Annotated in this window: 39 protein-coding genes and 3 pseudogenes; 21 read left to right on the top strand and 21 right to left on the bottom strand. The window is 45.9% G+C overall.

Going from position 1 to position 45,471, the window contains the following annotated elements; translation table 11 throughout:
* The 17 genes and pseudogenes from asnB to yajC all read right to left on the bottom strand — a co-directional run.
* Positions 1–1,836 (bottom strand): asparagine synthase (glutamine-hydrolyzing) (gene asnB, locus Q0174_RS04660; protein ID WP_298041924.1); only part of this gene is annotated, 1,836 nt, incomplete at its 3' end.
* Positions 1,837–1,851: 15 nt separating this feature from the next.
* Positions 1,852–3,981 carry a bi-domain-containing oxidoreductase gene (locus Q0174_RS04655; protein ID WP_298041923.1) on the bottom strand — a complete coding sequence of 710 codons (2,130 nt, stop codon included), beginning with the start codon at positions 3,979–3,981 and terminating at the stop codon, positions 1,852–1,854.
* Positions 3,982–4,001: 20 nt separating this feature from the next.
* Entirely contained in the window at positions 4,002–5,201 is a 1,200-nt protein-coding gene (gene wecC / locus Q0174_RS04650) for a UDP-N-acetyl-D-mannosamine dehydrogenase (RefSeq protein ID WP_298041922.1), read from the bottom strand.
* On the bottom strand, positions 5,198–6,334 hold the full coding sequence (gene wecB, locus Q0174_RS04645; RefSeq protein ID WP_298041920.1) for a UDP-N-acetylglucosamine 2-epimerase (non-hydrolyzing): 1,137 nt from the start codon (positions 6,332–6,334) through the stop codon (positions 5,198–5,200). Before wecB ends, wecC begins: the two co-directional genes overlap by 4 nt.
* 150 nt (positions 6,335–6,484) lie before the next feature.
* Positions 6,485–7,183, bottom strand: coding sequence for a 3-methyladenine DNA glycosylase (locus Q0174_RS04640; protein WP_298041918.1), 699 nt, complete (start codon positions 7,181–7,183; stop codon positions 6,485–6,487).
* Positions 7,180–7,302 carry a hypothetical protein gene (locus tag Q0174_RS04635; protein ID WP_298041917.1) on the bottom strand — a complete coding sequence of 41 codons (123 nt, stop codon included), beginning with the start codon at positions 7,300–7,302 and terminating at the stop codon, positions 7,180–7,182. Before Q0174_RS04635 ends, Q0174_RS04640 begins: the two co-directional genes overlap by 4 nt.
* Positions 7,299–8,282: an ATP-binding protein gene (locus Q0174_RS04630; RefSeq protein ID WP_298041915.1), complete on the bottom strand. Its 984-nt coding sequence runs from the start codon at positions 8,280–8,282 to the stop codon at positions 7,299–7,301. Before Q0174_RS04630 ends, Q0174_RS04635 begins: the two co-directional genes overlap by 4 nt.
* Positions 8,266–11,226 (bottom strand): DEAD/DEAH box helicase, encoded by a 2,961-nt coding sequence (locus tag Q0174_RS04625; protein WP_298041914.1) that lies wholly within the window; start codon positions 11,224–11,226, stop codon positions 8,266–8,268. The genes Q0174_RS04630 and Q0174_RS04625 overlap by 17 nt, the downstream gene beginning before the upstream one ends.
* On the bottom strand, positions 11,226–12,119 hold the full coding sequence (locus Q0174_RS04620; RefSeq protein WP_005872272.1) for a M23 family metallopeptidase: 894 nt from the start codon (positions 12,117–12,119) through the stop codon (positions 11,226–11,228). Before Q0174_RS04620 ends, Q0174_RS04625 begins: the two co-directional genes overlap by 1 nt.
* Complete coding sequence (locus Q0174_RS04615; protein WP_366112542.1) at positions 12,112–13,296, bottom strand: bifunctional folylpolyglutamate synthase/dihydrofolate synthase; 1,185 nt, start codon at positions 13,294–13,296, stop codon at positions 12,112–12,114. Before Q0174_RS04615 ends, Q0174_RS04620 begins: the two co-directional genes overlap by 8 nt.
* Positions 13,297–13,506: 210 nt before the next feature.
* Positions 13,507–13,680 (bottom strand): annotated as a pseudogene (locus tag Q0174_RS10985) (bifunctional folylpolyglutamate synthase/dihydrofolate synthase); the annotation flags it as partial.
* Positions 13,681–13,717: 37 nt separating this feature from the next.
* Complete coding sequence (gene lptE, locus Q0174_RS04610; protein ID WP_298041910.1) at positions 13,718–14,257, bottom strand: LPS assembly lipoprotein LptE; 540 nt, start codon at positions 14,255–14,257, stop codon at positions 13,718–13,720.
* Between the two features lie 6 nt (positions 14,258–14,263).
* Positions 14,264–16,711 (bottom strand): leucine--tRNA ligase, encoded by a 2,448-nt coding sequence (gene leuS, locus Q0174_RS04605; protein ID WP_298041908.1) that lies wholly within the window; start codon positions 16,709–16,711, stop codon positions 14,264–14,266.
* A gap of 9 nt (positions 16,712–16,720) precedes the next feature.
* On the bottom strand, positions 16,721–17,062 hold the full coding sequence (locus Q0174_RS04600) for a DUF6394 family protein (protein ID WP_005872279.1): 342 nt from the start codon (positions 17,060–17,062) through the stop codon (positions 16,721–16,723).
* A 9-nt stretch (positions 17,063–17,071) separates the two neighbouring features.
* A complete protein-coding gene (gene secF / locus Q0174_RS04595; RefSeq protein WP_298041907.1) occupies positions 17,072–18,040 on the bottom strand; it encodes a protein translocase subunit SecF in 969 nt (322 codons plus the stop codon).
* Positions 18,024–19,628: a protein translocase subunit SecD gene (gene secD / locus Q0174_RS04590; RefSeq protein WP_298041906.1), complete on the bottom strand. Its 1,605-nt coding sequence runs from the start codon at positions 19,626–19,628 to the stop codon at positions 18,024–18,026. Before secD ends, secF begins: the two co-directional genes overlap by 17 nt.
* Positions 19,618–19,890, bottom strand: coding sequence for a preprotein translocase subunit YajC (yajC, locus tag Q0174_RS04585; protein WP_005872282.1), 273 nt, complete (start codon positions 19,888–19,890; stop codon positions 19,618–19,620). Before yajC ends, secD begins: the two co-directional genes overlap by 11 nt.
* Between yajC and Q0174_RS04580 the strand changes: the two genes are divergently transcribed.
* The 12 genes from Q0174_RS04580 to Q0174_RS04525 all read left to right on the top strand — a co-directional run bounded on the left by Q0174_RS04580 (position 19,866) and on the right by Q0174_RS04525 (position 31,838).
* The gene (locus tag Q0174_RS04580; RefSeq protein ID WP_298041905.1) at positions 19,866–21,209 is read left to right on the top strand and encodes an apolipoprotein N-acyltransferase; all 1,344 of its coding nucleotides are present in this window, start codon (positions 19,866–19,868) and stop codon (positions 21,207–21,209) included. The two genes, yajC and Q0174_RS04580, sit on opposite strands and share 25 nt — an antisense overlap.
* A 64-nt stretch (positions 21,210–21,273) precedes the next feature.
* Positions 21,274–21,993 carry a UMP kinase gene (gene pyrH / locus Q0174_RS04575; RefSeq protein ID WP_005872284.1) on the top strand — a complete coding sequence of 240 codons (720 nt, stop codon included), beginning with the start codon at positions 21,274–21,276 and terminating at the stop codon, positions 21,991–21,993.
* Between the two features lie 23 nt (positions 21,994–22,016).
* Positions 22,017–22,235, top strand: coding sequence for a DNA-directed RNA polymerase subunit omega (locus tag Q0174_RS04570; RefSeq protein ID WP_005872285.1), 219 nt, complete (start codon positions 22,017–22,019; stop codon positions 22,233–22,235).
* Positions 22,213–24,405 carry a RelA/SpoT family protein gene (locus tag Q0174_RS04565; protein ID WP_298041904.1) on the top strand — a complete coding sequence of 731 codons (2,193 nt, stop codon included), beginning with the start codon at positions 22,213–22,215 and terminating at the stop codon, positions 24,403–24,405. Before Q0174_RS04570 ends, Q0174_RS04565 begins: the two co-directional genes overlap by 23 nt.
* 13 nt (positions 24,406–24,418) lie before the next feature.
* Positions 24,419–25,624, top strand: a complete 1,206-nt coding sequence (gene tyrS / locus Q0174_RS04560) for a tyrosine--tRNA ligase (RefSeq protein WP_177389336.1) — start codon at positions 24,419–24,421, stop codon at positions 25,622–25,624.
* Positions 25,624–26,712, top strand: a complete 1,089-nt coding sequence (locus Q0174_RS04555; RefSeq protein ID WP_298041903.1) for a nitronate monooxygenase — start codon at positions 25,624–25,626, stop codon at positions 26,710–26,712. The genes tyrS and Q0174_RS04555 overlap by 1 nt, the downstream gene beginning before the upstream one ends.
* On the top strand, positions 26,696–28,534 hold the full coding sequence (locus tag Q0174_RS04550; RefSeq protein WP_298041902.1) for an N-acetylmuramoyl-L-alanine amidase: 1,839 nt from the start codon (positions 26,696–26,698) through the stop codon (positions 28,532–28,534). The genes Q0174_RS04555 and Q0174_RS04550 overlap by 17 nt, the downstream gene beginning before the upstream one ends.
* A gap of 77 nt (positions 28,535–28,611) precedes the next feature.
* Complete coding sequence (locus tag Q0174_RS04545) at positions 28,612–28,824, top strand: hypothetical protein (RefSeq protein ID WP_298041901.1); 213 nt, start codon at positions 28,612–28,614, stop codon at positions 28,822–28,824.
* A gap of 414 nt (positions 28,825–29,238) precedes the next feature.
* The gene (locus tag Q0174_RS04540) at positions 29,239–30,036 is read left to right on the top strand and encodes a hypothetical protein (protein WP_298041900.1); all 798 of its coding nucleotides are present in this window, start codon (positions 29,239–29,241) and stop codon (positions 30,034–30,036) included.
* A 133-nt stretch (positions 30,037–30,169) separates the two neighbouring features.
* Positions 30,170–30,769: a hypothetical protein gene (locus tag Q0174_RS04535; protein WP_298041899.1), complete on the top strand. Its 600-nt coding sequence runs from the start codon at positions 30,170–30,172 to the stop codon at positions 30,767–30,769.
* Positions 30,766–31,515 (top strand): hypothetical protein, encoded by a 750-nt coding sequence (locus Q0174_RS04530; protein WP_298041897.1) that lies wholly within the window; start codon positions 30,766–30,768, stop codon positions 31,513–31,515. Before Q0174_RS04535 ends, Q0174_RS04530 begins: the two co-directional genes overlap by 4 nt.
* Entirely contained in the window at positions 31,512–31,838 is a 327-nt protein-coding gene (locus Q0174_RS04525) for a hypothetical protein (protein WP_298041894.1), read from the top strand. The genes Q0174_RS04530 and Q0174_RS04525 overlap by 4 nt, the downstream gene beginning before the upstream one ends.
* A 102-nt stretch (positions 31,839–31,940) precedes the next feature.
* On the opposite strand, the gene Q0174_RS04520 is transcribed toward Q0174_RS04525, so the two are convergent.
* Positions 31,941–33,047 (bottom strand): FtsW/RodA/SpoVE family cell cycle protein, encoded by a 1,107-nt coding sequence (locus Q0174_RS04520; RefSeq protein WP_298041892.1) that lies wholly within the window; start codon positions 33,045–33,047, stop codon positions 31,941–31,943.
* Between the two features lie 31 nt (positions 33,048–33,078).
* On the opposite strand from Q0174_RS04520, the pseudogene Q0174_RS10980 reads away from it, so the two are divergent.
* From Q0174_RS10980 to Q0174_RS04475, 9 genes and pseudogenes are all read left to right on the top strand, one after another.
* Positions 33,079–33,732 (top strand): annotated as a pseudogene (locus tag Q0174_RS10980) (RluA family pseudouridine synthase); the annotation flags it as partial.
* Between the two features lie 594 nt (positions 33,733–34,326).
* Positions 34,327–34,653: pseudogene (locus Q0174_RS10975) on the top strand (RluA family pseudouridine synthase); the annotation flags it as partial.
* On the top strand, positions 34,583–35,248 hold the full coding sequence (locus Q0174_RS04505) for a fibronectin type III domain-containing protein (RefSeq protein WP_297903939.1): 666 nt from the start codon (positions 34,583–34,585) through the stop codon (positions 35,246–35,248). The pseudogene Q0174_RS10975 and the gene Q0174_RS04505, both read left to right, overlap by 71 nt.
* Before the next feature lie 3 nt (positions 35,249–35,251).
* Entirely contained in the window at positions 35,252–36,931 is a 1,680-nt protein-coding gene (gene trmB / locus Q0174_RS04500) for a tRNA (guanosine(46)-N7)-methyltransferase TrmB (RefSeq protein ID WP_298041891.1), read from the top strand.
* Positions 36,919–37,608 (top strand): ATP-binding cassette domain-containing protein, encoded by a 690-nt coding sequence (locus Q0174_RS04495; protein WP_295152369.1) that lies wholly within the window; start codon positions 36,919–36,921, stop codon positions 37,606–37,608. The genes trmB and Q0174_RS04495 overlap by 13 nt, the downstream gene beginning before the upstream one ends.
* Positions 37,595–38,410, top strand: a complete 816-nt coding sequence (locus Q0174_RS04490) for a hypothetical protein (protein WP_297903943.1) — start codon at positions 37,595–37,597, stop codon at positions 38,408–38,410. Before Q0174_RS04495 ends, Q0174_RS04490 begins: the two co-directional genes overlap by 14 nt.
* The gene (locus Q0174_RS04485; protein ID WP_298041889.1) at positions 38,407–39,789 is read left to right on the top strand and encodes a peptidoglycan DD-metalloendopeptidase family protein; all 1,383 of its coding nucleotides are present in this window, start codon (positions 38,407–38,409) and stop codon (positions 39,787–39,789) included. The genes Q0174_RS04490 and Q0174_RS04485 overlap by 4 nt, the downstream gene beginning before the upstream one ends.
* 430 nt (positions 39,790–40,219) lie before the next feature.
* Entirely contained in the window at positions 40,220–41,017 is a 798-nt protein-coding gene (locus Q0174_RS04480) for a threonine/serine exporter family protein (RefSeq protein ID WP_298041927.1), read from the top strand.
* Position 41,018: 1 nt separating this feature from the next.
* A complete protein-coding gene (locus Q0174_RS04475) occupies positions 41,019–41,510 on the top strand; it encodes a threonine/serine exporter family protein (protein ID WP_298041925.1) in 492 nt (163 codons plus the stop codon).
* Positions 41,511–41,565: 55 nt separating this feature from the next.
* Here the strand turns inward: Q0174_RS04475 and Q0174_RS04470 are convergent, their stop codons facing one another.
* The 3 genes from Q0174_RS04470 to Q0174_RS04460 all read right to left on the bottom strand — a co-directional run bounded on the left by Q0174_RS04470 (position 41,566) and on the right by Q0174_RS04460 (position 45,071).
* A complete protein-coding gene (locus Q0174_RS04470) occupies positions 41,566–42,516 on the bottom strand; it encodes a hypothetical protein (RefSeq protein ID WP_298041883.1) in 951 nt (316 codons plus the stop codon).
* Between the two features lie 203 nt (positions 42,517–42,719).
* Positions 42,720–43,727 carry a hypothetical protein gene (locus Q0174_RS04465; protein WP_298041881.1) on the bottom strand — a complete coding sequence of 336 codons (1,008 nt, stop codon included), beginning with the start codon at positions 43,725–43,727 and terminating at the stop codon, positions 42,720–42,722.
* 183 nt (positions 43,728–43,910) lie between these two features.
* Positions 43,911–45,071, bottom strand: a complete 1,161-nt coding sequence (locus Q0174_RS04460) for a PepSY-associated TM helix domain-containing protein (RefSeq protein WP_298041879.1) — start codon at positions 45,069–45,071, stop codon at positions 43,911–43,913.
* Positions 45,072–45,471 lie beyond the last annotated feature (400 nt).

Here is a 45,471-nt window from a genome sequence, read left to right as displayed (position 1 = left end):
AAAATTTATCTCCAGCCATTTTTCTAAAGCAAATAATATCCACATTTTATATCCTTGATTTTTATATTTAGTGTGGCTATCCAATAGCTTCTGCAAGAAAATTTTAGATATAAATTCATCTATCATAGCTTTTTTAAGCAATAATTCCTTTTGATACCATATAGGCATAATATTTTGTAAAAAAGGTGTTAAGAGCATGCCGAAACCGACTTTTAGCTGATTTAAAATATAGCTAGGAAGCTTATTTTTTGCTATTTCTTTTAAAATACTCTTGGCGCCATATTTCATCTTTGTATCGAACGATAGGCTAGAACTGTATTCAATAAGAAGATGATCCATAAAGGGGCTTCTTGCTTCTACGCTTTGAGACATCGTGGAATAGTCTATCTTCTGCAAGATAAGCTCGGGGAGTCGCATTTTATATTCAACATTAAGAATTTTTCTTAAAAAACTATCAGGCAAATCATCTCTTATTTCAGACATATAATTATGTAGAATTCTGTATGAATTAAAAGACTTATCGCTCAACCAAAAACTTCTCTTTTCAAATTCGGTAAAGCCGTGTATGTGGCGCCTAGAAATAATGTCATTATTATAGAAAATATCAAACTTTCTAGCAAATTTCTCTGGCAGGCTTTTAAACATAAAATTTAAATTCTTAAAATACTTCAAAATATTATATTCTTTATTTAATTTTTCATATATAGGATAACTGCCTATCTCATCGCCACCTTCGCCGACGATCATAACTTTAAGACTATTGCTTTTACTAAGCTTTGATAGGAAATACAGCAATGTGGAATTTACATCCCCGGTAGGGCTATCTATTTGCTTAGTCATATATTCTTTCGCCAACTCTTCAAAATCGTTGGCAGAAATAATGCTTTTAATAAATTTTACGCCAAGTTCTTTCGAAAATTTTTGCGCTATTTCTGATTCGTCATATATATCATCCGCATCATAACTTATGTTAATCGCATCTACCTTTCCGCCTTCTTTACTTGAATAAAACAAATTTAAAGAGCTATCTATACCGCCGCTAAGCGCTACAGCTATATCGACGTCTGCTATATTTCTATATTTCATTGATTTTACAAGCAGATCTTCAGTTTTTTCGGTAGCCTGCAAAAAATTATCCGCGTTATATACATTAATAAAATCCGCAATATTCCAATACTTTACTTTTTCTATTTTATTCTTTGTAATTCTTAAATAATGACCACATTCTAATTTATAAATATTAGCGAAAAAAGTATCAGGAGCATTGGTTGTTAAAAATGTCAGATAATTATATATCGCCTCCTCATTAATACGCTTCTCAACTACGCCCGCCTTAAAAAACGCATGAATTTCTGAAGAAAAATATAGAGCATTATTGCTCATAGTAAAAAACAACGGCTTTTTGCCCATCCTGTCTCTAATAAGAATAGTTTCCATTTTTACTTTATCGTATAAGGCAATAGCAAAAAAACCGTTAAAATATTTTATGCATTCTAGCCCCCACTCTTTATAAGCATATAAAATAGTCTCGGTGTCAGAGTGATTCGTTTTAAAATTATATTTTGATTTTAATTTCTCTCTAATCTCTAAATGGTTATAAATTTCACCGTTAAAAATCAAAACTAAAGTATTTTCGTCATCGCTCATCGGCTGATTAGCTGCAGCGGATAGATCTAGTATAGATAATCTTCTGTGTCCAAATGCAACATTTTCATCAAAGTAAAAGCCTTCGCTGTCAGGCCCTCGATGTATTATTGCGCTTGACATATTTTTTATATCATCAATATCTTTCTGTGTTATTCCTTTGTAAGAGACCTTACCGACTATTCCGCACATTATTTTGATCCGAATTTACAATATAAAGCTTATCTCCGTCGTCTGCACCATATCCCAAAGCTCTATCGGCCAGCCTTTTTTGCTTCCTTTTAGAGCCTCAAATAGTGCCTCAAGCTCTTCTGGCTGTCCCTTTTGACTCACGTTTGTTGAAATTTCTTTCAGTCCCACTCCGTATCCTTTTAGGCTTTTATAATCGTCCAAAACGATGCTCTTGCCGTCAAAGTGAATCTCCATAAACTCCTTACTTAGCTCCTTGCTGCCGTTTGCGAAATACTCGATATTTGCCACCGAACCGTCTTTGTATTTTAAGACGATGGATTTGTTATCCTCGGAGCTATATTTTTCATTGCTCGGCGTGATAGCCTGCGAAAATACGCTCTGTATCTCGCTGCCCGTTAGCGCCGTCATCAAATCTATTATGTGGCATGCTTCGCCTACCATTCTGCCGCCGTTTTCATGCACCCAATGATCCATCGGTATGTAGCCCGCGTTCATTCTATATCTGATTATCATCGGATTTATTCTAGCGCTCGTGTGCTTTTTTATCTCCTGCGCATAGGCGCTAAATCGCCTGTTAAATCCCACGAATAAAAGGGGCTTGTCGCCTCCCCCTTCGTAAAATTTCTTTATCTTTTCAAGCTCCTCTTTGTTTGTCGCAAGCGGCTTTTCTACAAATACGTTTTTGCCCGCTTCAAGCGCCTTTAAAGTAAGCTCCGCATGGCTATCGTGCCTTGTGGAGATGATCACAAGATCGACATGTTTATCATTTAAAATATCGTCTAAATTTGAAGTAGCGTAATTCGCTCCATATTGCTGCGCCACCGCCTTTGCTTTATGTCCGCTTCGGTTCATGATCGCGTAAATTTTATATTTATCCGTAAGCTTTGAGATATTAGGCAGGTGCATACCGGTGGCAAATCCGCCGACTCCGACGAATGCGACGTTTATCACATCCCTGTTTACTGGCGCAGAGCTTATGATGATTTTTTTATCGTGATTTAAATAGCTATCAAGCTCGGTTAAATTTGCCTCGCCGTAGTAAAGTAAAACCATAAGCGGCTTATTCTGCGAAGTCTGTAGCGACTCAAACGCCTCCGTTACCTGCTCGATAGGGTATTTTGCGTCTATGAGCTTATCCAGCTTTATCAAATTTTCATTTACCAGCCTTAGATACTCGCTCATATTTCGATTTTCAGTCCATCTTACATAGCTAAACGGATAATCGAGCCCCTGCTCTTCGTAGCTCTTGTCGTAGCGACCGGGGCCATAGGATGTGGAGATGAGGAAATCAAGCTCCTTTTTATACATATCCTCTCTATTGATCTGCATGCCGGCAACGCCTACAAGCACCACTCTGCCCTTTTTCTTGCACATCTGAAAGCTTTGCGACAGCGGCTCGCTACTGCTCGTAGCAGCGGTAAATAGCACTCCATCAGCGCCGTATCCGCCGCTCCAAGATGAAACGACATCCAGCAAATCGTCTCTTGACGGGTTTATAACAAGCTCGGCGCCGCACTCTTTAGCTATCTGCAAGCGCCTATCGTCAAAATCGCTAACCGCAACCCTCACGCCTGAAATTTTAAGCATCTGCACCGCAAGAAGCCCTAAGATCCCAGCTCCCACGACTACGCAGGTCTCACCCAGCCTTAGATCAATCCGCCTAACGCCCTGCATCGCTATGCCGCCGAGCGTCACGGTGCAAGCCCGCTCAAAGTCCATATCCTGCGGCATTTTCATAACTAAATTTTTAGGCACGTCTACGTATTCTGCGTGGTTTGCAAGCCCTGCACCAGCTGCGGCGACGCGCTCTCCAATTTCAAAATTTGAAACGCCCTCTCCGACCGCTATGACGACGCCGCTAAGCGAATAGCCGGTCGGGCTTCCGCTATCAAGCTTGCCCTTTACCTTAGCATAGGCGTTTGCGATGCCGTCTGATTTTATCATATTGATGACTTTTTTTACGTTCTCTGGCTGCTCCAAGGCCCTTCTGATCAGGCTCTTTCCACTATTTGATACGCCGCTTATCTCGGTGCCCGCCGATATGCAGCTATTTACTACTTTTATAAGAACGCATCCCTTTGAAACGCTTGGAGCAGGGATCTGCTCTGCCAAAACCTTACCTTTTTTAACTATTGCTTGTATCATTAACCATACCTTGAAAAATATTAAATATTAGTATTTCGCACGCCGCAAAAATCCAAAACTTCTTTTTCTATTTTCAGCCCTTTAAATTCCTTATGCCCGACTAAAAATACGATAATATCCGAAATTTCAATAGCCTTTTTATAATCCACTATCTCAAAATCTTTGTGAGCCTTGATATTAGGCTCTACAGCGATCACATCGACGCCGTCTGCGATCAGGCGTCTGGTTATATTTAGCGCAGGCGACTCCCGCAAATCGTCGATGTCGGGCTTAAAAGTAAGCCCCATGCACGCTACTTTTGGCTTTCTGCCGTTTTGCAGCTCAAATTTCAAAGCGGCGTTTTTGATTTTTTCAATACACCACTCGGCTTTGTGATCATTGACCTCTCTTGCGGATTTGATCAGCCTCGCTTCGTAGCCGCCCGCATGGACGATAAACCACGGATCGACCGCTATGCAGTGCCCACCTACACCGCAGCCCGGACTTAAAATATTAACTCGCGGATGACGGTTTGCTAGCGAGATAAGCTCCCAGACGTTAATGCCGAATTTATCGCATAAAATGCTAAGTTCGTTTGCAAAGGCTATGTTTACGTCGCGGAAAGAATTCTCTGTAAGCTTTGACATCTCTGCAGTTTTTGAGTCAGTCTGTAAAACTTCGCCTTCTACGAATTCTGTGTAAAATTCTGCTATTTTTTTAGTAGCAATTTTTGCAGTTCCGCCCACGATCCTATCGTTTTGGGTGAGTTCTTTCAAAATTTTACCGGGCAAAACTCTCTCAGGGCAATGAGCGATATAAATTTTAGAAATATCAACACCGCCATTTTTTAAAATTTCACCTATCTTTTCGGTAGTACCTACCGGCGAAGTAGATTCTAAAACGACCATATTATCGTCTTTTACGTATGGTATTATAGATTTTGCCGCACTTATGACATAATCGATATTTGGCACGTATCCGTCTCGAAACGGCGTCGGAACAGCTATGATAAAAACGTCTGCAAAATCAGGCTTAACGTCTGCTTTTAAATTTCCGCTCTGCACTGCTTTTTTAACAAATACATCAAGTTCCGGCTCGACGATATGAATTTTGCCCTCATTGATCGTATCTACGACGCTTTGCACTACATCAACGCCGTGGATTTTATAGCCCCTATTTGCCAAAAGCGCCGCCGTCGGCAACCCTATATACCCAAGACCTAAGATGCAAACTTTTTTCATAATATTCCTTTTAAAAATTCCAGTATTTTTTTACAAGCTTTACCGTCGCCATACGGACTTACACTTTTACTCATTTTATCATATTCATCTTTTAAATTTAATAATTTTTGCACCTCTTTTATGATATTTTCGCGCTTGGTGCCGATAAGCTTAACGCATCCTGCCCTTATCCCCTCAGGTCTTTCGGTAGTTTCTCTGATAACTAAAACGGGCTTGCATAGGCTCGGCGCCTCCTCCTGGATGCCGCCGCTATCTGTTACTATCATATATGACTTGCTCATAAGATAGACAAAACTATCATACTCTAGCGGATCGATTAAAAATATATTCGAAATGCCCGATAAAATTTCTCCCACAGGCTTTCTTACATTTGGATTTAGATGCACAGGATAAACAATGTCGATATTTTCATTTTTTAGCGCTATTTCACGTAAAGCCTCACAAATATTAACAAAGCCTTCTCCGAAATTCTCTCGTCTGTGTCCTGTAACGAGAATAAATTTTCTATCACTAAACTTATATTTGGAATTTATAAAGGATAAAATTTTATTTTTTAGCAGCTCGTTGTTTTCGATTTTATCTATCGTCCACAAAAGTGCGTCTATGACGGTGTTGCCGCTAACGATTATATTTTTTGAATCTTTGCCTTCTTTTAATAGATTATCTCTTGCGTCGGCAGTCGGCGCGAAGTGATATTTAGCGATGAGCCCCGTCATCTGCCTATTTATCTCTTCAGGAAACGGCGAATAGATATCATGCGTCCTAAGTCCAGCTTCGACATGTGCCACGTCGATCTTTTGATAATACGCCGCTAAAGAAACGGCATAAGTAGTAGTAGTATCTCCATGCACAAACACGATGTCTGGGGTATATTCGCTAAATACATCGCGCATACCAAGCAAAACACCCGACGTAATATCGTACAGATCCTGCCCTTGCTTCATTAAATTTAGATCAAAATCAGGCTTGATCTCAAAAAATTCAAGCACCTGATCGAGCATCTGTCTGTGCTGCGCCGTAACGCAAACCTTCACTTCAAATTCCGCGTACTTTTGAAATTCCTTTATCAACAGAGCCATCTTAATGGCTTCCGGGCGCGTTCCAAATACTATCAAAATTTTTCTTTTCGTCATAAATTCCCCTAAATATCGGTTTTTTAACCAAATTTATCACCGTAATTTTAATTAAATTTTGCTATATCGGCGCTTAACAATACATAAATTCACCTATTTGTCGTTACTTGGATGGTATAGAATGTTCTTTCCTTCAAAGATGACTAAGATTTATTTTAAATTATCAAAAAATTCTATCGCAAAATCATCAAAAATTTTACCTTTCAAATGCGCTTTGCAAAATTCCACGATGAGTCCATGAAATAGTGCATATGCGCCGTTTTCGTTCTCCAGCTTATCTGCTTTTGCCGCCGCATCGCAGGGAAGATTAGCAGAATTTACAAGCTCATAGATCCGCTCAAATTCCAGCTCGCCGAGCCACGCGCTAAGCTCGTCGTAGCTTTCAAACTCATAGCCTAAAGCCTCAAGCAGCCGCGCCGAATAGCTATCCGCAACCATCACCGCACGCTCGCACGCGTAGCACAAGATCGCATCGCAGCTCTCCGCGCCGATCCCTTTGCGCGCTAGCAGCCACTCGCGGCTAACGCCTGATTTAAAGCTCTCAAAATCCCCAAAATCCGCGATTATCGCTTTGCAAAGCAAGCTTAGGCGCCTAGCTTTTTGATTATAAAATCCGCTTACTTTGATGATCTGCGCAAGCTCCGCTTCCTCTAGCCCGGCGATGCTTTCTAGGCTCAAAAGCCCCTTGCTACGCAAGTTTTGCAATGCTGCATCGGCATTGCGCCACGCTGTATTTTGGATCAAAATCGCCCCCACGACCACCTCAAAGCTTCCAAATGCGGGCCACCAGCGCAAATCCTTGATTTTCACGGCGCGAAAAAGCGCGATAAAAAGCTCGGTCGCGCTCATTTCGCGCCTCCGAAATTCCTGGCATCGTTTCTAAAATTTCGCGCGGCGGCGATTTTTTGCGTAAGCTCTAGCACGGCGATAAATTTTACGCCAAGTTTAAATTCGCGCGCCGTATTCATCTGCCGCCGCCCTTTAAATTTGCAAAAAATTCCTCGCCAAAGCTCAAGAAAAACTGCTTTGCCGCGCGGCCGCTGCGGCTTGCGCGAAGCATCGCAAACTCCCTCGCCTTTGCGTGCAGCGCGTCTAAATTTGCAGCAAAGCTCAGGCGAAATTCCGCCGCGCTCATGCCTTGCGCAGCCGCAAAATAGGCATCTACTATCCCTAAATACTCCCGCATGCTCCCGCCGTAAAAGCTTAGCTGCAACCCAAAGCGCTCGCTAAGGCTGATTCGCTCGTTCGCCGCATCGCTTAGGTGCAGCTCGCCGCGGCTTATCTGCGCGGCGTCGTTATCGCTTGCGCATTCGCCTACGATGTGGCGGCGGTTGGACGTCGCATACATCAGCACGTTGCGCGGCGCGCGCTCTAAGGATCCTTCTAGCAGCGGCTTAAGGTGCTTGTAGCCGCTCTCGCCGAGCTCAAAGCTCAAATCGTCGCAAAAAATGATAAATTTAAAGTTCGTTTCGCGGATCGCGTCGATTATATCCGCGAGATAACTCAGATCGTCTCTACCGATCTCGATGATCTTAAGGCCTTGCGGGATAAATTTAGAAAAAACCGCCTTCGCAAGGCTTGATTTGCCGCAACCGCTCTCGCCCCACAAAAGCGCGTGGTTGGCGCTTGCGCCGCGCAGGAAGGCGTCCGTGTTTTTTATAAGAGCCGATTTTTGGCTCTCTAGCCCCACAAGCGCGTCAAGATCGGTAAAATCGATGTCTCGGACGATCTTTAGCGCCTTTTTGCTCGCGCGAAAGACGGCGACCTGTACCGTGCGCCAATCAATCGCGCTAAAATCGCTGAAATAAATTTGTTCGCCGACGCTGCTCTGCGCGTTTTTTAGAACGGCTTGCGGCGCTAAATTTAAACCGCTTGCCGAGTCTAAATTTAGCCCTTCACTTCTACTTTTGCTCGCGCTTTTTTTGATATTTTCATCGCAAGTTCGCATTTCTTAGCTCCCTTCGCAGATAGATTAAAATTTCGCTTATCACGTCGTCATCATCGCACGTCTGCGCCTTTAATCGCACCTTATCGCCGTTTGCAAGAGTGATCAAGATATTTTCGTCCATGCTCGAAATCATGCGCAAGCCAAGCTTCGTGGCCAAAACCTTAATCATCATCACGTCGATGAATTGCTTGGTATAAACATCCGCGCGCCCGAAACGATCCTCGATCTCGCCGGAAATTTCAAGCACTTCGCTCGCCTCGGCGCACTTGCTAAGCCGCCTGTAAAGATCCAGGCGCAGGCGATCCTCTCTGATAAATTCCGAGTTCAAAAAGGCGTTTACCGAAATTTTGAGCTCCACGCTTGCAGCAGCGCTCTTTCTGTTTAGCAGCTTGCCGATTTCTTCTTCGAGCATCTTTAGATAAAGCGAGTAGCCGATCGCTTCGATATGCCCGCTCTGCGCCTCTCCGAGCAGGTTTCCGCCGCCGCGAATTTCAAGATCGTGATACGCCAGTACCGAGCCGCTACCCAAAAACGAGTTGCTCTCAAGCGCTACGAGCCGCTTTAGCGCGTCCTGCGTAAGAGCGGTTTTATCCTCGATCAAAAAGTAGCAAAAGCCCTGTTTGTTGCTGCGCCCGACGCGGCCGCGCAGCTGATGCAGATCGGCGATACCGAATTTATCAGCGTTTTCGACGATGATCGTATTTACGCGCGGCATATGAATGCCGCTTTCTACGATGCTGGTACAAAGCAGAAGATCGTATCCGCCCGCCACAAATTTTAAAATTTCATCCTCCGTAGTTTTAGCGTCAATCTTGGAGTGTAAAATTAGAATTTTAAGGCTCGGCAAAATTTCAAGCAGCTTCTTTTTGGCGCTTTGCATCGTCGCGATGTGGTTGTGGACGTAAAAGATCTGCCCGCCGCGTCGCAGCTCGCGCGAGATCGCCTCTTTTACGATCTTTTCGTCCCACTGCTTGACGAAGGTACGCACATCCAGGCGATCCTGCGGCGGGCTAAGCAGCGTGGAGTAGCTTTTAATCGAGCTTAGCGCCATATTTAGACTGCGCGGTATCGGCGTAGCGGACATACTAAGTAGGTGCGAGGCGGCGCTTTTCTCTTTGAGCCGCTCCTTTTGCTTAACGCCGAATTTATGCTCCTCATCGATGATTATAAGCCCTAAATTTGCGGGGTTTAAATTTAAAAGTGAGTGCGTGCCGACCACGACGATCGCCTCTCCGCTTTGTAGGCGCTTTGTAATCTCGCTCTTTTGCCTCGTGCTACTGAAGCGATCGAGCTTGAAAACGGGAATTTCAAACTCCCTAAAGCGCTCGCTAAGCGTAGCGTAATGCTGAGAGCTAAGCAGCGTCGTAGGCACGAAAAACAGCACCGAATGGCCGCTGCGGATGCAGGCAAAAATCGCATTCATCGCAACCTCGGTCTTTCCAAAGCCCACGTCGCCGCTAAGCAGGCGGTCCATTACCTTGCCACTTTGCAGATCCGCCAAAATCGCGCTCACCGCCTTTTGCTGATCGCTCGTATAGCTAAAGCCGCTTGCGCTTAGAAATTTCGCATAATCCGCGCTTTCGTTTTTGATGACGAGCCCTCGCACCAGCTCGCGCTTTGCCGCCAGCGCGATGATCTTTGAAGCGATCGCAAAGAGCTTTTCGCGCACTCGCTCTTTAATTTTTGAAAAGCTCGCCCTGCCCAGATGATCCAAGCTCACCGCGCCGCCGCTTGCGACGTAACGATCGATCTTATTTAGATACTCTACCGGCAGCAGCAGCTTGTCGCCGCCCTCGTAGAGTAGGGACACGAACTCCTTGCTGCGTCCCATCACCTCGATGAGCTCAAGCCCGTTAAATTTAGCGATACCGTGATCTTCGTGCACGACAAAATCGCCCACGTTTAGCTCATCCAGAGCTAGGCTCGATCTTCTTACGCGCTTTTTAGGCGCCGCTTTGTTTAGCGAAAGGATGATCCGCTCGGCGCTTATTAAATTTACGACGAAATCCTCGCGTAAAATTTCGATATTGCTAAATCCGCCAAGATCAAACGGCGCGAGCAGCGCGTCGTTTCGCGCAATCAGCGTGATAGCCTCGCTGCGGTGGAATTCAAAAAATTCCTGCGACGGCGTCACGGCAAGGTCTTTAAATTTACGCGCCGCGGGCAGCACCTCGATCGCGTCTAAAAAATCCAAATTGCGCTCGGAAAAAATTTCATCCTTTTTGATCTCGTGCAGCAAGACGCAATCAAACGCCTCTGTGTAATCTACGAAGCCCTCGATGAACCAAAACCCGAGCGAGCCCAGATCGCGCGCTAACGCGTCGCTATCCGCGCGCGATATCTTTTCGCTCACGCTCTCAAACTCGTCCTCGCTTAAATTTGCCAAAAACGGCGCTATCTCTGCTTGCGCAAGTTCATCTTTTTCGCTTTTTTGCGTAGCGACGTCAAATCGCCTGATGCTCTCGACCGTCTCGCCGTCGAGTAGAATTCTAACCGCGCTTTCGCTGCCTACCGAAAAAATATCGATGATCTCGCCACGGAAGCTAACCTCGCCCATGCTTTCGACGATGTCGCACACGTCGTATCCTAGGCGCAAAATTTCCTCTTTCAGCTCGCTTAAGTTTAACTCTTCGCCAAATTTTAAATTTAGCGGGCGCAGATGGCTTGCGGCGGGGAGTTTATTTAGGATCGTGCGGACGGGCGAGATTAAAATTTTTTTGCCGCTTGCTTTGTAAAACGCGCTAAGAGCGGTGCTGATACCTGCTAGCTCACCCATGTAGCTACGCAGATCCTCGCCAAAGCTCGCTCTAAAATCTGGCAGGCAAAAGGTCGCGTAGCCCATAAATTTTAGCACCTGTTCGCACGCCGCGGCTTCCTTTTCATCCTCGCAGATCAAAAGTTCTTTTTGGTTTTGCAAAAAGTATTCGTAAACCTCGGCTTGCATTATTTAAACCTTTCGATCTGGTGCTGCACGACGTTTGCGATCTCCTGCCACGATACGTTAGGCTCCAAGGTCGAGATATTTTTGAAATTTTGCGCGTTCCAGCTCATAAAATTTGCAGGATCGACGCTTTGAGCCAAAAACCTAACTTCGTAATGCAGGTGCGGGCCGGTGCTGTAGCCGGTGTTACCGCTATAGCCGATAAGATCGCCTTTTTTAACCCAAGAACCGGGCGTTACGACCGCAGAGCTAAGGTGGCCGTAGCGGGTCTCAAAACCGTAATTGTGCGATAGAATCACTAAAATTCCATATCCGCTGCCACTGCCGCCTGCAAACTGCACAAAGCCCTCTGCCGTCGCAAACACCGGAGTACCCTCGCTTGCTCGCAAGTCGATGCCGTGGTGCATCCTCATAACGCCGCTGATCGGATGAGTGCGCATCCCAAAAGGGCTAGTTACGCCGCGATACTGCATCGGAAGTCCATTAGGCACAGCGCTAAGAATCGCGCTCGCCGTTTTTTCGCTAGCTGCGATATGCGCGCCGGAGCCCTTTTTACGCTCCTTTTTCATCTCATTCATCGCAAGCATTACCTGGATATCACTATCCAGCCCGCCTCCATCGTCTTCGCGTCCGTCCAGCTTGGCAAGCACCTCCTCATTTTTGCCCTCAAGCGCGATATTTTGCTCTTTTAGCGCGAGATTTTCGGCGTATAGGGTTTTGTTTAGCTCTTTTAAATTTGAACGGTCGCTCGCGAGTTTAAATATCGCAAAAAACAAAACAAGCAGAAAAATTACGAAAAACGCAGATAAAATTTTAAGTTGAAATCTAAAATTCTCGCCAAAATACAGCGTCTTGGTGCCAAAGTGATCGCTTAGGGTAAGTTTAGTTTTAGCCACGGCGCGCCTCAAGCCATAAAATGAAATTTTCTACCAAATGAAACGAGCCAAAAACCAAATACTCCTCGTCCGCTCTAAGCTCGTCGCGAAACGACGAATGCGGAATTTTAAGCGCGTCAAGCGCGCGAGTTATCGCCTCTGCCGCCATTTCGCGATCCGCAACCTCGTAGTTAAAGATCTCCACGCGCTCTACCACGGGCGCTAAAGTCCGCAGCACAGCAGCTACGTCCTTATCGGCAAAGGCGTTGTAAATCAGCACGATCTTTCTGCCCCTGTAGATTTCGGTAATTTCACGGGCGACTTGCTGCGCCGCAAGCTCGTTGTGTCCAACATCCACGCGCAAATTCGGCGCCAAAACTTCCATCCTGCCGCGTAAATTTAGAGGCGGCAGCTGTGAAATTTCAAATTTCAAATTTAAAAATTTCATCGCGGCAAGCGCTAGAGCTAAATTTGAAATTTGAAATTTAGGCAGATTGTTGCGTGCGCAAAACTCCGCAATCTGCGCTTGCTCGCTCTTGCTTAAAAGCTCTGCTGCAAACCTCAAATGAGTTCCTTTTTGCTTTGCGATCTGCTGCGCGATACGAAGCGGAACCTCGCTCATCTCATCGCTTAAAATCGCTTCCTTATCCATCGTAATGAGCTTGGTGTGGGCGATCTGCTCTAGATTTTGTCCTAGCATGCCCAAATGATCGGTGCCGATCGGTGTAAAAAGCGACAGCGTGCGCCCGAAGCTCGACGTAGCGTCAAACTCGCCGCCCATTCCAGCCTCGATCACGCAGTAATCGCAATCCCTAAAAAGCACTGCCGCCGCCAGCGTGAGATACTCGAAATACGACAGGCTATCTTTAAACTCCGCGGGCAAGCTCTCTTGCAAAAACTCATGCGCGAAATCAAGCTCCTCATCCGTAGCATCGCGCCCTAGCGAAATGGGAAGCGAGCTTTGAGCGGATTTAAAATTTGATCTTAGCGGAGATTTAAAATTCTGCTTCGGCGAGAATTTTAAATTTTGCTCAGACGACGATTTGAGATCTTGCGAATTCCATAAATTTTGTGTAGAAGCAGAATTTTGCGTATCGATCGAATTTCGTGCGACAGAATTACGCTCGCTACAAAAATTTCGTGTGGTAGAAACGAAGCTTTGCAGGGCAGAATTCCGCTCACCATGCGAATTCTGCATGGCGGAATTTTGCAAATTAGAAATATAAATTTGTGAGGCGGAATTTTCTCTGTTCGCAAAATTTTGCATCTTTGCGGAATTTTGTTTTTCTGTAAAATTTGACGCCGAAGCGGAATTTCGCTCGTTTTTAAAATTTGAAGTGCCGGAATTTAACGCAAAAACTGGGATTTGCGCGATGCGTCCGCCTAGATAGATGCGCTCGTTGAGCCTAAAAACGTGCGGGCTGGTGTAGTGCCCGACGTTAAAGCCCGCTGCAGCGATCGCGTTAGCCAAAAATCGCCCGGTGCTGCCCTTGCCATTGGTGCCGATGATCTGAATGACGTTTTTGAGCGGAATTTTATCTTTAATGGCGGCATATGCCCGCGGAAAGCGCTCGTAGTCGATTTTTTTGTAATAAATCGGGCGATTTTGCAAAAATTCTTTAATGCTGCGCCCGCTCAAGTCTAAATCCCCTAATCGCAAGCGTCGAAATAAACTCGTCAAACGCCTGCGCGGAGGCATTTTCGATCGCCTTGTAGCGGTCCTTATCGCTAATGATCGAGCTCGTATCGTAGCTATTTTTGACTAGGCGGCTAACTTTAAAATCGTAATCGCCCACGCAATCCTTGCTGAAAACCTCGCCGTTTTTAAGCTTAGTGCTAAAATTTACGATGAGATTTGCGCGGTAGCTAGTGATGTAGCCGAACTGATCGTATGAAAGCTCGCTAAAGCTTAGGCTTTTTATGCTCGCTACTACAATCGTCTGCGCCGAGTTTTTATCCGAAAGGCTCATCCCTAGGCGCTGAACTATACCCTGCCTGATTGCATCTTTGATCGCGACGGTGTTTTGCGGATCAGTTTTGCTCATCATCACATCCACAAATACGCTTCCACTCATAGTCTCTTTCGCGATCCTTGAAACGGGCTTGTAGCCGCAGCCGATTAAAAAAATCAAACAAAAAACGGTTAAAGCTTTTCTCATCTTCGCCTACTTTATCACCAAATTTACAAGCTTGTTTTTGACATAAATTTCTTTTACGATGCTCTTGCCTTCTAGCCATTTGGCGCAGTTTTGTTTCGCAAGGCTTAAAATTTCGCCCTCGCTTAGGCCAGCGCTCGCCTCAAACTCGGCGCGCTTTTTGCCGTTAATCGTGACGGCAAGCTTGATAGTATCGCTTTCGAATACCTCTTCGCAAACTCTCAGCTCGCCGAAATTCCGTCTTTTAAACAGCCGCTCGCTAAGCTCGGCGCAGATGTGCGGCACGATAGGCTCGAGCAGGTTTAAAATCACAAAGTAACCCTCGGTGAATACGTCTTTGTTGCTCTGCGCGTTTAGGGCGTTTAGCGCCTCCATACACGCGGCGATTAGAGTATTAAAAGCAAAGCTGCTCTCATAAACCTGCTGTGATTTCTTAAGCGCCTCGTAAACTTTGAGGCGGGCATATTTTTCCTCTTTATTTAAAGCGGCGTGATCGATCTGCGGAATTTTATCAGTAGCGTAGGCGTTTTCGGCGCGATCGTATAGGCGGCTAAGAAATTTATATGCACCCTCTACCGCGCTGTCGTTCCACTCAAGCTCCTTTTGAGGCGGTGCGGCAAAAAGTATAAAAAGTCTCGCCGTATCGGCGCCGTAGGTCTCGATAATGTCGTCGGGATCGACGGTGTTGCCCTTGCTTTTGCTCATCTTCGCGCCGTCTTTTAGCACCATACCCTGAGTTAGCAGCCGCTCAAACGGCTCGCTATCGCGCAGATAGCCTATGTCGCGAAGAGCCTTTTGGAAAAATCTCGCATACAAAAGGTGCAAAATCGCATGCTCGATGCCGCCGATATATTGATCGACGTTCATCCAGTAATTCACGCTTTTCTCGTCAAACGCCCGCTGCTGCCACGTCCGTTCGTCGCTTGCGTAGCGCGCGAAATACCATGAGCTTTCAAAAAATGTATCGAGCGTGTCGGTCTCGCGCACCCCGTCGCCGCCGCATTTAGGGCATTTGCAAAACTTCCAGCTAGGATGCGCGTCGAGCGGATTACCCTTGCCGGTGATCTTGACGTCCTGCGGAAGCTCTACGGGCAGATTTGAAATTTCCTCGCTTACTAGCCCGCATTTTGGGCAGTGGATCATCGGGATCGGCGCGCCCCAGTAGCGCTGGCGGCTCACTCCCCAATCGCGCAATTTAAAATTTACCACGCGGCGTCCGAGCTTTAACTCCTCAAATTTTGAGATGACGGCGCTTTTTGCCTTCTCGCTATCCATGCCGCTAAACTCTTCGGAATTTACCAAAACTCCGCTCTCTACGTAGGCTTTGCTAGCGTCGTAATCACCGCTTTTTGGAGCGATGCTTTGAACGATCGGCAGGTTAAATTTCTTTGCAAACTCGAAGTCCCTCTCATCGTGCGCAGGCACAGCCATAACCGCACCACCGCCGTATTCTGCTAGGACGAAATTTGCGATCCAAACGGGGATTTTTTTGCCGCTTAGCGGATGAAGCACGCTGATCCCGAGGCTCACGCCGTCTTTATCGCTTGCTTGACGCTCACGCGGGCTTTGATTTAAAATTTCTCTCACCTTCGCCGCAGCTTTGGCGTCAAGTAAATTATTATCAAAAAGTCTCTTTACGACCTCGTGTTCCGGCGCAAGCGCCGCGTAGCTCATACCGTAAATCGTATCGGGGCGCGTCGTAAAGACCTTAAAGCCCTCGATGCCGCCAAGTTTGGCGCTGCTTTGCTCGTCAAATTTAAAGCTAAATTCTAAACCCTCGCTGCGCCCGATCCAGTTTTCCTGCATCGTAAGCACCTGAGCGGGCCACTTGCCCTCAAGCTGCTTTAGGCAATCCAAAAGCTCCTGCGCGTAAGCGGTGATTTTTAGATAATATCCAGGCATCTGCTTTTGCACGACCTCGTTGCCGCAGCGCCAGCACCTGCCCTCCTCGACCTGCTCGTTAGCAAGCACCGTCTGATCGTGTTCGCACCAATTTACCACGGCGCTTTTTCTATAGATAAGCCCTTTTTCAAAAAGTTTGATGAAAAATTCCTGCTCCCAGCGCGTATAAAGCGGATCGGAGGTAGCGAGCATACGGCGAGCCGAAAAGCTAAAGCCAAGGCGGTGCAGCTCCTTTTTCATATAATCGATATTTTCGTAGGTCCAAGTTTTAGGGTGAATGCCGTGTTTGATCGCCGCATTTTCCGCAGGCATACCGAAGCTGTCAAAGCCGATCGGCTGAAGCACGTTGTATCCGCGCAGCCTATAATAGCGACTCAGCGCGTCGCCGATGCTGTAGTTTCGCACATGCCCCATGTGAATGCGGCCGCTTGGGTAGGGAAACATCGAAAGGATATATTTTTTAGGCAGGCTATAATCGTCCTTAGGCTCGAAAACTCCCTCTTCATCCCAAATTTTCTGCCATTTAAGCTCAATACTTTTACTATCGTAAGGCATTTTGCGCTCCTAGAATTCGTCTTTAGTTTTTGCCGACTCAATCGCTATTAAAATTAGCGAGAAAAAGTTTGCAAGTAGCGCGCCGATCGCAAGCGAGGTCACGATCGACAAATCTCCCGGCGCTACTACAATCAAAACGAACGCCGGTATGAGATGCAGATCCGCTACGAGCGAGCTTGCAAAAAGCTCGGCTGCTAGCATATTTCGCACGCCTACCTTCAAAAGCGTCGAGACTGCATTCACGCTGGTTGCTATGAAAAGTAAAATTTCATTCTTCTCATACAAAAACCCGCCTATCGTAGTCATACTCATCAGCGCAAAAAATATGTAAATTACCCTTCCCCAGTTCATCTTTCATCCTTACACCGTGCCTTTTTCATACATGGCGCGATTCTTTTCTTTCTCTTTGATACGGCGCTGTTTTTCAGCCAAAAATGCGCGGTATTTCTCGACATTAAATTTAAACAAAATCAGCATCGGAGCAGCTACAAATACGGAGCTGAATGTTCCTGCTATGACGCCTATTAGCATCACGAAGCTAAAGCCGTGGATCATCTCGCCGCCCCAGACGAATAAAATCACGATGACGATGAGAGTCGTAAGCGAAGTAAGCAACGTGCGCGATAGCGTATGAGAGATCGATTCGTTTATAACCTCTTCAAGCTTAATCGATTTACTATCTTTTACACCCTCTCGAATTCTATCGAAAACAACGATAGTATCGTTAAGCGAGTAGCCCATTATAGTTAGCAGTGCGGCTAGAATTTCAAGGTTGAAATCCACGCCAGCTAAAATCATCGCACCTACGGCAACTACGACGTCGTGCAGATCCGATAGTACGGCTGCAATCGCAAATCTCCACTCAAACCGCAGGGTGATATAAACCAAAATGAGCGCAAACGACACACATACCGCTAAAATTCCGTTTGTGCGAAGCTCTTCGCCGACTTTAGGACCTACGATATCGACCTTGCGAATGTCGAAGTTTCCGCTGCCTTGCAAAATTTTTTGCGCCGCTAAAGCGGGATTATCACCCAGTTCGCTCGCAGCACCTGAATATCTAATCGTGACCTCTTGATCGCTACCGAATTCCGTAACGTTGATATTGCCTAAATTTGCCGCTTCGAAGCGCTTTCTGATCTCATCAAGCGGTGCTTTGGAGTCGTATTTAACCTGAATGAGCGTACCGCCGCTAAAATCGATGCCGTAATTAATGCCCTTAATGAAAAACAGCGCAATAGAGCCTATTATCAAAACAGCAGAAAGCGCAAAGGTAAAATATCTAAATTTCATAAAATCATAAATTTTGCCCTTATCGAACACTTGCATTTGCGCCTCCTCTTACTTTATAACCGAGCCAAAGCGCGGTATTTTTGCTCTTTTCCATCTTATCCATTACTAACTCAAACATTCCGTGAGTGCCTAAAATAGCCGTTATCATCGACGCTACGATACCGATGCTCATCGTGACGGCAAAGCCCTTCACTGGACCCGTGCCGTAAGCATAAAGCGCAGCAGAAGTAATTAGCGTAGTGATATTTGAATCCACGATCGCGCTCATCGCATTTTCATAGCCTTTATTTATACTTTGGCGGATCGAAACTCCCGTCCTTAGCACCTCTCTAACGCGTTCATTAATGATGACGTTCGCATCTACCGCCATTCCGATAGTTAGTACGATTCCAGCCATTCCAGGAAGCGTTAACGTTGCACCAAAAAGCGCCATACAAGCGATCAGAAATAAAATATTGACTACAAGCGCGATGTCGGCAAAAAGCCCCGCTACGCCATAGTATAAAATCATAAAGATTAAAATCGCAACTGCCGCAAGGCTAAGCGCTGCCATACTTTTATCGATACTATCCTGTCCGAGGCTAGGACCGATGCTGCGCGTTTCTGAGACTTTGACCGGAGCCAAAAGCGCGCCGCTTCTAAGCGCGATCGCTACGTCATGCGCCTCCTCGACGCTAAATCCGCCGCTGATCTGACCGCTGCCGCCGCCGATACGCTCGTTTATGCGCGGCGCGGAATAAACCTTACCGTCAAGCACGATAGCTAGACGTTTGCCGACATTTTTACCGGTAAAATCGCCGAAAATTTGAGCGCCTTGGGAGTTCAGCGTAAAATTTATAACGGGCTGATTGGTGTGCTGATCGAAAGCTACCTTCGCATCAACTAACATCGCGCCGTCTAGCACCGGAATTTCGTTTATGAGATACTTGTAATTCGGATTTTTAACGTCCGGGTAGATCACGTCTCCGTAAGCTCTGGCATCCGCTGCGCTGATAGTCTGCGCGCGGTCTTGGCGCACATCGTCCACCGCCATAAGCTGCAAGTGAGCTGCTTTGGCGATCAGATCTTTGGCGCGTTGCTCATCCGCTGCACTTTTGACGCCCGGAAGCTCAACCAAAATATAACTCTCGCCCTGCTTTGCTACCGTTGGCTCCGCAAGTCCGAATTGATCCAAGCGGTTTCGGATAGTCTCGACGGCCTGTTCGATCGCGTATTTTTTAGTCGCTTCGACCTCCTCAGGCGTTAGCGTGACGCGGTATTTTTCGCCAGATTTTTGAATGTCTAATCCGCTTGCGGCGCTATGCAAAATCGCATCAAATTTAGAAGCCTCATCTGCGTCTAAAATTTCAAACTCGAACGAATCGCCTTCCAATTTTAGCCCGTCCATCAGCAGATCATCGCGTTTGGCGGCGTAATTGACGCTCGCGGCGATCGATTTGATCTTTGAAACGACCGCTTCGTCGCTTTGAACCTCAAGCAGCATATGCAAGCCGCCTTGAAGATCCAAACCCAAGTTTATCTTGCTTCCCTTTTCGGTCTGAAAGATCGAAGGCGCGGCAAAAATCGCCGAAAAAATAACCGCAGCCAAAAAGATCAGCAGGCGGTATGAAATTTTACTGCTCATCTAATTTTCTTGCCACGAATTGTTTATCTAGCTCAACCATGACCTCATCGTTAAGCTTAACTGTGATAAAATCATTGTTTGTTTTCACGACCGTGCATTTTATGCCACCGCTAGTTATGATCTTATCGCCTTTGCCGAGCGCATCGACCATCGCTTTATGATCCTTGGCCTGCTTTTGCTGCGGTCTGATAATCAAAAAATACATAATCGCAAAGATTACGACGATAGGCAGGATTGATGCAAAGAAATTTCCTTGTTCCATGTGTTTCCTTCATTAGAAATTTAAAAAGTAGCTATTTTACATTAAGTTACATAAATAAAGGCTTTGTTCTTGCCCTTGCGCTTTCAAATTTTATTTTCGTAGAAATTTTAAGCTCTAAATTTGACGGCTTAATCGCCTTGGCGGCGGAATTTTTCTCGCCTCTAATTGCGATAGCGGCACTTTTTTATCTGCTAAAAGCAAGCAAGGCGGAGTGGTTTTGGTGCGGATTTTTTATCGGCGCGCTGTGGATGCACTGGATCAGTTTCAGCCTGATCTATTTCGATCTTGCGTTTTTGATCCCGATTGAAATTCTTGGAATTTGCCTCGTTTATGCCTTTATTTTCCGCATCTTTGCAATATTTGACGCGCCAGTTTTGCGCGCCGTGTGCCTTTTGACTCTAAAATTTATCCATCCTTTCGGCTTTGATTGGCTAAATTTTGAACTACTGCTAAGCCATGGAATTTTTAGAGCCGATCTTAGCGCGCTGGCTCTGATTTTAGCGGGACTTTGCGCGGTTTTGTATCTACGTGGGCGCGGCGCCCGGGCTAAGCTTAACGCCGCGATCTTTGCGGTATTTTTGATCTGCGCGCTGCAATTCAGCCAAAAAGAGCCCGAACCGCTACCGATTAAAATTTTACTTGCAAATACCGATATTTCGCAGCATGACATCTGGGCGAAGGATAAAATTTTATCCGCCGCGTTGGCAAATTTAGCCCGCATCGATGATGCGATCGCAGCGGGGCAGGATGCGATAATTTTGCCCGAGAGCGCCTTTGCGATGCCGCTAAATTTAGAAAACGTACTAGTTGAAGCTCTAAAGGAAAAATCGCGCGCAATTACGATTGTAGCGGGCGCGGAAGCGTATGAGAACGGGAAATTTTACAACAGCGCCTATCTTTTTGCAAACGGGGAAATGAAGCGCTTTGATAAGCACATTTTGGTACCGTTTGGCGAAATGGTGCCGCTGCCGGAATTTGCGCGAAATTTCATCAACCGCGTGCTGCTAGGCGGCGCGACCGATTTTTCCACAGCTAGCGGCTTTAGCGACTACGAGCTTGGCGGGCGAAGCATAAGAAGCGCCGTTTGCTACGAGGCTACGCGCGCAGAGCTTTACGAAGGCTCGCCCAAATACGTCGTAGCGATCAGCAATAACGGCTGGTTCGTGCCGAGCTACGAACCCTATTTGCAGCGCCTCATAATCCGCTACTACGCGAGCTTGCACGGTACATTGATCTATCACGCCGTAAACGGCAGCGCTAGCGAGATAATCGCTCCGAAAAAGATCTGGATAAACCGCCTTAAAGATCATCTAAAATAGCCTAAAAAGTTATTTTTAAACGACTTTTGGGTAATATTTTAAAATTTTATTAGGAGCTAAATTTATGGCTAAATACAATCGCATACTCGTAAAATTTTCGGGTGAAGCGCTAGCGGGAGAGAACGGCTTTGGGATCGACAGCGAAATTTTAAAATTTATCGCTAAAGAGATCAAGCAGCTCGTAGAGGGCGGCATCGAAGTGGGCATCGTAATCGGCGGCGGCAACATCATCAGAGGCGTAAGCGCCGCGGCTAGCGGTATCATCAAGCGCACCAGCGGCGATCATATGGGCATGCTAGCCACCGTCATCAACGCAATCGCGATGAGAGAAGCGCTAGAATACGCAGGCATGGATGTACGCGTGCAAAGCGCGATAAAGATGGAAGCGATCTGCGAGACCTTCATCATCGGCCGCGCAAAAAGGCACCTCGAAAAAGGGCGCGTCGTGATATTTGCCGCAGGCACCGGAAATCCGTTCTTCACGACCGATACCGCAGGTACGCTCCGCGCGATCGAGATCGGAGCCGACGCTATCATAAAAGCCACTAAAGTGATGGGAATCTACGACAAGGATCCGCAAAAATTTAAAGACGCCAAATTGCTTTCCAAAGTCACTTACGACCAAGCCCTGCACGATAACATCAGGGTGATGGACGATACAGCTATCGCGCTTGCTAAGGATAATGCGCTTCCGATCATCGTATGCAATATGTTTAAAAGCGGAAATTTATACAAAATCGTCGATGGCGGAGATCTAAGCTCCTGCTCGATCGTAAAAAACTGAAATTTTAAATTTAAGGAGAATTGATGAGAACCGAACAAATTGTAGCCAAGGCTTTAAAAGTAACGGGCGGAGACCGATATAAGCTATCTTTGATGATAAGCAAACGCGCCGAGCAGCTAGCTGCAGGCGAACCACCGTTAATAGATAACGTAGATACTCGCAGGATGAAATTTGCCGATATAGCAATCTTGGAACTAGCCGAAGGTAAGATCGCATTAGATGGAATCGTTGACAAGGATTAATGATAACTTTTTAGAAAGTCTCATCGACGATGTCGTCGATACCAAAGACATTCAAAGCGCCAAGCAGCTGCTTTATAATCTAAAAGAGCCCACTCCGTTACTGGTGGATGCTATAAATTTATGCATCGCGCAGCATGACGGGCAGTTTCGCAAAAGTGGCGAGCCGTATGCGATCCATCCGATTTTGGTAGCTTGCTTCGTATCTTTTATGGGCGGAGACGACGCAATGGTGATATCTGCGCTACTACACGACGTAGTAGAGGATACAGATTACAGCATCGAGCAGGTTAGACAAAGATTCGGCGACGAAGTAGCCAAAATCGTAGAGGGGCTTACTAAAATCGTAAACATCAGAGAGGATAAATTAGCCCCATCCAGCGATAGTAACGCCAAGCTACGCACTACCGCGCTTACCTTCCGTAGGATGCTGATGATCTCCATTAACGATCAGCGCGTCCTAGTCGTAAAGCTCTGCGATAGGCTGCACAATATGCTAACCCTAGACGCACTTCGCCCCGATAAACAAAAACGCATCGGCGAGGAGACGCTTTTAGTTTATGCGCCGATCGCGCACAGGCTTGGAATTTCATCGATCAAAAACGTGCTTGAAGATCTTAGCTTCAAATACGTCATGCCTAAAGAGTACTCGGCGATCGCCGATTACGTCGAGGAGCATAAGCAGCAGCTTCAGATGAGCTTGAGCAAATTTAGCGAAAAGATCAAGGAGTATATGCTTTCAAACGGCTTTAGCGAGGGCAGCTTTGAGATCCAAAAGCGGATGAAGCACTACTACTCGATCTTTTTAAAAATGCAGCGCAAAGGAATTTCGATCGAGGAGGTGCTCGATCTTTTAGCTATACGCATCATTGTGCAAAAGCCGATGGATTGCTACTTGGCTCTTGGCATCATCCATACTAAATTTAATCCGCTCATATCGCGCTTTAAGGATTATATCGCGCTTCCTAAGCAAAACGGATATCAGACGATCCACACAACAGTCTTTAACGAAAGTATGATCGTAGAGGTGCAGATCCGTACCTTCGATATGCACAACACCGCGGAATTCGGCGTCGCCGCTCACTGGAAATATAAATATAGCGGCTCAATCAATCCGAAGCTTGATTGGCTAAACGACATCGGCATGCAGGAAGAGGACGACGCCAACGCCGAGGATCTTTACGAATATGCTAAAGACAGCCTCTACGTCGAGGATATCGCCGTGTATTCGCCCAAGGGCGGAATTTTTACATTGCCGCGCGGCGCTACGGCGCTTGATTACGCCTACGAGATACACTCTCAAGTGGGCTTAAAAGCAACCGAGGCCTTTATAAACCGCGTCAAGGTGCCGCTATTAACGGAGCTAAAAAACGGAGATATCGTTCATATCATTACCGGAAGCGAGCCACACTACCGCTGCAGCTGGCTAAGCTCGGTCAAAACGGGCAAGGCGCGCGCGACGATAAAGGCGTTTTGCAAGCAAAAGATCAGAGATATAAATTTCGAAGTAGCGATTAAAATTCTATGCGCGATCTTTACGACGAGCAAGGAGAGCATTCTAAGCTGGCTTGAAAAAGAAAATTTAAACAAAAAGATCGGCAAAGCTGCCTACGACTCGGTATTTTTAAAAGACGTCGTAAATGCGCTGAAAAAATACCCGCTCAAAGAGAAATTTTTCAATATGAAATTTCGCAGCAAGTATGAGATCGAGAAGCAGAAATTTGACAACATTGTGGTGTATTCAAATTTTAAAATCGACGAGGTTGAGTTTGATTACTGCTGCAACCCAAAGCGTGGCGACGACATCATCGGCTTTCGCAACGGACACGGCGTGACGGTGCATCATAAACTGTGCGAACGCGCAAGCGAGCTAATCAAAACCGATGAGATGATCTTCGTAAAATGGACGCGTAATGCGCCGCACCGCTACAAGATCATATTAAATTTAGAAAACAAGCGCGGCTCGCTAGCGACGTTTTTGAACTATTTAGTCAAGCTTGAGGTCGATCTGGTGTCGATAAGCCTCAATGAAAATAGCGAAACAACGTCGGATTATTTTGAGATCATCATCGAGCTAAACGAAAATTTAGACTCCACGGAGATTAAAGATAAACTCAAAAACCGCTTTAAAATCGTGGATTTCGTATCGCTTACGGACGTATATAAAAACTAATAAGGGAGAGCAAATGGCTGACATTCAAGGCATTATGGAAAATTTCAAGCGCGGCGTCGCGGAGATCATCGGCGAAGAGCAAATAGAGGCACTGATTAGGCGCTACTACGACAGCGGCGAGGTCTTTTACGTCAAAATCGGCATGGACCCCACTGCTGCGGATCTACACCTAGGACACGCCGTCGTGCTAAATAAACTTGCATTTTTGCAAAACCACGGCGCGATCGTGCAGTTTCTAATCGGCGATTTTACCGCTCAAATCGGCGATCCTACGGGCAAGAGCGAGACTCGCAAAAAGCTAGCGCGCGAAGTCGTGCTTCAAAACGCCAAAACTTACGAGCAGCAGGTTTTTAAAATTCTAAATCCCGCCAAAACTAAGGTAATGTTTAATTCCGAATGGACCAACCGCCTGGGTGCTAGCGGTATGATCGAGCTATCAAGCACTTTTAATGTTGCCAGGATGCTCGAGCGCGACGACTTTGAGAAGCGCTACAAGGCCGAGCAGCCGATCAGCATCAGCGAGTTTATGTATCCGCTACTGCAGGGATACGACAGCGTTTGCATGAAATGCGATATAGAATTTGGCGGTACCGATCAGAAATTTAATCTTTTAATGGGTCGCCAGCTGCAAAGAATTTATGATGTCGGCAAGGAACAAAGCGTCGTGATGATGCCGCTTTTGGTAGGTACCGACGGCACGAATAAGATGAGCAAGAGCTTAGGCAACTACATCGGCGTAACCGATACGCCGCATGATATGTACGGCAAGGTGATGAGTATCAGCGATGCGTTAATGTGGGATTGGTATAATCTACTAAGCCAAAAAAGCAGCGAAGATATCGAGCTCATAAAAGGCTTTGTGGCGGATGGCTCGATCCATCCTAAGGCGGTTAAAGAGGAGCTTGCCTCCGAGATTGTAACGCAATTTTATGACGAAAATACCGCCTTTGAAGCTAAGCAGGAATTTGACCGCGTCCACGGTGCTGGCGAGCTCCCTAGCGAGATCAAGGAATATCACGTAAGCTCGCCTGCATGGATCGTAAAAGCGCTAATTAGCTGCAAGCTTGCCGTCTCTAGCTCGGATGCGCGCAGGCTGATAAAATCAAACGCCGTCAGTATCGATCAAAATAAAATTTTAGATGAGCAGCTTCAGCTTAGCTCGGGCGAATATACACTCCAAGTAGGGAAGAAAAAATTCGCCAAATTAAAGGTGGATTAATGAGTATAAAAATAGGCAAACACGAGATTGCGCACCCGATAATTCAAGGCGGGATGGGACTTGGCATCAGTTGGGACAATCTCGCCGGCAATGTCAGCCTAAACGGCTGTCTAGGCGTCATTAGCTCGGTCGGCACCGGCTACTACGAAAATCTTAAATTTGCCAAAAAATCGCTCGATGGCAGACCATATCAAAGCGAGAATTTTTATAGCAAAGAGGCGCTTTTTGCGATAGTGCGAAACGCCCGTAAAATTTGCGGCAATGCGCCTTTGGGGATGAACGTAATGTGCGCAGCGAACGACTACGAGCGCATCGTAAGGGATTCGTGCGAGGCAGGTATCGACGTTATCATTAGCGGCGCGGGACTTCCTACCAATCTGCCGGAATTTACGGCAGATTTTCCGAACGTCGCGCTCGTACCCATCGTCTCTTCCGCCAAGGCTCTTAAGATCATCGCCAAGCGCTGGAAACAGCGCTATGATCGCATCCCGGACGCCGTAGTGCTGGAGGGTCCTCTTAGCGGCGGACATCAGGGCTTTACCTACGAGCAGTGCGGCGATCCGGGGTTTGCGCTGGATAATCTAATCCCGCAAGTAAAAGCAGAAATCTCGCAATGGGGCAGCTTCCCGCTATTCGTCGCAGGCGGAATTTGGGATAAAACCGACATCGATCGCGTAAAAGCCCTAGGTGCGGATGGCGTGCAGATGGGAACGCGCTTCATCGGCACCTTTGAATGCGACGCTGCAGAGGAATTTAAACAGGTGCTTCTTAACGCCAAAAAAGAGGACATCGAGCTTCTAAAATCGCCCGTAGGCTATCCTGCGCGCGGAATTCATACAAATTTACAAGATATGATCGCCGCAGGTACGGCGCCTAAGATCCGCTGTATCAGCAACTGCGTAAGCCCTTGCGAGCGCGGCAAAGGCGCTAATGCCGTAGGATACTGTATCGCAGACCGCTTAAGCGACGCATATCTTGGCAAAACGCAAAGCGGTCTGTTTTTTACCGGCGCAAACGGATGGCGATTAAACGAAATAATATCCGTGAAGGAATTGATAGAAAAACTTGTAAATGGCGAAGATAGTTAAAATTTTTCTAATCGCGGCTTTTAGCTGCGTATTGGCGTTTGGAGCTTCCAGCGAAGCATTTTTTGCGAAATTCGACAAGGATTTCATCGTAGCGACGCCGAATTACAAGCGCTCGCTGCACAAAGAGCTAAAATCGCTCTACGAAGGCGCGTCGCAGAAGGAAGTCCGAATAAAAGCGCTAAAAAGGCTGGTTTATAGCTCGAAAAATTTAGGGCTCGACTCCTCGCCCTATGAATCTGCGCTAGCCAAATTACAAGGCAAAGCAAGCGATAGCAGCACGAATTCTAAAAAGCTCAAAGATGAAAACGCAAAAAATTCCAAAAGCTCGGACGAGAAAAACGCTTCAAATTTAGCGCATAGCCCCAAAGCCTCCGCCTCTAAAAATTCTAAGAATTCAAAAAATTCCACTTCCAAAAATCTCAAAAAGGCGCACGCGCCAGAAGAAGCCGATCTAAGCTCGCTATCTAGTGAGGATTTGGAGTTTTTACGCTCGACTAGGCCCCGCGGCGCAGACGACGCAAAAAATTCAATAGACGATGCACATAGTAGCGACTCAAGCGAAAATTCCGCAGGAGCCGACGACTCCTTACAAGCGCAGAATTCCGCAGGTAGCGCTGCGACCGAGCGATTAGATTCTGAGCTTCGCAAAAGCAGCGTAAAAAAATCCGCCCTCGATGCCAAACTCGCTCTAGAATCGCTGCGTGGCGATGGGGATGAGATCGTGCTTGAGTTTAACCGCGATCTAAAGCGTGGCGATTATAAAGATTTTACGATCGCAAGTAGCGATAATTTTCGCTTCGTGATTGATTTTAACGCGCGGCAAAAGTCACAAAAAACGCGGCTTAAAGATAGCTTCGTTAGCGATATACGCGTCTCGCAATACAACGATAAGACCGTGCGCATCGTACTTAGCGACCCGAAAGAATTCAACGCAAACGTTGAAATTAGCGGCAATATGATGATTTTAAGTACAGCTGAAGGCTTAAAAGCCGCAAAATCCGCGCGCGCAGAAAAAAACAAAGATCAAAAATCAGGGCGCAAGCGCGGACGCGAGCAAGATAGCGAGCTGCAAATCAGCACGATAGATGAATCAGGGGGTGCCAAATCGGTCTCCGTGGCCGCCGGTAAAATTTACAAATCCACTAAGGGCAAACTCATCGTAATCGATCCGGGTCACGGCGGCAGCGATTCTGGCGCGGTCGGAAACGGGCTAAAGGAAAAAAATGTCGTGCTAGCCACATCCAAAAAGCTCGGTGCGCTGCTTACCAAGCGCGGCTACAAGGTGCTTTATACGCGCAGCACCGACGTTTTTATAAATCTACGATCGCGTACCGCTTTCGCCGCTAAAAGAAATGCTGATATGTTTATTTCGATCCACGCAAATGCCGCTCCTAACGCTAGCTCAGCACTTAAAATGAGCGGTGTGGAGACCTTTTTCTTAAGCCCGGCTAGAAGCGAACGCAGTAAAAACGCTGCCGCGCTCGAAAACAGGGGCGATTTGGAGGATATGAACACCTTCTCGAAGCAGACCTTCCTAAATTTCTTAAACCGCGAGAAGATAATCTCTTCAAACAAGCTTGCCATCGATATTCAAAGCTATATGCTAAGCTCGGTCAAAAAGAGCTTTTCAAGCAGAGACGGCGGCGTGCGCGAGGCGCCATTTTGGGTGCTGGTGGGCGCTACGATGCCCGCAGTGCTCGTGGAGATGGGCTACATCACGCACCCGCAGGAGGGTAAAAATTTAGGCAAAAGCGCCTATCAGGATCGCATCGCCCAAGGTATCGCAAACGGCGTGGACGCGTACTTTCAGAAAAACAAGTGATGAAATTTTACGCGCTACGCATTTTGCGAGCTAGATGAAATTTTATTTCGGCGCGAGATTTGCTCCGCGGATATAGTTTGGCGAGCGGCACAGATCTTGCGGATAAACAGAGCGCGAAGGCGGTAAATTTAAAATTTAAAGCCCACCGCGCTAAATTTAAAGCAAAATGCGCGGCGCTTGGGTGCAAAATTCGCTCGCATGCAAAATATTTACTACGGGCGGTAAATTTTGCGGAGCGTCTTGCGGCGCCACGAGCTAAGGACGTATACGGCTTAGGCGCGGAATTTTAACGCGGCTCGGCGTAAAATTTTAAAGCACGGACTTGGCGCTACTTGCTCAGCAGAGTGCGACTGGCGGTAAAATTTACCGACAAAATCACATTTAAGCCGCAAGAAAATAACGATTTGGTCACGCTAATGCGAGCCGTCTTTCAAACCGCGTCCGCGCAATTAAAATTGCGCTTTAAGCCATTAGCATGCGTATCGCTCTAGTCGCACAACGACGCGGTAGCGCTCTGAAATTTAGCGCCATGTTCACAGAGCGGCAATATTTGCGCTCTATGCGCATAAAAGGCGCAGCTGAATCGTAAATTCACAAATTTAAGTTTAGTAGCCTAGATTTAAATTTGTGAATTTAAAAAATTCGGTATCAACGATACTGATAGGATTTAAATTTGACAAAAAATAAATTTTAAGGATTAAATTTTGAGAATAAAAAATAACGGTATAAAAATGAAATTTCTAAAAATTGTAATAGGCTTATTATTTGCATTTGTATTATTGGTAGCTGTAAATATCGTAACAAAGGCATTTGAAATAAATAAAACTTTACAAAAAGATTACATTGAATTATCGGCAAATCCAAAAATAACACAAGAATTTATGACTACTATGAAGTATAAAATTTGGATTTCGACACTACACAAATATGTAAATTATGATAATTTTTTAATGCGACCGCTTTTTTCAAAAATGGATTATCACTTTAAAGAAACAAAAGCAAATTTAGAGCAAAATAGTATTGATGATATTATTTTATGGTGTTTGTTGTATGGTGAAATTTACGGACTTGCATATAATGATGATAACTCGATGAATTTTAAAAATTTAGATTATGAAAAGTTAGAAATTTTGACAAATGAAATTTATTTGATGATACAAAGATTGCCATACGGAGATTTAAAAATATTTCAAATTCAAGATAATTTGTTAATGACAATGCTAAATTTAACAGATTTTTATTTTAATGCAATGTTTGAAAAATATGAGCGAAATTGCACTAATAAAACTGATTGTTGCGGAGCAAAATTGTATTATTTGGATAAAAATAATCTTTCTGTAAATGAAAAATTATATAGTTATTTACAAGATGGATACAATAAATATATTGATAAATCAGCTTTAAAAGATACAGTTAAAATCAAATTTAGCCAAAAATTATCAGATATAGAAAATTTCTCAAATATTGTTATTAAAAATTGTGAAAGCGTTAATTCTAAATAACTCAATGAAAGGATAAAAAATGAGTGTAGAGCAAAAATTGTTTAACGAGATAGATAAAATCTGTAAAGCAACAGATTTATTGTAAACTTTGCCACTTGGTGAAAAAGTAAAATTGCTAGAATTTAGGACACATTTGTGTGACATAAATGGTGCCACAAAAGATGCTTTGGATATTGTGCTAAAAGCAGAAGATAATGACGATAAAATACGAACTTATTTTATAGAAATCAATGGTGCTTTGGCAAAAACAGTAACACAAAGTTCAACTGAAACATACGGAAACGCTGTTGCTTTTGGCATAACTAGTGCAATATTAGCCGATAATTGGGATAATCCTTTTGCTTGGTTTATGGCTCTTGTTACAGCTGGTGCATATCACTTGCTTGGTAAAGTTACAGCAATTCCGCTTGGAGATAAAGCAGAAAAAGAAGCAAAAATAGTGGCGACAAATTTGTATGATAGTTATATAAGTTTAGTTAAAAATAATAAAGATAGTAATTTGACTATTCAAACTGATAAATCTAAATTAGACACTTTTACAAAAGAAAATTTTGAAAATATTTTAACCAAACTTCCGTCAGATGCAAATTTAACAATAGCTCATAATGGTGGAGATTACACGATTGATGTAAATACTTCCAAAAAAGAAATCGATATTAATTCTAGTGTAAATTTGAATGAAAAAAATAAAGAAAGTGAAAATTTAAAGATAAACTTAAAAGGTCCAAAATGAAAAAAATCGTATTTTTGATCCTGCTTTTCGCCGCTGTCGCGCTCGCGCTTTACATCACTTCGCGCATAAATCCGAGCCTTTTTGCCGAGATCAAAGTCCTAGGCGCGCTGCTAAACGCCACGATATTCGGCGTCGCGCTCATCGCCTTAGCGATCGGCGAAAAGGAGCTCGTGCGCTTTCCGTTTCTTACCGCCTCGCTGCTGGCGCTATTTTCGGGGCTGGTAGAGGGCGTGCTGCTCTTTGAAAACCGCTACTACATCGCGATCACGGCGGTAGCGTTCGTCGCCTTCGTCTTTTATCTACAGATCAGGCACAAAAGATTTTCAAACAAAATTTATGAAAATTCTGCGGACGAGAGCTCTAAAAATTTAGACGGCAACGAGAGCGAAAATTTAAAAGACGCGGGTTTTGGCGGCGCAAAAGAGGCGCAGGAGCCGCAAAGCAAAAGCGCTGCGGCGGATGAAATTTTAAGCTTTAAAGGCGGCGATGAAATTTCAAATTCTCAAAGCGAGGATGAAATTTTAAACTCCAGTGGCGATCTTGGTAAAAATTTCGCAAGCGGCGCAGATGAAAATTCTACGCATCGCGCGGGTGAAAATTCCCACAGAAATTTTAAAATTTCAAACGACGGCGCGGGCGAAGGCGGCGAGAGCAAAAATTCCGAGCAAAATTTCAATCAGAGCGGCGAGAATTCCAAGCTAGGCTCGAACGAAAATTCCGCGCCCGACGCAAGGTGCGATAGATGATCAGATCCGCGCTCATCGCGCTTGCGGTGATATTTTTACTGCTTTTAAATTTAGCCAATCTTTTCGGCATGGTAGGCATAAGCGGGCCGGTGCCCGCGATGATCTGGTTTGCGATCAGCTTCTGCGGGGTTTTTTACCTATACAAATTTTGCGGCGCAAAGCCAGTTGCGGCACGGATCAGGATCTTTGCCGTAGCCTTCGTGGGCGGATTTTTCACGAGCGTTTTGTACTACGGATTTTTTAATTCGCAAACTTTGGAATTTGCCTTTACATACGCCTTTTTCGCGGTGGTTTTTACGCTCGGCATCGGCGTGATTTTGTAGCGAGCTTTAAATTTAGCCCGCTGCTTCAAATTTCACCGCCGAGGCTCAAAATAAACTCGCGCGATTTTGTAGAATTTCAAAATTTATCCGCGCGGGCTAAATTTACATCCTGATCTTATAGGTCTTATAGTTATCTTTCATCCTAAACGTCAGCAAATTTTGTAAAATTCCAAAAAGGATCATAAAGGTGATGAAGCTGCTGCCGCCGTAGCTGAAAAACGGCAGCGGCACGCCCACGACGGGCGCGAAACCTACCACCATCGAGATATTAACGCCTGTATAAATGAAAATGAGCGAGGCAAGCGCGCTCGTAAAGACCCGTATCAGATAATCGCTTTTGAAATCGTAGTTCAGGCTCAGCAGATGCAGTATCAGCAGCGCATACAGCGCGATCAGCGCGGCAGCCCCCACGAAGCCGAAGCGCTCGATCGTATAAGCGAAGATAAAATCGCTCGTCGCAATCGGCAAGAATTTAAAGTGCGTCTGCGTAGCTTCGTCTCTATCCTTGCCGTAGATGCCGCCGTTTCCTATGGCAATGATCGCTTGCTTGACCTGATAATTGGGCTCCTCGCTGATAAAATCGGCGATGCGCTTTTTTTGATAATCGTGCATGTTTTCGTACAAAATCGGCGAGCTGGCCACAAAAACGATGATCAGCGTAAGCCAAATTTTTTTATCCACGCCGATGATGAAAAGAATAGCAAATCCGGTCAAAAAAAGTATCGCGGCGGTGCCCAGATCGGGCTCTTTAGCGATCAGAACAAAAGGCAGAAGTATGTAAAAGCTAAGGCGCAAAAAATCCTTCAGCCCATAGCCGTTTTTAGGCGGCGGATTTTTGTGTATCAGATACATCAGCATCAGGATAAACGCGGGCTTCATCACCTCGCTGGGTTGCAGCGTAAAATGCACGAAAGGAATCTCCAGCCAGCGTCTCGCTCCTAGCTTGCTAACGCCGAAAAAATCGACGCTGAGCAGCAATATGATGTTGGTCCAATAAAATATCGGGATCAGATATAAAAATTTGCGTATCGGAAAGAGAAAAAACAGCATAAAAACGGCAAATCCTACGCCGAAATAAACGACCTGCTTAGAGGACAGCACGTCGTTTGCCTCGCTTATTAAAACGTATGAAAAAACCACTATCGGCACGATCAAAAAAGGTTGAATGAAATCAAAATATGCTAAAATCTTTTTGTCAATTTTAAACAACGCTTAATCCTATTAAAATTTTGACGTAAGAATAGCCAAAAAAGGTATAAATTTGGATAATCTAATAGCACAATGCAGCGAAAGGCTCGACGTTTTTTTAAGCTCGCAGCTTGGAATTTCGCGCAATCAAATATCAAATTTAATCAAATCCGAAGCGGTAAGAGTGGACGGCGTCGTGCGGAGCAGGCCCGGCTACAAGCTAGCTGCGGGCGAGCTCGTGCACATTGACTATCCCGCTCCTGTGCCGCAGCAAATGAGCGAGGAGAAGCTAAACTTCGACGTTGAAATTTTATACGAGGACGAGGATCTGCTCGTGGTAAATAAGCCCGCGGGCCTTACCGTCCATCCCGCCGCAAGCGTCAAAGAGCCCACGCTCGTGGACTGGCTCAAATCTCGTGGCTATCTGCTTTCCACGCTCGGCGGCGAGCTTCGCGCGGGCATCGTGCACCGCCTGGATAAGCTCACCAGCGGCGCCCTGCTCGTCGCCAAAAATAACGCCGCGCACGCCGCGCTTTCGGCGCAGCTAGGCGATAAGAGCATGGGGCGGATATACCTCGCACTCATCGACCTGCCGCTGAAAGAGCCCTGCGTGATCGAGCGCCCGATCTCTCGCAACCCTGCAAACCGTCTAAAAATGGGGATCGTACCCGGCGGACGCAGCGCAAAGAGCGCGTTTTATGAAATTTTAAGCGGAGCGGAACTAAGCGAGCTTCAAAACTCCGCCGAGAGGTGCGATAAAATTTTAAGTACGAGCGCGAGCGATAGTACAGCTGCGGGCAAGAGCGCGGGGGCGGATAAAATTTCAGCCGCGAACGCAGGTGTAAGCGCGACTTTAGCTGCAAACAAAATTTCAACAGGTGCCGCGGGCAAAATTTCAGCTATGTATGGGGGCGGAGATAAAATTTTAAACGCTAATAGGGACGCAGATATGAGTAAAATTTTAGCCACCGACGGGAGCGTGCGCGGGAACGAAATTTTAAATGCAGACCCAACTGCGGGCGCAGATAAAATTTCGACTACCGACGTGAGCGCGAGCAAGAACGCGGGTATGGATAAAATTTTAAACAAATACGCGGACAACGCAGATAAAATTCCAAGCAGCTGCACGGGCAACGCAGGTAAAATTCCAAACAATCTCGTAGATAGCGAGGATAAAATTTTAACCGCCGATATGAACGCGGATCAAACCCGTACCGCCCGTCTCGCCGAGAATAAAGTTTTAAATTTTAAAAATCCCGCTCAAAACCAAATTCTGCCACCGATAAACCCAAAGAGCTTTAATCTCGTCGCGGCAAAGCTCTTCACGGGTCGCACGCATCAGATCCGCGTGCATTTAAGCTCGATAAATCGGCACATTTTGGGCGATCATTTATACGGATTTAAGAGCGAAAACGCTAAAATTAGCAGGATTTTGCTCCATGCCTATTTGCTCTATTTCATCCATCCGCGAAGCGGCAAAGAGGTGAAAATATGCGCGGGCTTGCCGAGCGAATTTCTAAATTTTACGACAAATCAAAAGGTAAAGGATGAAATTTATGAAAAAATTTTACCGACTAACGTTGAGCGCTACTTTAGCGATACTAGCGGGTGGCTGCGCTATGTCTAGCGCGCCTAGCGCAAGCGACGAAAGCCTGCCGCGCGTAGAGGGCATTAGGACGATCACGAGCGACAATGAGATTGGGCTTGAGTGGCCTAGATACGACAGCAATACCGCCGTACTGGGCTTTGTCGTTTACCGAGCGCCTGCAAGCGGCGGCGAAGCCAAAAAGATCGCCACCATCGCAGATCCATACTCCACTCACTACGTAGATACGAGGCTGCAGCCGGGCACTTCGTATAAATACACCGTGCGCACATACGGCGCCAAGGGCGTTTCAGCTCCTTCTCCGGTCGCTATCGCAAGCACTGCGAAGATGCTAGAGTCCGTGCCGTTTGCACAGGCGATCTACGGGCTTCCGGGCCGCGTAAAGATCATCTGGCGCCCGCATCCGGATCTTCGCGTAAGCTCCTATCTCATCGAGCGCCGCCCTAAAGGAGGCGAGTCATGGAGCACGATTAAAGAGGTTCGCGGCAGACTTAGTGCTGAATATATCGACAATATCGATTATGGCGAAGGATATGAATACCGCATCACCGTCAAAACCGAAAACGGAGAGCTGTCAAAGCCTAGTGCAGTCATTGCCGCAGCGCAGGCAGAATAAAGTTTGCCGAATTTCATAACCCAAAGCGTGAGCCTGCCGCCGCTGCCGGCTAGATTCGGCGAAGTCGAATTTTTAGAGACGGCGCGCGGCAGAAATTTAACGCTCGTGCGAACCAAAAGCTTTGATAGCGAGTTTTTTATCACCCTGAAGCCTAGCGGCGACAAGGTGATAGTAAAGGGCGAAAAGATCACCAAGCCCGCTAAGATCGGCCATCTGCAACGAGCGCTCGAAATTTTTAAAGAGCGCTTCTGCGGGCGGATCATCTCGCAGGCATTTGCTTATAAAGACAGCTCGCTTACCGAAAAAACGCCGCTGATTTTGGACGAGAATGAAATTTTATCCCTCGTAAAAAGCTCTAAATTTAATAAAATTTTCATCGAGATCGGCTTCGGCTCGGGCAGACACCTGCTTCATCAAGCGCGCTCAAATCAAGACGCGCTGCTAATCGGCATTGAAATTTACAAGCCCGCGATCGAACAGGTCGCAAAGCTAGCGATCCGCGAGGATCTGCAAAACATTGCGTTGATTGCCACCGACGCGCGGGTTTTGCTGAGCCTGCTTCCCGCGGGCTGCTTGCAGCGCGTATTTTTGCACTTCCCCGTGCCGTGGGACGACGCGCCGCACCGCCGCGTCATAAGCGACGAGTTCGCCTCGCAGATCGCACGCACGCTCGGGAGCGGCGGCCGCTTCGAGCTTCGCACCGACAGCGAGGAGTACTTCCTCTACGCGATGCAAAAGCTCTCGCCCTACGTGCAGCGCAAAGCGGGCGAAATTTCGCATTTTAAAAACCGCAACGCCGCCGTAGCGAGCAAATACGAGGATAGATGGCGCAAGATGGACAAAGACATCTACGATCTGATCTACGAGAACAAAACCGCGGGCGTGGACGAACCGCAGCAGTTTGAGATGGAATTTTTAAAATTTGACGCGGCGGCAATTGCGCGAAATTTTAAAAATTTCACCTTCAAAGGCGAGGATTTTTTCGTGCATTTTGAGGAAATTTTTTACTTTGACGCGCAAAAAAGCTTGGATGCGGGCGGGGCTTACGCGGAGCGCGGCGTAAATTTAAGCGGCGCGGACGAAGCTATAAACGACGAGGCTATAAATTTAGACGCGACATGCGGCGGAAATTTAACCGAGCGCGGGAGCATGGATGAAATTTCGACAGACTGCGGCAAAATTTCAGCTACGACAGCAGGCGATAAAATTTCAGCTTGCGCGAACGCTACGCAAATTCTAAAAAAAACAAGCGCCGTGCCTTGCAAAAATGAGCCGCAAGCCGAACTAAAAAACGAGCTAAACCGCGCTGCTGAGTCGCAAGCAGAATTACAAAATAAGTCAAATTCTATCAAGTCGCAAATCGGTCACCGAAGCGAGCTAAGCCATGACGAGCTACAAGCCGAACACCAAGGCAAATTAAATCGCGCCGAGCGGCAAGATAAAAGGCAAAGTGAACCAAGCTACACCGAGCAGCAAAACGAATGGCAAAGCATGCCGTGCACCGCCGAGCCGCAGGATGTACTAATCCTGCTTTCGCTCGGGACATTCGACTTTCCGCAGCAGTGTTTCATCCGCGCAAATGCAAGCGGCACGCGCTACTTCATCCGCCGCCCGCTTCCTACGCGCGAAAACCACGCGGCACATCAAAAAATTTCGGAGATATTTTCACAATGGCAGAGATAACGGACGATTACAACATCATCACCGCAGCGGGCCTCACTCTGGGCTACGAAAAGGCGGGCGCGGTCATCCAAGACGCGAGTTTCGGCATCGGCGCGAAAGACTTCGTCATCATCACGGGCAAGAGCGGCAGCGGCAAATCCACGCTGCTTAAGTCCTTCTACGGCGGCATCGACATCATCGGCGGCGAGCTGAACGTCTGCCTGTGCGACCTAAAAGGCATCACAAACTCCGATCTGCGCACCCTGCGCCAGCGCATCGGCATTATCTTTCAAAACTACCGCCTGATCAACGAATGGACGATCGAGCGCAACATAATGCTTCCGTTAATGATAATGGGCTACAATCAGCAGGTCTGCCAAGACCAAGCCAAAAAGCTACTGCGCCACGTCGAGCTCGGGCACAAGATGGGTAAGTATCCGCTCGAGCTTAGCGGCGGCGAGCAGCAGCGCGTGGCTTTGGCGCGCGCGATGGCGCATAATCCGCGCCTGCTGCTGTGCGACGAGCCAACGGGAAATTTGGACGACTACTCCAGCGCCATTATTTGGAATTTGCTGCGCTCGGCGTGCGAGTCGTGGAACGCCTGCGTCGTCATCGTAACGCACAAAATGCCCGCTACGCTGCGTTTTAGGCACCGACATTTTGAGATTAAGGACGCTAAAGTAAATGAAATCGATTAAAACCCATTTCGGCGTGATCTTTTCGCTCGTCGCGCTGCTTTTTTCCGTGCAGTTTGGAATTTTTATGAGCAATCTGACCAAAAGCTACGAGCGCTCGATCCAAAACGAATACAACATCGTGCTAGTCTCCAAAACTCCGCTCAGCTTGCAAGACGCGCAAAAAGCGGTGCCGAAGATCAGCTCGATTAGCGAAATTTCCACAGCAGGCATCACCGAGCGGCTGAAGGGTAAAATTTCACAAAACGCCTTTGCCGAGCTTAGTAAAAATTTGCCTAAATTTTATAGCGTTAAGCTCGAAAGCTTCCCCGACGCCGCACAGCTTGCAAAGATCGAGCAGGATCTAAAATCGATCGGCTCGCTTACGCGAGTTGAAATTTTTAAAAAGACCCACGATGAAATTTTTAAAATTTTACTGCTTATCAAAAGCCTCGTTTACGGCTTTGCGTTTCTCATCGTGCTTTTAGGCGTGATGTTAATTCACCGCCAGATGCGTATCTGGGTTTACGAACACAAAGAGCGCATCGAGATCATGGAGCTTTTCGGCGCATCGTTTCTAATAAAAAGCGGCAAGCTCTACCGAATGGCGATAATAGACTCCTTCATCGCCACGCTGATCGTGACCTGCTTCTACATAGCGCTTCCTTCTTGGGAGGTGTTTTCGACCACGCTTAAGGGTATCGGCGATCTGCGCACCGCCATAGTGCTACCTTACGACGCGCTGATTCTTTTGGGTGTCGCCTTGGCACTATCTATCATCGCGGTAAGTTTTGTGATGCTGCAAATCGGAAATAAACGAGCATGAAAAGGGCTTTTTTAGCGCCGCTTCTTGCGCTGGGGCTTGCCGCGGCTCTTACTTATGCCGCGCCCGCAAAGCAGCAGAGCACGAAAGATAAGATCGCCAAAGCGGGTCAAGAACTCAAAAGCTCGCAAAAGGAGGGTATGCAGCTATCGCAAAAGATCGACGAAATCGCAGGCCAAATCGTAAAGGAGCAGGAGGGCTTTAAAAAGCGCGAAGGCGAGATCAAGCAGCTAAGCGAAACGATCGAAGGGCTAAAGGATCAATACGCCGCCGAAGCGCAGGAGCTTGAGAAGCTCAATAGCCAAAACGTCACGCTTCTTAGCGTGCAAAACGATCTGGAGAGCAAGATCATAAGCGTGATCTCGCAAGAGCTATCATTTGATCTCATCACCGACGTAAATTCCACAACCACGCCCGATTCTATCGTGGCTAGCGAAATTTTAGAGGGGCTCGGCGTCGTTATGAACGACGAGCTGAAAGGGTTAGTCAAAGACTACGAAAATAATCAAAATTTTATCAACGAGCAAAACAAAAAGATCAAATCGATCCAGGCAAGCATGGCGGGCTACGATAAGAAAAAAACCGATCTCAACGCCAAGCAAACCACCCAAAAAGAGAAGCTCGCGCAGATGAAAAAGGACAAAGAGGACTATATCGCGCGCCTGGAGAAGATAAACGACGAGCAAGACGCCATATCTAAGACCCTGCAGGAGCTTAAGATCATCGACGACGCCGAGGAAAAAGCCAAAGCGCAAAAGGAGGAAGCGGCACGCCAAGCAAAGCTAGAGGCGCAGAAGCAAAAGGAGCGCCAGGCGCGCGAAAAAGAGTATGCCAAAGCAAAAGCGGCTGCCAAAAAGGCGGGCAAACCCGAGCCTGCGCCACCACAGGAGCCCGAGCCCGAAGTGAGCGAGCCGGCGGATGAGCGCGTAAGCAAGATCAACCAAAAGGTCAAGCAGTACGGCTCGAGCTATCAGTCATCGCGCGTTAAAAAATACAGCGGAGCCAAGACCGCAGCGCCTCTGAACGGCGCGTATTTGAAGCGAAAATTCGGCAACTACAACGATCCCGTGTATAACATCAAGCTTTTCAACGAAAATATCGTGCTGGGCTCAAACAGCGGCGACACGCAGGTTAAAGCGGTGCTGCCGGGCAAAGTGGTCTTTGCCAAAGAAACTGCCGTGCTCGATAAGGTCGTGATCCTAGAGCACAGCGGCGGCATCCACACGATCTACGCGCATCTAAATCAGATCCCGCCTACCGTGCGCGTCGGCTCCAACGTCAAAAAGGGCTACATCATCGGGCGCATCGGCTCGGATCTGACCTTTGAGGTGACGCAGCAAAACTACCACATCAACCCGCTCGATCTCATCAGCCTGAGGTGAAGCCGTGAGCGGGGGAAATTCTAAATTTAGCGGATCTTGCAAGGACGCAGAAAGTTTAAATTTAAGCGGGCAGAATTCGGACTGCGATTTAAATTTAGACGAGCAGAATTCTTTAAAAGGGCAAAATTGCGCCGCTTCAAATTTGGGCGATGAAGGCTCTGTGGAAGCGTTAAATTTAAACGGGCAAAATTCCGCCTCGGCGCTAAATTTAGATAACTCGAATTCCGAAACGACGCCAAATTTAAACAATCAAAATTTTACCGCCGCAACGAGCGCCGAAGAGGTATCGAAGACAGCGGCGGGCGCTGTAAAAACAGAAGCCGTGACAGCCTCGGAGACAGCGCAAAACGATATTGAGGCGGCAGAGGCAGGCGTGGAAACAACACGAAACACTACCGCAACGGCAAAAATAACGACAGCAGGAGCAGCGATAGCAAAAGAAGCAGAAGCGGCGAGACCGCAAATCCAAGAGCTCACCAATTTTCTTAGCGAATACACCGCCAAGATGCTTAGTATCGGCACTTACACCGCGCGTATAGAGCACTGCGTGCGCAGGATAGCGGACGCTTACGACTATGAGGCTAGCCTGATGATCTTTGTGCGCCACTTCATCATCAGCGTGATGGATCCTGCGGACAACTCTATCCGCCGCACCTACGTCAAAACGGGCGCTGCAGCGCAGATCAGCTTCGATCTGATCTCGGAGCTAAGCGCGCTTAGCTGGGAAATTTACGACGAAAAAATCCCCCTTGCGCGCGCCAGAGCCTCATTTGCCGAAATTTTAGCCTCGCAGAAGAAAAGCTTTGCCAAAACTCTTGTTTTGCTAAGCGTCGCAAACGCCGCATTCTGCGAGCTGTTTGGCGGTGACGGTGGCGCGATGACGCTCGTTTTTGCGGCTACGGCTTTTGGAATTTGCGCCCGCTATCTGCTTAGCAAGCTCAAAATCAACCTAAAAATCCAATACATCGCAGTTTCGTTCGCAGTCTCCTTCATCGTCTCGCTAGGCGCTCGCTACGGGCTTAGCGCCACGCCCGACGTCGCCGTGGGATCGAGCATACTCTTTTTGATCCCGGGCGTCTGGCTGATAAACTCCGTCTTTGACATCCTAAACGAAAATATGCTCGTAGGCATCAGCAGAGGGCTAAACACGGGGCTTTTGATCATCTGCATCGCAATCGGGCTCTTTCTGACGCTTAGCATCTCAAATTTGGGGCTTGTAAATGTTTGATATAGTGTTTTTGGTATTTAAGGATGCTTGCTTTGCCGCTGCGGCGGGGCTGGGGTTTGCGTATGCGTGCATGCCGCCAAAAAAGACGCTCATTTTCTCGGCGCTGCTTGCGGCGGTTGCGCATTCATGCAGGTTTTTGCTGATACAGAGCCAAATTTTTTCGATCGCCGCCGCGACGCTTTTTGCGTCGTTTCTGATCGGCGTTTTGGGGATGCTCTGTGCCAAGCGCCTCAAGGTGCCCGCAGAGATCATCGCCTTTCCTGCGCTGCTTCCGATGATACCTGGCATCTACGCCTACAAGGCGGTTTTGGCGCTGTTTTCTTATATCAGAGCCGTGGGCGCAGAGCATAAACTCGCCCACCTCATCTCGTTTTTCGACAACGCCCTCGCCACGATCTCGATCTCGCTGGCGCTAGGCACGGGCGTTTCAATAACGCTGCTAATTTTCTACGAGCAGTCCTTGATGATCACTCGCGGCGCAAGAGGCAAATAACGCTAAGCAAGAAATTTTAAAGCAGGCGCGGCGGGTAAATTTTATAGATTCTATTTTATTGCTCTTGTTTTATCTCTTTGGTTTTTTCATCGTAATAATATCCTTGCTCCACACCCAGCAAATTATCTTTTATATCGTATTTATATGTATAATTTTCATCAAAAATACCTAGATAAAAAGCATACCGACTATATTTTCTACCTTCTAACTCAAAAAATGCTTTATACGGTTTTATATCTTTCTTTTTAAAGTTATATAAATTACAAAAGTTATCGTATTTTTTATCTATTAGGCTTACATACATATCAAAAAATAGCATGTCGGTTGGAATAGAAAAAATTTTATCATTAGGATATTTGTGGTCGTATATTTTAGGATTAATTTCATTTAAAAATATTTTTTCCGTAAATAACATATCAAATACATGTTTATCATTTTCTAATCCGCTAAAATATAATTTGTACTTTAAATTTCCATCCGATAAGATTAAACTATTATTATTTTCCCAGGGGTAAACAACTTCGCCTTTGAGCATGGACATATTTACAAAATCTTTGAAATTTGCTACGGCTTGTTTACCGTTGCAAGCCCTGTCTCCCAAACCCATAAAATATTCTAAATTTATATTGTCATCTACAATGAAAAATTCGCAAGCTTTATCTGGACGATTATTTCCACCGCATCTTTCCGCCAACCCGCTATAAAAATTATAAAATTCATCGTCCACTTTACCGTATTGCTTCTTTATTTTTCTTTCCATATCACGGAATTTCTCCGCTGAAATATTTATAGATTTATAGGTCTTTTTAAGCATGCACTTTAGCGCCCTATCTTTAAGCTGTATATCTGTAAGATTGCCATCTAGATCGCATACCCATTCATATGGATCGGTTTCAATTTTTTCGGCTGAATTTGGGTATTTATACTCTGCAACAATCGAAAGTATCACGCACAAAGCGCATATTATTATGATGCAGACCAAGCACAGATAATATCTCGTTTTCAAATTTCGCTCCTAAAATTTTCCGCAATATACCTCACATAGACTTAATCCGCGATAATTTTAGAATGTCTCAAATATCATTAAATCAGGCTTTTGCTTGATCTACTCTAGCAAATTTCATCTCAATGCTTTGTAGGTATTCGGCTCTCTTGCGCCGCTCGTCGCACCTCTTTGCCGTGAGGGTAAAATTTAGTTATATCTGCCATTTATCGCCCATTATTCGATATTTGTTTTATTGTTTTCTCTTTTTCATCGTAGTAATATCCCATATAGCTCAAAAGCATATTTCTGTAGCTCAAGATATATTTAAAGCTCTTATCTATCAATATGATATAAAAATCATATGTTGCATAATTATCTCTATATTTGAAAGCTATTTTATTGAATGGGCGGCTAGTGTCTATATCGCTATTTTCATAAATTTTATAAGTCATGCAAAATTCTTCCAAATTATTTTTAAAATTTCCATTTTCTTCACCATTAAGTGGTTTATATAAATTAAGAAATAATAAATTTATAGGGATTATGAGCGATGCTTCGATATTATTAATATCTATATTTGGATCTTGTAGATCTATCTTATACTTATAAACTCCATAATTTATTATTGCTTTATTCATGTCGCTTTCGCTAGCAAAATATAGATTGTATCTTAAATCCCCGTTTTCCAAAACCAAACTTTCCTTGTCTTCCCAAGGATATACGACTTCGGTATTAAAAATTTCTTTATCTATATGGGTTTCGGCATCTTGTATAGCTTTGCCGTTTCTGCAAATTTTTGAGCCCAAATCCATAAGATAATCTAAATTTAATCTTTTATCTATCTTGTAAAATTCGCATTTATCATCGGGGCGTTTGTCCCCATGACATTTATTATAGATGCGTGTTAAATAATCTTTTAATTCTATATCTTTAATATCTTCTTTGATGTGAATATTTTTATATTCTGTTCTGATATCATCTATTTTTTTAGCGATTTTTTCTTTAGAAAAGTTTTCGCTCTCATGCATCTTTTTAAGCATACACTTTAACGCCTTATCCTTAAGCTGTATATCGGTAAGATTTCTATCCAGATCGCATACCCACTCATACGGATCGGTTTCAATTTTTTCGGCTAAATTTGGGTATTTATACTCCGCGATAATCGAAAGTATCGCGCACAAAGCGCATATTATTATGATGCAGACCAAGCACAGATAATATCTCGTTTTCAAATTTCGCTCCTAAAATTTTCCGCAATATACCTCACATAGACTTAATCCGCGATAATTTTAGTATGCCTCAATATCGTTAAATCAGGGCTTTTCTTGATCCGCTTCGGTAAATTTCATCTCAATGATTCGTAGATATTTGGCTCTCTTGCGCCGCTCGTCGCACCTCTATCGCCAAAGTAAAATTTAGCCGAGCTTTTCTGACTTAAACGCCCTTTTTGCTGTCATATAAAAGCCGCTAAAGATAAAAAGCGCCATACAAAGCGAAACGAGCGACCATAAAATTTTACCCGCGAGCCCAAAAAAATAGCCCGTATGCAGCTGATAGTTCGCGTCTTTAAACTCGCCCACGGTGATACCCTCCGTCTGCTTCTGCTGTGCGACTTTGCCCTCCTTTAGCTTCACGCTCGCGCCTTTTGGACGGGCGGTAGCGGGCGCATCGGGCTCATAATACCTGACGCCGATCTTATCTCCGGCTGCGAGCATTAGGGTAAATTCTTTATACTCTATGCCGCTTGATCTGAATATCTCATAAGCCCTCTGCGCATCGCTAAATTTATACGTAGCGGGCTTTTTGCTCTCCTCTTTAGCAGGTGCGGCGGCGTGATCTTTAGAAGTGGCGGCTTTAGGTGCGCTAGCTTGCGGCAAATTTTGCGAACTTACAAAAAGCTTCATCACCGCATCGTTATACCAGCTATACGACCAATTAAGCCCGGTTAGGCAGATAAGTAGGTAAATCACTACACTCAGCGAGCCTAGACTCGTGTGCAGATTGTAAAAAAGAGCGTATTTTTTGAGTTTAAAATTTGGCTTTATCGCCTCGCTAAATTTACGCTTTAGCCTTGGGAAATACAGCCAAACGCCGCTTATTACGAGCAGTATCATCGCTGTGGCGCTCGCACCTACGACCTGTTTGCCGACCTCGGCTGCGGTTTTATTGCCGCTTAGCGCTAGGCCTAAATTTCGATGCAACGCCATCACCGTTAGCACAAAGCCCGTGCCGCGATCCTTGCCGATGATCTGCGCGGTGTACGGATCGACCAGATACGCATCATTTCCGTTTGCGTAAACGACGAAGGCTTCATCATCGCTTTTGGGTACGACGAGCCTTACGGGCTGCTTAGCGCCCGTTTGCTCGCTAAAGCTTTGCAGGATTTTCTCTACGCTTTGCATTTCGCCCGTTTTTTCGACCTTTTTAGAGCCCGCGTTTATTAGCGCCTCAAACTCGTGCTGATACGATAAAATCGCGCCCGTAACGCCAATGATAAGCAGCGGTATAGAAAAAACAATCGATAAAATAAGATGGACGTTAAACAAAATTTTATTGCGCTTCAAAAGCGAGCTCATTGTAGATCCTTGCGAGATAAATTTAATCTTTATTTGATTGAGGTTCGCAATTATATTGTGCGATTTTAAATATTTAGATAATTATCATTAAGATTTAGACTAAGAAATTTTAAGGCGCTTTATAGCATCACAAGAGCGCCCAGGTATCTCGCGCAATTTCATAAACCGCGCGCTTTAGGTTCTCAAAGCCAAAAATTTAATCCGCCTTTCGCTCGGCAAGATCACGCCGGTGAGGTAAAATTTTCTAAGCGCACCTGATCTGCGTAAGACTAGTCCGTATTTATTTTAAATGAAACATTGGTTTTGACTTAAGAAGTCCGAAATTACAATATCGAAATAGTAGTTTTTGACCCATTTTTTGATATAATCGGCATCTAAATTTTAACGAAAAGCGGCCACC

It is taken from the genome of uncultured Campylobacter sp., from assembly GCF_937996225.1.
GTDB lineage: Bacteria > Campylobacterota > Campylobacteria > Campylobacterales > Campylobacteraceae > Campylobacter_B.
This window is presented reverse-complemented; position numbering and strand designations above follow the sequence as displayed.

Bases quoted from the DNA above. Each gene is read 5' to 3' on its own strand.
- Q0174_RS04655 (WP_298041923.1), bottom strand. From the start codon at position 3,981: ATGATACAAGCAATAGTTAAAAAAGGTAAGGTTTTGGCAGAGCAGATC.
- wecC (WP_298041922.1), bottom strand. From the start codon at position 5,201: ATGAAAAAAGTTTGCATCTTAGGTCTTGGGTATATAGGGTTGCCGACG.
- wecB (WP_298041920.1), bottom strand. From the start codon at position 6,334: ATGACGAAAAGAAAAATTTTGATAGTATTTGGAACGCGCCCGGAAGCC.
- Q0174_RS04640 (WP_298041918.1), bottom strand. From the start codon at position 7,183: ATGAGCGCGACCGAGCTTTTTATCGCGCTTTTTCGCGCCGTGAAAATC.
- Q0174_RS04635 (WP_298041917.1), bottom strand. From the start codon at position 7,302: ATGAATACGGCGCGCGAATTTAAACTTGGCGTAAAATTTATCGCCGTG.
- Q0174_RS04630 (WP_298041915.1), bottom strand. From the start codon at position 8,282: ATGCGAACTTGCGATGAAAATATCAAAAAAAGCGCGAGCAAAAGTAGA.
- Q0174_RS04625 (WP_298041914.1), bottom strand. From the start codon at position 11,226: ATGCAAGCCGAGGTTTACGAATACTTTTTGCAAAACCAAAAAGAACTT.
- Q0174_RS04615 (WP_366112542.1), bottom strand. From the start codon at position 13,296: ATGCAGAATTCGCATGGTGAGCGGAATTCTGCCCTGCAAAGCTTCGTT.
- lptE (WP_298041910.1), bottom strand. From the start codon at position 14,257: ATGAGAAAAGCTTTAACCGTTTTTTGTTTGATTTTTTTAATCGGCTGC.
- leuS (WP_298041908.1), bottom strand. From the start codon at position 16,711: ATGCCTTACGATAGTAAAAGTATTGAGCTTAAATGGCAGAAAATTTGG.
- Q0174_RS04600 (WP_005872279.1), bottom strand. From the start codon at position 17,062: ATGAACTGGGGAAGGGTAATTTACATATTTTTTGCGCTGATGAGTATG.
- secF (WP_298041907.1), bottom strand. From the start codon at position 18,040: ATGCAAGTGTTCGATAAGGGCAAAATTTATGATTTTATGAAATTTAGA.
- secD (WP_298041906.1), bottom strand. From the start codon at position 19,628: ATGAGCAGTAAAATTTCATACCGCCTGCTGATCTTTTTGGCTGCGGTT.
- Q0174_RS04580 (WP_298041905.1), top strand. From the start codon at position 19,866: ATGCAAAGAAATTTCCTTGTTCCATGTGTTTCCTTCATTAGAAATTTA.
- yajC (WP_005872282.1), bottom strand. From the start codon at position 19,890: ATGGAACAAGGAAATTTCTTTGCATCAATCCTGCCTATCGTCGTAATC.
- pyrH (WP_005872284.1), top strand. From the start codon at position 21,274: ATGGCTAAATACAATCGCATACTCGTAAAATTTTCGGGTGAAGCGCTA.
- Q0174_RS04570 (WP_005872285.1), top strand. From the start codon at position 22,017: ATGAGAACCGAACAAATTGTAGCCAAGGCTTTAAAAGTAACGGGCGGA.
- Q0174_RS04565 (WP_298041904.1), top strand. From the start codon at position 22,213: ATGGAATCGTTGACAAGGATTAATGATAACTTTTTAGAAAGTCTCATC.
- tyrS (WP_177389336.1), top strand. From the start codon at position 24,419: ATGGCTGACATTCAAGGCATTATGGAAAATTTCAAGCGCGGCGTCGCG.
- Q0174_RS04555 (WP_298041903.1), top strand. From the start codon at position 25,624: ATGAGTATAAAAATAGGCAAACACGAGATTGCGCACCCGATAATTCAA.
- Q0174_RS04550 (WP_298041902.1), top strand. From the start codon at position 26,696: ATGGCGAAGATAGTTAAAATTTTTCTAATCGCGGCTTTTAGCTGCGTA.
- Q0174_RS04530 (WP_298041897.1), top strand. From the start codon at position 30,766: ATGAAAAAAATCGTATTTTTGATCCTGCTTTTCGCCGCTGTCGCGCTC.
- Q0174_RS04525 (WP_298041894.1), top strand. From the start codon at position 31,512: ATGATCAGATCCGCGCTCATCGCGCTTGCGGTGATATTTTTACTGCTT.
- Q0174_RS04505 (WP_297903939.1), top strand. From the start codon at position 34,583: ATGAAAAAATTTTACCGACTAACGTTGAGCGCTACTTTAGCGATACTA.
- Q0174_RS04495 (WP_295152369.1), top strand. From the start codon at position 36,919: ATGGCAGAGATAACGGACGATTACAACATCATCACCGCAGCGGGCCTC.
- Q0174_RS04490 (WP_297903943.1), top strand. From the start codon at position 37,595: ATGAAATCGATTAAAACCCATTTCGGCGTGATCTTTTCGCTCGTCGCG.
- Q0174_RS04485 (WP_298041889.1), top strand. From the start codon at position 38,407: ATGAAAAGGGCTTTTTTAGCGCCGCTTCTTGCGCTGGGGCTTGCCGCG.
- Q0174_RS04460 (WP_298041879.1), bottom strand. From the start codon at position 45,071: ATGAGCTCGCTTTTGAAGCGCAATAAAATTTTGTTTAACGTCCATCTT.